Consider the following 57,671-nt stretch of genomic DNA (forward strand, 5'->3'; position numbering starts at 1 on the left):
TAGAAAGTTACCAACTCTTATTTACATGCCCCTGTGTGTGCTAAAATCTCATGTTCGCTTCATCTGTTTATTTTTTCTTTTTTAAAGAGGTGATGAACCTGCCTGCGGTAGGCAGGGAGATCATGATTTAATAATTATCCCCTGCGGGTTTTGGCAAAATCATGATGGTTTCATATTATAATTGATTTCTCAGAAACGTATCGAGTAAAAAGAAAATGGCGAATACCACCGAAGCTATTCCATTGGTAGTAAAAAAGGCTCTGTCAACCTTTGAAAGATCATCAGGCTTCACTAACTGGTGCTGATAGATCAGCAGGAGAATAAAGAATAGAACTCCGGCCAGGTAGAACCACGAGAGGTCAGAATAAAAATAAGGCAGACTTACAAAGACAACCGACAATGCATGTAATACCGAGGATACATTCAGCGCTTTTTGCTTTCCAAGCCATGCCGGAATTGAATTTAATTTGTTTTCTCTGTCAAATTCCTCATCCTGAAGGGCATAAATAATATCGAAGCCACTAACCCAGAACAAAACTGCGAGTGAAAAGTATATGGGAAGTATGGCAAATTGTCCTGCCACCACAAGGTATGCTCCGATTGGGGCCAATGCAAGACCTAATCCCAGTATCAAATGGCATAATGGAGTAAATCTCTTGGTATAGCTGTATCCTAAAACTACTGCCAGAGCCACAGGTGAAAGATAAAAACAGAGTTTATTGATTAGCAGTGTTGTAAAAATAAACAGGAGACTATTGATGATCGTGAATAAAAGAGCCTCTTTCGAACTTATTCTTCCTGAAGGAATGTCTCTGATTACGGTTCTTGGATTCTGGGCATCAATATCCCGGTCGAGGTAGCGGTTGAATGCCATAGCAGAATTTCTTGCAAACACCATGCAAAGCAGCATCAGGAATAGCTTCAGCCAGTTGAACTCCTGCTCAGTTGTTGAAAGGGCAAGAAAAAATCCAATAATTGCAAATGGCATTGCAAAGATGGTATGGGCAAATAATACAAGTGAAAAATATTTTTTCATAGACACTGTCTGTACTAAAGCTGATGGCGATTTATCTGAAACACCTCTTGTTAATTTTGTTAACGGGCAAAGGATTTATTCAGCTCATCAATAAAATTCAGGATTTCATCACGTCCCTGCTGTGTTTCAGCGGAAGTAATATAATGTGCCGGTACCTCTTCAAAAATTGTAAGAAGCATTTTACGAAATTTGGCAATATTCTGATCTGTTTTTACGGCCGATTGCTTGTCGGCCTTTGTGAATATCAGCTGGAAAGGCAGTCCGTTTTCTCCAAGCCACGAGCAGAATTCAATATCAATTTTCTGAGGTTCAAGACGGCTGTCGATCAAAACGAAAACGCATTGCAGGTTTTCCCTGTTTCTTAAATAAAAACTGATGAATTTCTGCCATTCTCCTCTGTTACTTTTTGAAGTCCTGGCATAACCGTATCCTGGAAGATCCACCAGTTGCCAGTTCTCATTAATAAGAAAATGATTGATCAGCTGGGTTTTACCGGGTGTTTGAGATGTTTTTGCGAGTCCCTTTTTTTGAACCAGCATGTTTATCAGGGAGGATTTTCCCACATTTGAACGGCCAATAAAGGCGTATTCAGGCAATACCGGAGCCGGTAATTTATCAGTTCTTGTATTACTGCATTGAAATTCTGCGCTTTTAATGATCATTTGACAAAGGTAGAATATTGCCATTAATGTTTAAGGATATGCAGCCTTAATTCGATCGTCTGCAGGTCATTTTTATCTGAATGCAGTTTAAAAGGAGCAGCAGAGACTTAATCACATCATTGAATCCATTATCTTTGTGCATGTCGAAAACAGTAAGACCATATCAGGATTCAAACGCAACCAAAAAAGAACAGGTTGCAAGTATGTTCAATAATATTTCAGGAACTTATGATTTTCTGAACCATTTTTTGTCTTTGGGTATTGATATGATCTGGAGAAAAATGGCCATTAAAGAACTACTTGCTGATAAACCTGCACATATTCTGGATGTTGCAACCGGAACAGGTGATTTTGCGTTTGAAGCAATTCAGATCCTTAAGCCTGCTAAAATCATAGGTGTGGATATATCTGAAGGGATGTTGGGTATTGCCGATGAAAAAATCCGTAAAAGAAAAATGCAGGATGTTTTTGAAGTACGTTTAGGTGATTCTGAAAAGCTGTTATTTGATCAGGATACATTTGATGCCGTAACTGTGGCGTTCGGTGTTCGCAACTTCGAAGATCTTGAAAAGGGGCTAAGCGATATGTTAAGGGTCTTAAAGCCTGGAGGTAAGGCTGTAATTCTTGAATTTTCAAAACCTAAAGTGTTCCCGATTAAACAGGCGTATAATTTTTATTTTAAATACATTACTCCAACCATCGGGAAGCTTTTTTCTAAAGACAGCAGTGCATATACCTATCTGCCTGAATCTGTGGCCGCTTTTCCTGATGGGAAAAACTTTGTTGCATTAATGGAAAAAGTTGGGTTTAAAAATACCAAATACCGTCCGCTGACGTTTGGGATTTGTTCTATTTATACCGGCATCAAATGAAAGGATTTTTTCTGAGTGGTATTTTATGCGTTTTACTTACGGCTCAGAATTCCTTCGGACAGGAAAATTGGGGTGGCGGTGTTGACGGAGAACAACTTCATTTTGGATTTACCTTTCAGTATGTTGCATCTGAATTTAAAATATTAAAAACGAGTAAGTGGAAGGGGACTTTTATTGATCCTTTCAACGGACTTCCAATGATTGATAGTGAGATGAAGAGTCTAAGTTCTCCGGTTACTCCGGGTTTTGGACTGGGTTTTGTTTCTGATCTGAGACTTGGAGATAATGCCAATCTGCGTTTCACTCCGGGTATGGTATTTGCCGACAGGATTGTAAACTATGAGTACGAGAATGCTATTTTTAATACTCAAAAGAGGGTTCAGGCAACCCTGGTTGATCTTCCTCTGGGGATAAAACTGAAATCTGACCGCCAGAAAAATTTTCGTGCTTATGTGATTGCAGGTGCAAAATACTCGGTTGATATCGTTTCAAAAAAGAAAACTGATGATCTTGCATTAAGTCCGGAAGCCAAGTACCTTAAAAATAATAAGAATACGATATGGTATGAAGCGGGTTTTGGATTAGATATCTATTTTGAGTTTTTTAAAATGTCGCCAGAGATCAAATTTGCCCAGTCGGCAAAAAGTGTACTCCGCGATTTTGATCGTCCGGAGAATCCATATACCGCACCGATTGATAAACTTTTTATTCGCAACCTTCAGTTCAGTTTGTACTTTGAATAAGATTTAGCCCTGAATTCTGATAAGCTTTTTAGGGATTTTTGCATATTGGAAATAAATTACACGCTGAATGAAGTATTTCTCCATCACCGTATTCTGTATTCACTAGTGCACGGTTAAATTTAGAACGAATAAAAAAATTTTGTTTTGGCCTTTAAAACATGGATATTATTTTAGGATTTCAATGTAAGCCCTCCTATTTAACCTTTCCTCCCTCTATCGCCGGGAGGGCTCGGTACTTTTGAAGGCCAAAAGTACCCAAAAGCCTCTTTCAATCCCTAGGTGCCTTTGGTCACAAACCAACCGCACATCAAAAAAACAGCGATCGCTGTCTTTGGGGGATATTGCCTCATGAAAGCATACCGCATATGATCCCAAAGCCTAATGCTCGGTTTTGCTTTTTGATTGAATCTGCCTCTGTTTTTTGATTTTGCTGGCACTGGGGATTGAAACGTCCTTCGGTAGCGCCTGTATAATATGATCGTTTGTTGGAATCGTGCTTCGGGTGACAGTCATTCATCTACTACAGGTATTGAGTCTTGCAGGGATCGGCCTTCCGGGATTTGGCAGTAAAGGCGCGTTTTATCCTTTCTTCTAACGATCATAAATCACAGGCATCAAGCAATCCGGAGAAGTGTTGCAGAAACATTCATAACCCAGCTACATTCAAACGGCTTGGATTGCACAATAAGGATAAAATGTGGATTTACAACAAATACCGGGCAGCCGCGGCTTTTTGATTCTTTTCAGCTGCAGGAAAAGAATTAGGCCCAGTGGCATGAGCGAAAGATTTTCACTGTGAGCAAATCATTTTAACCGGACAACAATGATTCTGTATTTTATTTGTAAATTCTTTGCAGGCTCAGGATTATGAATCAGATCTTTCAATTCGTATCCATTCTTTTGGCCATGGGAAGGAGTTTATAACTGAAGTATTCAGGAAGGCTAAACGTGTAAAAATAATTTTCGCCAAAAAAGATAGTGTTGGGAAAGCCCTCGGTAAAGATGAACGATTTCTGAAGTTGCTCAGTACTCTGAACTCTAAAGATTCTTCTGTTATAGCAGAACGTAAAGGTATTGACTTTAAGACTCTCGCTAAAATAGTGCAGGAATACACCTATTACAGCAAAGACAGTGTTTGGGTTAATTTACGGAAGCACAGGGCATTTGACGAATTATTATCAAAAGTTGCTGATCCGGCAGATGATATGCCTGAAAAGGAATTGGAACTTGCGAAAAACAGGCATATACTAGATGGTACCGGTTATTCAGTCCATATCAGGACAGTCAATAAGGAGCGAACTTATCAACTGAGTTCACCCACACCGGTTAGTCATCCTTTTATTTATCAGATCATTCATGAACCCCTGAAATTTAAGAAGTTCTGAAGAATAATATTTACGATCGCCTTTTGCCTGAAAATCCTTAATTTCGGGTTTTTAAAATCATTATGTCTAAAATAGCGTTAATTACCGGTGCAACAGCCGGAATAGGAGAGGCATGTGCACGACTTCTTGCAGCCCAAAAATATGATCTGATACTTGCAGCCCGCCGGGCTGAGCGTTTGGATGCTCTTTCAAAACAATTGATTGATGAATTCGGTATCCGGGTAATTACTCTGGTGATGGATGTCAGGAAAAAGGAAGAGGTTCAAAAGCTTGAAACTCTGAGTGAAGACTGGAAGCAAGTTGATGTTCTGATTAATAATGCAGGTTTATCGCAGGGGCTTGATCCGATTAATTCGGGAAATACGGATGATTGGGACGTGATGATTGATACCAATGTTAAAGGATTACTGTATGTGACAAAGATCGTATCAACCTGGATGGTTAATAATGCTAAAGGAGGTCATATTATTAACATTGGATCTATCGCTGGTAAGGAAACCTATCAGAATGGTAATGTATACTGTGCAACAAAACATGCCGTTGATTCATTGAACAAGGCCATGAGAATTGATCTTTTACCACACAAGATCAAAGTAACCGGAATTCACCCCGGAGCAGTAGAAACTGAGTTTTCTGAAGTGCGTTTTAAAGGAGATAAAGAAAGAGCAAAAAAAGTATATGAAGGTTATGAACCGCTTCATGCTCAGGATATTGCAGAGACTATTTGGTTTGCAATCAGTCGCCCGGCACACGTAAATATCAATGATATGCTTGTTATGCCTACTGCGCAGGCAAGTACCTCACATTTGCTCAGAGAGTAGTATAATCAGGAGCTACATAGGACCTGTGTTGGTGAAATTTTAAAAAAATGGCATCTGCTAATCAGGATTGTGTAGTTTTGCGAAGGAAAATCAATTATATTAATAGAATCAGGCATGTCTCTTCAACAAAATATTGATCAGGATATCAAATCAGCTATGCTGAATAAGGATAGTTCACGCCTGCGTGGTCTCAGAGCCATAAAAGCAGCCTTACTTGTCGCTAAAACAGAAAAAGGTGCTGAAACGGTGACAGAAGATACTGAGATTAAAGTGCTCCAGAGGCTGGTTAAGCAAAGAAAAGAGTCGGCAGAGATCTATCAGGCGCAGAACCGTCAGGACCTTTACCAGATTGAACTTGAGGAATTGCAGGTAATTGAAGCCTATCTTCCAAAGCAAATGGACAGATCTGAAATCAGTGCCCATATTACTGAGGTGATTGCCCGAACCGGGGCTGCAGGTATGAAAGATATGGGTAAAGTAATGGGGATTGTAAATAAGAATCTTGCCGGAAAAGCAGACGGTAAAACTATCTCTGAACTGGTTAAGGAGCTTCTTGCCTGATTTCCTGAAAACACATTTGCCAATTATAATATTGAATGCTTATTTTCATTAAGAAATAAGTTTTTATATTGATTAAACATTCAGACTTATATCTTAGCGCAAGCACGGTATATGTACTTTACAATTCTATGGAGTTCGAGATAAAAGAAGAAAAAGGTTTTAAATACATTGAAGAGGGTGAAGGCGAGGTGCTTTTATTGCTTCATGGTTTGATGGGAGCACTCAGTAACTGGACCGATGTTGTCGTAGAATTTAAGAAAAATTACAGGGTAATTATTCCCCTGTTACCATTGTATGATCTTCCCTTGCTGAATACCGGGGTTAAATCACTGGCAAAGTTTGTACATAAATTTGTAAAACATAAACAGCTTGAGAATATTACTGTACTTGGAAACTCCTTAGGCGGTCATGTTGGATTAATTTATACACTCAGTCATCCGGAGGAAGTAAAGTCACTTGTTCTTACAGGGAGCTCAGGTTTATATGAAAATGCATTTGGGGGCTCATTTCCGCGAAGGGAAAGCTATGATTTCATTAAGGAAAAAGTGGAATTTACCTTTTATGATCCTGCAACTGCAACCAAAGAACTGGTAGATGAAGTATATCAGATGGTTAATGACCGGATTAAGGTGATTAAAATTCTGGCTATGGCAAAATCTGCTATCAGGCATAATATGGCAAAAGATATACATATGATCAAGGTTCCGGTATGTCTGATCTGGGGAAGGGATGATAAAATTACTCCACCGGAAGTTGCTGTAGAATTTAATCAGCTGCTGCCTGATTCTGAATTAAACTGGATTGACAAATGCGGACATGCACCAATGATGGAACGACCCGCTGAATTCAACGTATATTTAAAGAAGTTTTTAGACCGCATTTATTAGACAAGGATCTTATGTTTGCACACGAACTTATATCCGATGCCATTCCTCCTGTGAGAACTTCTGATACGGTTCAAAAGGTAATGGACAGGATGACTGAGTTTCGTGTCAATCATCTACCCATAGTAAAAGATCAGCAATTTTTGGGGCTTATATCTGATTCTGATATTGCAGATATTGTTGATCATTCAATCCTGGTCGGGGGCTTGAGCTTATCGCTTTATAATCCTTTTGTGTTTGAAGGGCAGCATATTTATGATGTATTTTTGCTTTTTTATGAGCAAAAACTTAGTGTAGTTCCTGTTCTTGATGTTAACAAAAATTATAAGGGTCTGATCTCAATTAATTCAGTGATGAAGTTTTGGGCTACATTGTCTGCAGTTAAAGATCCCGGAGGGATTATCGTACTGGAGGTAGATAACCGGAATAATTCTCTGGCCCATATAGCACAGATTGTTGAATCAGATAATGCTCAGATATTAAGTTCCTATGTACAGTCGTTTCCGGATTCTACCCGGCTTGAAATTACGATCAAACTTAACCGAACCGATATTTCTTCAATTATAGCTTCATTTTTAAGATATGATTATCATGTGAAAGCTACTTTCAATGATTCTAAATCAGACGACGGTACTGCAGACAGATATAATCAACTGATGAATTATCTTGATATCTAAATAATAAATATGAAGATTGCAATTTACGGCAGACAATTCAATAATTCTGTATTACCACATGTACAGCAGGTTTTTGACAGTCTTGCCGGATATGATATAGAAGCCTTTGTTTATGATAAATACAATCATTTTATCTCTGGCAAAATATTCTTTCCAAAGAAGTTTCAGATATTCAGAAATTATCAGGATCTGATCTCTGCCAAAGTTGATGTAATGATTAGTCTGGGTGGTGATGGTACACTTCTTGACACCGTTACACTTATCCGTGATTCAAATATTCCGGTTATTGGTATCAATTTCGGCAGACTGGGATTTCTGGCAAGTATCAATAAAAATGATATTGAATCTGCGATAAATAGTCTGGTAAACAGGGATTTTACATTGGATAAGCGTGTTCAGTTATGTATTGAGTCAGATCTTAAGCTTTTTGGAAATGAAAACTTTGCATTGAATGATGTAACCATACATAAGCGTGATACTTCTGCAATGATGATTGTCCATGCCTATCTGAACGGAGAGTTTCTGAATTCATACTGGGCCGATGGAATAATTATCGCAACTCCAACCGGTTCTACAGCCTATTCATTAAGCTGTGGAGGCCCGATTATATTTCCGGGTTCAGGAAATATGGTTGTAACCCCTATTTCTCCGCATAATCTCAATGTAAGGCCGATTGTGATTTCGGATACCAATATTCTCTCTTTCGAAATTGAAGGCAGGAGTTCAAAATATTTACTTACCTGCGATGCCAGAACAGAGGTAATTGATACCTCGATAAAAGTGAGTGTAAAAAAAGCAGGATTTGGAATTAATCTGATCCGCTTGAGTAATGAAAACTATTTGTCTACGTTAAGGAATAAGTTGCTTTGGGGGATTGATACCAGAAATTATTAAGAACAGGCTTTTATTGCATGCGTAATATACTGCTGATCATTATTTTATTGTTTGTAAGTAATCTGGTTTCAGCACAGACATGGGAAGCAGGCGGCTTTATCGGCAGTTCAGGCTATATGGGGGATATTAATCCGGTTAGGCCCGATAAATTCACTGATCCTGCCTTTGGTGCTCTGGTTAAAAGAAATTTTAACGCTTACTGGTCGGCAAAGCTTAACTTCATGCAAGGTAAAGTGCGGGCTGATGATGCAAAATCTTCTAATCCATATCAGATAGAAAGAAATCTTAATTTTTACTCGTCGGTTTCTGAGTTATCACTCCAGGTAGAGTTCAATTTGTTCAAATATATGCCCGGCGAAATTATGGGTTATGGAGGCAGAAGGCTTAGTCCTTATATTTTTACCGGCTTCGCTTCCTTCTCTTTTAATCCTAAAACAAATTATAATGGTTCTGAAGTTGAGCTGATACCTGTGCAGACTGAGGCTGTTCTATACAAGGGAAATGCATTTAGTATACCCTATGGGGCAGGTATCAAGTATAATGTAAAAGGGAATTTGAGTCTTATTGCTGAGATTGGATACAGAACCGCATTTACCGATTATCTTGATGATATCAGCGGGAGATACCCTGATTTTAGTGCGATTGCTCCTGCAAGTACTTATACGGTGCAATTGTCTGATCGTTCTATTGCACCTAAAATAGGTGCTCCCGATACTCAGCGTGGAGACTTTCGTCCCAGAGATACTTATATGTTCACGGGTATAAGCCTTACGTATACCTTTGTTCCAATTAAGTGCCCTACGTTTTAAGTATTTGAACCGGGATAAATTAACACATTTCTATTGAGCCCTGAATAATACATAACCAATACTCATAACAAGTATAAATAATTAATTAATAGATATTTTCCGTTTTTGAAGGGTCAAATCTGTTTCAATTCTTGTAGTAGAATAATGCAATTAAGTCATAACTTTGCATCGCAAAATTTTAGAACAATTTTTGAGTGCATGTTTCATGAAAATTGAATGAGTGTGCTGAGATTAATCATTATTCTGGTTCTGATTTTTTAATTAATAATCAATGAGTTTACTTGAACAGATAGATAAAGATAGGTTGCCTCTGCACGTGGCTGTTATTATGGACGGTAATGGACGCTGGGCGAAAGAAAAAGGTAAACTGCGGGTTTTTGGTCATCAGAACGGCGTTGTGGCAGTAAGAGATACTGTTGAAGGTGCTGTTGAACTGGGTATTAAATATCTGACACTTTATGCGTTTTCAACTGAAAACTGGAATCGCCCTAAACTGGAAGTGATGGCCCTGATGGAATTGCTTGTTTCTACGATCAGTAAAGAAACTAAGACCCTGATGGATAACGGGGTTAAACTTAATGCAATCGGGAATTTAAACTCCCTGCCTGAAAAGTGTCACAAGCAGTTGAAGGAGGCTATGGAGAAAACGTCAGCGAACACCAATTGTACACTTACTCTGGCTTTGAGTTACAGCTCCCGATGGGAGATAACCGAGGCAAGCAGAAAAATAGCTGAGAAAGTAAGGGATGGAGAGTTGAGATCCGAAGATATAACTGAGGAAGTTGTTAGTGCCCACCTTAGTACTGCCGGTATGCCTGATCCTGAACTGATGATACGCACCAGCGGAGAACATCGGATCAGCAATTATCTCTTATGGCAAATCGCATACGCTGAACTCTATTTCACACCCAAATTATGGCCGGATTTCAGAAGACAGGATCTTTTTGAAGCCGTCATTGATTATCAGAAACGTGAGAGACGTTTCGGAATGACCAGTGAACAGCTGAACTAATTTTTCAATTTAACACTTTTTAACAAGCGATTAGCTTATTTTAGCATCGATAAATACATCAAATGAACCGCATTTTCGTCTTATTGTTATTGCTCATATCCGGCACTTCAGCTATGGCCCAGTTTGGAAGAACAGGTGCTCCCACACCTGCCAGAACTACATCGAATGAAGAGCTTAGTTATCTGAATCCCAAAGAGTTTGTGATAGGAGGTACTACCGTAAGCGGTACTGAATTTCTGGATAAAGATGTATTGATAACCATCTCTAAACTGACTAAGGGAGACAGGATTACCGTGCCGGGAGATGCTACATCCAATGCGGTAAAAAATCTGTGGACTCAGGGCCTTTTTGATGATGTTAAGCTGAATATCTCAGAGATCAGATCGGATTCAATCTTTTTTGAGATCGTTGTTGTAGAGCGTCCGCGTTTAACCAGTATTGAGCTGATCGGACTAAAAAAAGGTGAGACAAATGATGTTCGTGAAAAGTTGAATGACAAGACCGGTAAAGTGGTGAATGAGAATTTGCTAAAGACCACTACCGATATCATCAAAAAGCATTTTAATGAAAAGGGTTTCTTGTTTACAGATGTAAGCATTACTCAAAGGAAGGATACGGCAGCTGCAAATAACCAGATTCTTGATATTAAAGTGGATAAAAATGATCGGGTGAAGATTAGTGAGATCGTATTTACCGGAAATAAAGATTTTAAGAAAAAACATCTTAAGAAATACCTTAAGAAAACCAAGAGTAAAGCAATTTATAAAGTATTTGGATCCGGTAAGTTTCTTCAGAATAAGTACGATGAAGATAAATTAACCCTCGTTTCAAAAATGCATGAAAAAGGTTACCGCGATGCTGAAATATTGAAGGATACTACCTACCGAACAGGAAAGAGCACTATTGGAATTAAGATAGATCTGTATGAAGGACCAAAATATTATTTTGGAAATGTTACCTGGGCAGGGAATGCTAAATATTCAACAGAAATTCTGAAATCTATTCTTTCAATTAATAAGGGTGAAGTTTTTAGTGAGAAAAAGCTTGATAGAAAGCTTAGCAGCAGCCCCGGAGGTGATGACGTTTCTTCACTTTATATGAACGACGGATATCTGACTTTTAGTGTCGATCCGGTTCAGACTAAAGTGTACGGTGATACAATTGATCTGGAGATCAGACTTTATGAAGGTCCTCAGTATACCATTAACAAGATCATGGTTAAGGGGAATGAGCTTACTAATGATAAAGTAATTTTGAGAGAGATCCGTACCAAACCCGGACAGAAATTCTCAAAAGAACTTATTGTAAGATCTACAAGAGAGATTGCTCAGCTTGGAAATTTTGATGATACCAAGACGGATCCTAAGCCTATTAACATTAATCCGAACGAGGGAACAGTAGATATTGAGTATAATGTGGTTGAAAAGCCATCAGATCAGATTGAATTGTCGGGTGGTTTTGGCGGTGGACGTGTTGTTGGAACACTCGGGCTTACTTTCAATAACTTTTCTGCCAGAAATATATTTAACAAGAGTGCATGGAAGCCATTACCTAAAGGAGATGGTCAGAAGTTGAGTATCAGAGGTCAGACCAACGGTAAATATTACCAATCGTATAGTTTTTCATTTTCTGAGCCATGGTTAGGGGGTAAAAAGCCTATTTATTTTGGTATAAGTGCCTTTACTTCTTTGCAGTCAAACGGATTGAAAAATAACGATATTAATCAGCAGAAGATCCGTCTGAATGGTTTAACATTCTCACGCGGGCAGCGTTTAAAATGGCCTGATGATTATTTTCAGGCTAATACCTCAATTAACCTTCAGCAGTATATATTGAACAATTATAATATGTTCATATTCTCTTCAGGTAATTCGTATAACTTCAACCTTACCCAGGAGTTTAGCCGTAATTCTGTTGACGCACCAATCTTTCCGACATCTGGTTCAAATATTAAGTTGACTATCCAGGCTACTCCACCTTATTCTTTACTGAATAATAAGAATTATGCAGTAGCTACGGATAAGGAAAAGTACCGTTTTACTGAATATCATAAGTGGAAGTTTGAATCGCAGTGGTTTCAGCGAATTTATGGTAAACTGATTCTGAAAGCTCAGGCACAGTTTGGTTTCCTTGGAATCTATAATCAGGCAATTGGTCAGTCGGCATTTGAGCGTTTCAAGCTTGGTGGCGATGGTATGCAGGGATTTGATTATTTACAGGGATCAGAGATCATTGCTATGCGTGGTTATGCAAATAATGCGGTTATTCCGGCCGGAGCTAATCCAACTATTGCCCAAGGTTCAGGAAGTCCGTTATTCAATAAGTATGTTCTTGAATTAAGACATCCGATAACTGCAAGTCAGACTGCAACAATTTTTGTTCTGGCTTTTGCTGAGGGGGGTAATACATGGAATACTTTCCGCGACTTTGCGCCGTTTAATATCAGACGTACTGCAGGTGTTGGAGCAAGAGTATTTTTACCGATTTTTGGTTTGCTGGGTATAGATTACGGATTTGCGTTTGATAAGATTCCGGGATTACCTGAAAATGGAAGAAATCCGTTTACCTTCAGTATTTCTCAGGCAATGAACGGAGGATTTAAATAATCGGGATTTTAGTCGGAAGGTATAAAAGGCATTCCGGTTTAATCAAAACAATTATATTCTAATGAAAAAAATCGTTATAATAGCATTCTTATTAGTTCTTTCAGGTTTTGGAGCATTTGCTCAGCGGTTTGCCTATGTAGACAGTGAATATATTCTGAAACATATTCCGGAATATAATTCTTCACAAAAACAGCTGGATGCTTTGTCTGCACAATGGCAAAAGGATGTTGATGCTAAGTTTGCTGCAATTGAGGGTCTTTTCAAGGCGTATCAGGCAGATCAGGTTTTGCTGACTGAGGAAATGAAAAAGAACCGTGAGAATGAAATAATTGAAAAGGAAAAGGAAGCAAAGGAATTTCAGAGGGTAAAGTTTGGATTTGAAGGTGAACTTTTTCAGGTTCGTACCAAATTGATAAAACCCATTCAGGAACGTGTTTCTAAAGCTATTCAGGCAGTTGCAGATGCTCAGCAGCTTGATATGATATTTGATAAGAACAGCGAGATTACACTATTATATGCTAGTCCGCGTTTAGATAAAAGTAATGACGTTATTATACGTTTAGGATATAAACCGGGGACGTTAACTAAATAAAATCTCACTAAATACAAACACAAACAGAATACAAGAAAAATGAAAAATTTATTAAGAATAGGGGTGCTTGCAGTTGGATTGTTCCTTGCAGTGGATTCGGCAAACGCTCAGCAGAAGTTTGGACACATTAACTCAGCCGATCTTCTTCAGGCCATGCCTGAAATGAAAACTGCTGATGCCAATTTTCAGACTTTTGCAAAAGCAAAACAGACATCTCTGGAATTGATGGATGCCGAGCGACAAAAACAGATGAAAAGCTACGAGGAGAAATACAAAACATTGAGCGAAGCAAACAGAGCAGTTCTGGAAAAGGAATTAACTACTATTGGTGCAAGTATTCAGGATCTGGAAAAGCGTATTACTGATGCTCAGGAGAAAGCTCAGGAAGAATTAACCGCAAAACGTTCTGAACTTTATCAGCCGGTATTTAAGAAAGCAGAAGAAGCGGTTAAAGCTGTTGCCAAAGAAAAGGGATTTGCTTATGTATTTGATGTTTCACAGCCCGGAGTTGTTTATTTCGATGGTGGTGAAGATCTGATCACAGCCGTGAAAACTAAATTAGGGATTGCTGCAGCTGCTAAATAGTCTCACTTTAAGATTAAAGGATAAAAAGTGCGGAGCAGAATGCTTCGCACTTTTTTTATGCCTTTTCTCAATTTATCCCCTCATTCAGATTTATTGGAAGCAAAAAAAAACTATTTTTGAAGTATGAGCTCAGCACTGCCAATTGGTATTTTTGATTCCGGTATCGGAGGACTTACTGTTGCAAATGCAATAAGGAAAATATTACCAAATGAGCAGATTATTTACTTTGGAGATACAGCTCACATGCCCTATGGCGATAAATCTCCTGAGGCCATTAAGTTTTACAGTTTGAAAATTGCCAAGTTTTTGCTTGATAAGAATTGTAAGCTTATTCTGATTGCCTGTAACACTGCATCTGCTCATGCATATCATGAACTGCTTCATTTTTTGGGCGACAGGATCCCCATTCTCAATGTGATTGATCCGGTAGTGGATTTTATGGTTCAATCAGGAACTCATAAGAAAATAGGGGTTATCGGAACAAAGTCAACAATACGTTCTGATATTTATGCGAAGAAATTTAAGGAGGCAGATCCCTCACTGGATGTATCATCGTTGGCAACACCTCTGCTTGCCCCAATGATTGAGGAGGGTTTTTTTAATAATAATATCAGTAAGACCGTAATTAATTCATACCTGTCTTCTCCCAAGTTGAAAAAGATAGACAGTCTGATTCTTGCCTGTACTCATTATCCGTTGATAAAACCAGAAATATCAGCCTACTACAACGGAAAAGTAGATATTATAAATACTGCTGAGATAGTTGCAGATCATCTTAAAGAACGCTTGAAAGGACTTAAATTGCTTAACGAAGAACCGGCAAAACGTCATCAGTTTTTTGTTTCTGATTATACTCCTTCTTTTGCCAAAAGTACCCGGCTGTTCTTCGGAGAGAAAATACATTTGTCTTATAAACCGATATGGGATTAAGTTTAATTCTAATTAATAGATAGATTTAGTATACATTTTTAAGCATATTATGTAAGTTTGCCACTATAATTCTGAAATTTGAGTTTTTTCCTGACATATGTACTGGTTGCTACCGCATTATTTGCTTTTACAGCAGTTTTTACCTTGTTTGCATTATATTCTGAAAGGAAGATATCAGCCTTTATTCAGGATAGACTGGGACCAATGGAAGTTGGAAAGTATGGCTCATTACAGGCTTTTGCTGATATTCTGAAAATGCTTCAAAAGGAATTCATTATTCCTACGGCAGCCGATAAAATCCTGTTTATTTTAGCACCAACTGTTATTTTTGTTTCGGTTTATCTGGGATTTGCTGCTCTGCCCTGGGCTCCGGGCCTGATTCCTGCATCATTGAACCTGGGTATATTTTACATTTTCGCCATCCTGTCTGTTGAAACACTCGGCATTTTGATGGCAGGATGGGGCTCAAACAATAAATATGCCCTGTTGGGTTCTATGCGGTCAGTAGCTCAAATGGTTTCCTATGAAATTCCTGCCGGTATTGCCATCATTTCTGTTGTAATGATTTCTCAAAGTCTGAATCTTCAGGAAATAAGTATAAAACAGGGAATTTTGTCTCCCGATACGATGAAATTCTTGGGCTTGTGGGATGTGAAGTCGATCGGTGGATTTCTGTCATGGAATATATTTCAGGCACCTCATTTAATTATTGCCTACCTTATTTATTTTATCGCTTCTCTTGCTGAATGTAATCGTGCACCTTTTGATATTCCGGAAGCTGAATCTGAACTTGTAGCTGGTTTTCATATTGAATATTCCGGTTTGAGATTTGCTTTTGTCTTTCTGGCAGAGTATTCGATGATGTTTTTGGTAGGAATGATTGGGGTGGTGATGTTTTTAGGAGGGTGGAACAGTCCGCTTCCTAATATAGGCTCAGTAAAGCTGGCAACACTGACCACCGGCTTAGGCTGGGGGATTTTTTGGGTATTGATGAAAACGCTGACAGTGGTAGCAGTTCAGATCTGGATCAGATGGACTCTGCCGCGATTGAGAGTTGATCAATTGATGAGTTTATGCTGGAAGGTGCTTACTCCCCTGGCATTCCTCTGCATGCTGATCTCAGGAATCTGGCAGTTAACGGTGATGCAGAATTGAATTTTTGAATCCGGATAAATCAGAAAATATGCTTTTTAAGGTTATAAATGCTTTCAAAACAGTAATAAAAGGCCTGAGCCTTACGCTCAGACATTTCTTTGCTGCCAAAGAAAGCAGAACTATAAGGCCCATTAATGATCCGGAATATTTTTCGCAGAATACTGGTACTACAACCATTCAGTATCCTCATGCAAAACTTCCGGTTCCGGATGTTGGCCGGTATCAGCTGGATGTTGAAATGGATGATTGCATCGTTTGTGATCTTTGTGCAAAGATTTGTCCTGTCGACTGCATTGAAATTGAAAGTATCAAGGCTACAGAAGCCATTGGTAAAACATCCGACGGTACAACAAAAAGATTGTATGCAGCCAAATTTGATATAGATATGGCCAAATGTATGTATTGCGGTTTATGTACGGTTGTTTGTCCGACAGAATGTATAGTAATGACAGATACGTACGACAGGAGTATGACCGATCTGAATCAGATGATCTATAAGTTTTCAGACATGAGCCCGGAGGAGGCTGAAGAAAAGAAAGTAGCACTTGATAAATTAAATGCCGAACGGCTGGCGGCAAAACAGGCGGCTGCGCAGCAAAGTTTACCTAAGCAGTTATGAGTTCAGAACAGATCATATTTTATTTTTTTGCTGCTATGGTATTGATCTCGGCTTTACTGGTGGTAAGCATACATAACCTGGTGAGGAGTATATTTTTATTTTTTGTTACTCTGTTTTCGCTGGCAGCCCTCTATGTATTTGCTTTCGCTGATTTTGTCGCTATCACCCAGGTCGTAATTTATGTAGGCGGGGTACTTGTTCTGATGCTTTTTGCCTTTATGCTTTCGAACAAAGAACTCTTAAGCAAAATTAATCCTGTTAAGGGAATAATCAGAGTTAATCATATTGTTGCGATTCTGGTTTGTACCTTATTTCTGTTTATTCTGTTGAATGTGATCATAAAGGCTGATTTTGAGAGCTTGTCATGGATAAAAACTGCTGATCAGATTAATGGGAAGGATAATACCGTCCATCAGATCGGCATTCAAACCATGACCCGGTATTTACTTCCTTTTGAGGTGCTCTCGGTTTTATTGCTTATGGCATTGATCGGTGCGGCTCACCTGGCAAGAAAGGAGAAAAAAGTATGATTCCTCTGTCACATTTTCTTTTTATTAGTGCATGTCTGTTCTGCATCGGTTTATATGCAGTTCTGACAAAAAGAAATGCAATTCAGGTTCTGATTGGTATTGAATTTATGATTAATGCCGCTGTTCTGAATTTTGTTGCATTTGGCAGATTTGATGCTAATGGAGGAGGAGGGCAGATGTTTGCACTATTTGCTATCGTTCTGGCGGCAGCCGGTGTTGCAGTTGCACTTGCCATTATCTTAAATGTCTACAAGCATTTTAAAACTATAGATCCGGTTAAAACAGATACATTGAAAGATTAATGGAAAGCATGCCTGTCTCTGATATTCAAATTTTTCTGGTATTGCCGGTGGTAGTATTACCCCTGATTTCTTTTCTGTTTATCTTTGCTGGTAAGAAATTAAATACTGAGAATCTTGCTCTTTTCCATATTTCTGTAAGCTTTTTACTTTCACTTTATCTGTTTTCGGCAATATGGGATAAGCAGACTTTTCATATACAATGGTCGTGGTTTAGTGTTGGCGGTACTGAGTTTAAAGCAGGAATCTTACTTAATAACCTGTCTGTTTTAATGATGGTGCTGGTTTCAGGTATCGCAACACTGGTACATGTCTATTCAAGGGTTTATATGAAAGGAGACCCCAATATTCATAAATACTGGGCATATCTGGGTCTATTCTGTTTTTCAATGCTCAGTCTGGTTATTTCAGACAGTCTTTTGCTAATCTATTTGTTTTGGGAACTTGTCGGATTTTCATCTTATCTTCTTATTGGTTTCTGGTATACCAGAGATTCTGCGGCAAGAGCATCAAAAAAGGCCTTTATAATGAACAGAATTGGTGATCTGGGATTTCTGACAGGGATAATGATTATCTATCAGCAATTTCATACACTTGATTTAACATTACTTTTTGCAGAAAACGGATTTATGCAGACCTCATTCATTCAGAATGCAATGTGGGTTTCTGATACTTCCGGAATGCCTGAAATATGGCTCACAATTGCCGGGGCTGTCTTTTTCCTTGGAGCCATGGCAAAATCAGCGCAGTTTCCACTGCATACCTGGCTTCCTGATGCTATGGAAGGACCGACATCGGTGTCTTCATTAATTCATGCAGCTACCATGGTTGCTGCAGGTGTTTTTCTGATAGCCCGTATTTATCCGGTGTTCAATCCTCAGGTTCTGAACATGATGGTTATTACCGGTACAATAACAGCATTTATGGCTGCAACTATTGCACTGACACAAAACGATATCAAAAGAATCCTGGCTTATTCAACAATTTCACAGCTTGGCTTTATGATTATGGCATTAGGGATAGGTGCATATTCTGAGAGTATTTTCCATTTGTCGACACATGCATTTTTTAAATGTCTTTTATTCCTTGCTGCCGGTGCCGTAATTCATGAGATGCATCATCATCGGGATAAGCTTGGACTGGATTTTGATTTTCAGGATATCCGCCGGATGGGCGGACTCAGGAAGAGGATGCCTCTGGCTTGTATAAGCATGTGTATAGCTTCTGCGGCTCTGATAGGTTTACCTTTGACATCCGGATTCCTTTCAAAAGATGCAATGCTGATAAAGACATTCGAGTGGGCATCTGAACAAGTGGGTATTCTTAAAATTGTACCTTATCTGATGCTTTTGAGTAGTGCCTTAACTGCATTTTATATTTCGCGGCTAATTTTTAAAGTTTTCTTTGCAAAGCCGGATGTTATCAGTAGTCCAGTGATTTCTGCTGCAAAAGATGCACCCAAACAAATGACTTATGTTTTGCTCATCCTGGCCTTTTTGTCAACATTTCTGCCATTTAGCCTCAATCCATTATCGTATGAAGTATCCTGGTTATGGTCAGGATTCAGATCTGTTGAATCCACACAGGCAGGGTTTTACCATCAGCTTATTCCGGTAATTGTAAATGCCATCAGTATGTTGCTTATTATACTGGCTTACCTGATGTATGTTAATGGTAAATATAGCCGGCTTGCTTCGGGTGAAGGCTTATTATTCCGGGTTTCATCCGGAGAGTGGTATTTAAACCAATTTTATAGCTTTACATTTGTAAAATCTGTAGAAAAACTTGCAGAACTTTCATGGCGTATTGACCGCTATGTTATAGACTCAATTGTACTTTCTACCGCAGCTGTCGTGAGAAATATCTCGGATTTCAGCAGGTGGACAGATAAGAATATTGTTGATGGTGCAGTAAACGGATCAGGTGCAATGGTTAGTAAGGCAGGAAGTATTTTCAGAATGCTTCAATCTGGCAGGTTGCAGCATTATTTGTTAAGTATACTATTGATTCTGCTCACATTTTTGATTCTAACTTTTTTCATATGAGTTTATTTGCATCAGCTTATTCCATGATAATGATAAGGGGAGGGGAGATTTAATTATGCTTTCATTACTGATATTTCTTCCCATTGCCGCGGCAATTCTGATTTTGATCTTACCATCCAGGTTTGAAAAGGTTTTCAAACATATATGTCTTGGAGTAAGTATCATTCAATTTTTACTGAGTCTTTTTATTTATCTCAATTTTAATTCAGGTACATCTGCAGCCGGTATAAGTAATGCCGGTCAGTATCAGTTAACCGAAAAACTGCCCTGGATACGTCTTGATCTGGGGAGTATTGGTAAACTTGAAATTGATTATTTCCTTGGAATTGATGGACTCTCAATGCCATTTCTTTTACTCTCGGCTTTGGTAATGTTTGTTGCTACTATAGCATCATGGGAGATCAAAACTAATTTGAGGGCTTATTATCCATTGTTTTTACTTCTAAACACTGCGGTAATAGGGGTGTTTTGCGCCCTCGATTTCTTCCTGTTCTACATTTTCTATGAGTTAATGCTCTTACCGCTCTATTTTCTTATAGGTATGTGGGGTGGGGTAAGGAGAGAATATGCAGCGATTAAATTTTTCCTGTATACCCTCTTCGGATCGGTATTCATGCTATTGGTGATTATTGGTCTTTATTTTTCAGTAACAGATCCAACAAGTGGTAATCATACCTTTAATATGATTCTGATGATGGATCCTGCCAATTATCTGGATGGATCCATTTTTTCGGCTATAGCCAATCAGGAGTTGTTCGGTATTTCAGCAAGACTCCTGGCATTTATTGTATTGTTTGTCGCATTTGCAATTAAAGTTCCAATTGTTCCGCTTCATACATGGTTGCCCGACGCCCACGTTGAGGCTCCAACTCCGGTATCCATTATACTGGCCGGATTGTTGCTCAAAGTTGGTGGATACGGTATACTTCGCATCTGTTACAGTATATTCCCTGATGCAGCAATTCAGTCATCCTGGTGGATTGGACTGATAGGAATGGTTTCAATACTTTACGGAGCTTTAAATGCACTTGCCCAGACAGATCTGAAGCGGATGATTGCCTATTCTTCAGTTTCACATATGGGCTTTGTTCTCCTGGGGATTGCTTCGGCAACAACCGAAGGGGTAAGTGGCGCTATGTATCAGATGATCAGTCACGGAGCACTCTCTGCGATGTTGTTCTTCCTTGTGGGTATGATCTATAATCGTGTCCATGATCGTGAGATATCCAGTTTCAGGGGACTCTCTGAGCTCATGCCGCAGTTTTCAGCCTTTGTAATGATTGCATTTTTTGCATCATTGGGCTTACCGGGGTTTTCTGCATTTATTGCTGAAGCATTTAGTTTAATAGGAGCATTTACTTCAGTGTATCTTCCTGAATGGATGGCTATAGGGGGCTCTGTGGGTATCCTTTTAAGTGCAGCATATTTTTTATGGACCCTTCAACGAATGTTTTTTGGCCAGATTCGTTTAAAAGGAGGGGAGGAATGGAAGACAACACTTTACGATGCAAATATTCGTGAAAAAATTGCCCTTTTACCACTGGCAGCGCTGGCTCTGCTGCTTGGTATATTTCCATCTCTCTTATTTGATAAGATGAATGCTTCAGTCCTTGCTTTTGTTCAATTAATAACCGGTTGATGAACGATCTGATCCCTTTGATATCATCTTCAATTAATGATACACTCGCAAGTCTGTCTCATTTTTATGCTGAAATAATTCTTGCAGCAGGGTTTCTGCTGGTGATATTAGCCGATCTGTTCCTTTCGAGGAGGTTTACTCAACTCTGTTTCTTAATAAGCCTTTCCACTTTATTATTGCTCGGTGTTCAGTCGGTTATTTTACTCAATACCAAGACTGTATTTCTTTTTGGCGGGATGCTAAAGCTGGATCATACTTCGATACTTTTTAAGCTGCTTTTCTGCTTTTCATCTTTGCTTTTTGCCATTTTCATCAGGTATAATTCTCCATTGCAAAAACATGTTAAAGGTACAGGGGATCTTTTCGCCATTCTGCTGGCTACTCTTCTGGGTATGAATCTGCTGGCTATGTCTATGAATTTGCTGATGGTTTATATTTCTATTGAAATGGTGTCTCTGGGTTCATACCTGATGGTATCTTATATTTCTGCAGACAAAGCCCAAACTGAATCAGCAATGAAATATGCACTATTTGGTGCAGTTTGTTCTGCAATAATGCTTTATGGGATTTCATTACTTTACGGATTTACGGGCACTCTTAATTTTAACGATCCTGCGTTTATTAATGCTTTAAAAAATGTATCAGGGCTGTCTTCGGGTGTGGCGATAAGTCTGGTCTTTATTGGAGTAGCCTTTAAACTTTCAATTGCCCCGCTCCATTTCTGGGCTCCGGATGTGTATGAAGGTGCCCCAACTCCTGTAACTGCTTTTCTTTCCACTGCCCCTAAAATAGCTGGTTTTGCAATTCTGATCGGGTTATTGCCGGTGTTTCAGAGTGAAGGCGGGCAGACTAATACTCAGTACTTTGATTTTAATGTGATTCTTGCAGTTCTTGCTACAGCAAGTATGTTAATAGGAAATTTTACTGCTATCTGGCAGAATAATGTGAAGAGGATGCTGGCATATTCTTCAATCGGTCATACAGGATTTATGCTGATGGCATTATTTGCATTTCAGGGCAGCGGATTTCAGGCTCTGATCTTTTATATGGCTGTTTATATCGTCATGAATATGGCCGCATTTCTGATTGTTGATGAGATTGAAGAGCAAACTGGCATACTGCTTATTGATGAATACAAAGGAATGGGGAAATCTAATGCTATGCTAATGACAACATTTGTTATTGTACTTGTCTCACTAACGGGCCTGCCCCCCACAGTTGGATTTACTGCTAAATTTCTTGTATTCTCTTCGGCTTTTGAAGCATACCGTAATACAGATTCAGCGGTAATACTCATTATGATCATTACTGCTGCTATCAGTACACTGGTTTCCTTATTCTATTATTTTAAAATTCCGCTTAATGCCTTCCTCAGAAATTCTCAGATTCAGGTGATGGCACCCGGGAATTCTCCCAAAGCTTATCTGGGCTTACTGCTGGCCATTTTATTGCTTGTTCTGATTGTATTCCCCTCTGTGATTGTAAAACTCATCTGAGCAGGATTAAAATATGGCATAACACAGACGATTTTCAGGTCGATTTACTTGGCTTCTTTGTGATTTAATATCTACTTTTGCAATCTCAGAACTATTTATGAGCGATCAGATCAAACATGAGTGCGGAATTGCACTTATTCGTCTATTAAAACCTCTATCTTATTATCAGCAAAAGTACGGCACGGCTCTATACGGCCTCAATAAACTGTATTTGTTGATGGAAAAACAGCATAACCGTGGGCAGGATGGGGCAGGAATTGCAACCATTAAACTTGATGTTCCTCCGGGTAACCGCTATATCAGCCGTTATCGTGCGATGGGAGCAGGGGCTGTTTCAGAGATATTTGAATACGTTCAGAAGAAATTTGCTGATGTTCAGCGCGAAACACCAGAAAAGTTGCAGGATACAGCCTGGTTAAAGGAAAATGTAAGTTTTACCGGGGAAGTGCTGATGGGACATTTGCGTTATGGTACTCATGGTAAAAACAGCATTGAAAGCTGTCATCCATTTTTACGTCAGAATAACTGGATGACCAGAAATCTGGTGGTTAGTGGTAACTTCAATATGACCAATGTGGATGAATTACTTGAACAGTTATTTGAGCTTGGTCAACATCCTAAAGAAAGAACCGATACCGTAACCGTTCTGGAAAAGATCGGGCACTTTTTAGATACCGAAAATCAAATTCTTTTTGATAAATATAAAACAGAAGGTTTCAGCAATGAACAGATAAGTCACCAGATTGCTGAACACATTGATGTTGCTTCAATTCTTCGGCGCTCAGCTAAAACCTGGGACGGAGGTTATACAATCAGCGGAATAATGGGTCATGGGGATGCATTCGTTATGCGCGATCCGGTCGGTATTCGTCCTGCTTTTTACTATCAGGATGATGAAATTGTAATTGTAACTTCTGAAAGACCCGCAATTCAGACTGCCTTTAATATTCCGCTTGAATCTGTAAAAGAGATCAAACCCGGACATGCATTAATCATCAAAAAGAACGGTAAGGTAACCGAAGAACAATTCCGTGAACCGGAAGTTCCAAAATCATGTTCTTTTGAGAGGATTTATTTTTCCAGAGGAAGTGATGCTGATATTTATAAGGAAAGAAAGAATCTTGGCTTATTCCTTTGTCCGCAGATATTTGAAGCCATCAATTATGATTTGAAAAACACTGTATTTTCATACATTCCGAATACCGCAGAAGTAGCTTTTTACGGAATGGTTGAGGGAGTGCATAAATATTTGAGGGACTATCAGAAGGAAACTCTTCTGAAACGGGCTGATAAGATATCTGATGCTGAGTTGGAAGAGGTTTTGAACATGTCGGCCCGCGTAGAAAAAATTGCCATTAAGGATGTTAAGCTTCGTACTTTTATTACTCAGGATGCCGACAGGCAGGATATGGTTGCTCACGTTTATGATACCACGTATGGTTTGATTAACAAGGGAGCAGATAATCTGGTGATTCTGGATGATTCTATTGTCAGGGGAACTACTCTTAAACAAAGTATCCTTAGAATACTGGATCGCCTTGGCCCCAAAAAGATTATTGTAGTTTCTTCAGCTCCTCAGATCCGGTATCCGGATTGTTATGGGATTGATATGTCGAGAATGGGTGAATTCGTTGCATTTGAAGCGGCTATCTCTCTCTTAAAAGATTCAGGTAAAGCAGATCTGATTCAGCAGGTTTACAAGAACTGTCTTGAATCAGAAAAATTAGGTAACAAGCAGGTTAAAAACTACGTTCAGGAGATTTATAGTCAGTTTACTGATCAGCAAATATCTGACAGAATAGCAAAGATCATAACTCCGAAAGATATAAAATGTGAAGTACAGGTAATTTATCAGACTCTTGATAACCTGCATAAAGCAACGCCTGCTCATTTGGGTGATTGGTATTTCTCAGGGAATTACCCAACCCCTGGAGGAAATAAAGTAGTTAATAAAGCCTTTATGAACTGGGTTGAAGGTAAAAATGAGCGAGCCTATTAAGGTTTATTCCTGATAAGTTTTTGATGGGGAAAGTTTAACAAAAAACTCTTTCCCCATTTTTGTTTTTGGGGCTATCTTTCTTCTTCCTATGTTAAATGAGTGTATCTCCCGACAGTAAATTATAAATAAGTCTGAGTGCAAAGATCAGGATAAGTATTCCGGCGATACGGTTTAGCCTTGCAATATTCTTTTCCTTAATTCTGTACCTGAGCTTATTGGCATAATAGGCCTTCAGTACATCCAGACTAAACTGAGTGACCAGTATTGATCCAAAAAAAGGGAGGATTTCGGAAGATTTAATTTCACCGGATATAGAGATAACCCCGCTTGTTACGCTTAGCCAGTAAAGCAGTATCGCCGGATTGAAAATACACATCAGAAATCCCTTTATAAAATACCCTGTATTATGTCTTCTGGAAGTGCTTTGTTCATAATTTACCTTGACCTTTTTAAAGAGATAATATAGGCCTATTGCAAACAGGATGATACTTCCGGCAATACCAATTTGCATCCGGTATTGATTTTCAAGTGCTAAAAAAGTGGATCCATAAAGGCTCAGACTAACATAAAATATATCGCTCACAAGAACTCCGCCTGCAAGTGATACACCGGCATAGAATCCTTTTTCTATACTGGTTTTAATCAGAGCAAAAAATACAGGCCCGGTTAAGAAGGAAAGCACAAATCCCAATCCAATTCCTGATATTATTGATTCTATCATCCCGAATTATTAATCCCTATATCTTAAAGTGCAAATTAACCTAAAAACATAGAGTTTCGACGTATGATTGATAAAAACATTAAAAACATAGAGATTTAAGAAATTTAATTTATGTTAGATAATTATTTCAAAACTTAGAAATCTGATATGGAGGACAATTCACAAAAAAATTATGGTTCCGCTTTGTACACACTGATATCTGTGTTCTTTTTCTGGGGCTTTCTGGCAGCTAGTAATGGTATTTTTATTCCATTCTGTAAGACTCATTTCAGCCTGACACAGTTTGAATCTCAGTTGATTGACTTTACCTTTTATGGTGGATATTTTATGGGATCTCTGATTTTGTTCTATGCTTCAAAGCTTATTAAGGTTGATATTCTGAATTATCTGGGATACAAGAACAGTATTGCCATCGGGCTGGTAGTTTCTGCTGCCGGAGCATTGTTGATGATTCCTGCGGTACATTCGGGCTCTTTTGCATTTATTCTGACGGCATTTTTCGTTGTAGCAATTGGTTTTTCGCTTCAGCAAACAGCAGCAAATCCTTTTGTTGTTGCTTTGGGGAGTCCGGTAACCGGTGCTAACCGTTTAAATCTCGCCGGTGGTATAAATAATCTTGGTGGTATTCTTGGCCCGATTGCTGTAAGTATTATTTTGTTTGGGACGGCCACTGCTGCTGCACCTAAAGAAGTGGAAATTTCATCCATCAATACTTTGTATTATATCCTTGCAGGACTATTCATTGCCGTAGCAATTTTCTTCTGGGTATCTAAACTGCCTAAAGTTACAAGCGATGAAAAAGTTGAAGCAAGTGGGAAAACCAATTTTCCATTGTTTATCATCTTTATTGCATTTCTGCTGATTCTTGCAGCCGGACCGATTTCTGTAGCTTCGGGTGTGGGTATTTATGTGTTCGTTTATTTGTCACTTTTCATCATAATTGTGACATTGCTTTTAGCGCTCAGAGCTGCCGGAAAGAATAAGGAAGGTTGGGGTGCAATGGGTTACCCTCAGTTGATCCTTGGTATGATCGCAATATTTACTTATGTAGGTGTGGAGGTTACCATTCAAAGTAATATGGGAGCATTACTTGCATCGCCTGATTTTGGCGGTCTTAAGGATTCAGAAATAGCTCCATTTATTTCTTTGTACTGGGGAAGTATGATGATTGGTCGCTGGACCGGTGCGGTGAGTGCATTTAAATTACCCAAAACCACCAAAACCATTTTGACTATCGTTATGCCATTTATTGCATTTGCGGTAATATTAACTGCAAACCATTTAAATGGAAGCTCTGTTGAACAGTTTTTTGTTTATGCAGTATGTCTGGTTATTCTTATCGGCGGATTTTTCTATAGTCAGGAAAAGCCTGCAAAAACATTGCTGACTTTCAGTGTTTTAGGTTCAATAGCAATGGTTGTTGGATTACTTACTACCGGAGATGTAGCTATTTACGCATTCCTTAGTGGTGGATTATGTTGTTCTATTATGTGGCCTTGTATTTTTGCGCTGGCCATTACCGGTTTGGGAAAATATACTTCACAGGGGTCTGCATTCCTGATTATGATGATCCTCGGCGGTGCAATTATTCCTCCGGTGCAGGGAATTTTGGCTGATACTACCAGCATTCATTTCTCATATGTAGTTCCTTTCCTTTGCTTTGTGTATCTGGTTTATTTCGCAATCAAGGTGAGTTTGGAATTGAAAAAACAGGGTATTGACGTAAGTAAGCTTGATGCGGAGGCTTCTCATTAATGAATAAAAAACCAAGCTTCGATTTAATATTTATGAATCTTGCATCCGACCTGGCTTTACGCTCGCATTGCGTAAAAGCCCAGGTCGGTGCTGTTTTAACAAAGGATACCCGTATTATATCCATAGGTTATAACGGACCACCTTCAGGCACTCATAACTGTGATGAGGAATGGCCCGAAACCGGCTGCCCCCGCGATTCAAAGAACAGTTGTTCTCTGGCACTTCATGCAGAGGAAAATGCTATTCTGTACGCTGTTAAAAATGGAGCAGACCTTGATGGAGCAACACTTTATTTAACCCTGTCTCCGTGCATTGCCTGTGCCAGAATCATTTATTCCTCAGGAATAAAGAAGGTATGGTTTAAAGCTTCATACGCTGAATATAAAGGCTTGCCATCTGATGAAGGTGTCGATTTCCTCAACCGCTTTGGAGTAGAATGTCTCAAGTACGGGTAAATATTACATTTCTTCAATTTTGCAGGATATCCTTTTTACTAAATTGCGATATTATTTAATCGTTATTCTGTTCGTTCATGGGTTATAAAAGTCTTGCGGAATGTGTTTATGATCTCGAGAAAAATGGTCATTTGGTCAGGATAAAGGAAGAAGTTGATCCTTATCTTGAGGCTGCTGCCATACATCTTCGGGTGTTTGAAAATGAAGGACCGGCTATTTTGTTTGAGAATATCAAAGGCAGTAAGTTCCCGGCTGTCTCTAATTTATTCGGCACTCTCCACAGGTCGAAATTTATGTTCCGCGATACTCTTGATGCCATAAAAACTCTGGTCGATCTGAAATCCGACCCCCTGAAAGCATTAAAAAATCCGCTTAAATATGCAGGATCAGGATTAACAGCATTTTCAGCCCTTCCATGGAATACAGGCTTGTTTGCCCCGATTAAATTTGGTAAAACCAGTATATCAGCCTTGCCTCAGATTGTTAACTGGTCATTGGATGGCGGTCCCTTTATTACAATGCCCCAGGTGTATACTGAGGATATCGATAAACCCGGAATTATGAATGCTAATCTGGGGATGTATAGGATTCAGTTAGGAGGTAACGACTATATCCGGGATATGGAAATTGGTTTGCATTACCAGTTGCACAGAGGAATAGGTGTACATCAGACCAAAGCAAATGCCAGAAGTAAGGAGCTAAAGGTGAGTATTTTTGTTGGAGGCCCGCCTTCACACCCTTTGTCCGCAGTTATGCCATTGCCTGAAGGCCTTTCAGAAATAACCTTTGCCGGAGCTCTGGGAAACCGCAGATTCAGATATTTTTATGATGATGAAGGTTTTTGCATTTCTGCGGATGCAGATTTTGTAATTACCGGAACCGTTGAAACCGGTGTAAATAAGCCTGAAGGGCCATTTGGCGATCATTTAGGATATTACAGCCTTAAACATCCGTTTCCGTTGATGAAGGTCAGAAATGTTTATCACCGTAAAAATGCCATCTGGTCTTTTACTGTTGTTGCCCGTCCGCCACAGGAAGATACCAGTTTTGGGGCCTTAATTCATGAAATCACAGGTTCTGCAATTCCCAAAGAAATTCCCGGATTGCACGAAGTGAATGCCGTAGATGCAGCAGGAGTTCATCCCTTATTGTTTGCCATTGGAAGTGAACGTTATACTCCTTATTTAAAGGAAAGAAGACCCCAGGAAATACTGACCATAGCAAATCATATTTTGGGAAAGAGCCAGCTTAGTTTGGCCAAGTATCTTTTCATTTGCAGTAAGGAAGATAATCCTTCACTTACAACGAATGATATCGCAGGCTTTTTCAGACATATTCTTGAAAGGGTAGATTTAAGTCGTGATCTTCATTTTTATACAAAAACAACAATTGATACACTGGATTACAGCGGCACAGATATTAACTCAGGTTCAAAAGTAGCCATCGCAGCTGCGGGAGATAAGAAACGTGAACTCCGAACAGAACTGAACTCTTCATTCAGTCTTCCACGACCTTTTGATAAGTTTAAAATGGTTATGCCGGGTGTGCTGGCCGTTGAGGCTCCTGCCTTTACAAGTTATGAACAAACTGAACAGGAAATTGCACTCCTGAATTCGGCACTATCTTCAACAGATCTCAATGATCTTCCATTATTTATTCTTTGTGATAATGCAGGATTCGTTGCAGAGAATATCAATAATTTTGTTTGGGTAAGCTTTACACGCAGTAACCCATCTCACGATATTTATGGAATAAACTCATTCACAGAGCATAAGCACTGGGGCTGCCGCGGACCGATGATTATTGATGCACGTATCAAAAAGCATCATGCACCGGAGTTAGTTAAAGATCCTGATGTAGAGAAAAGAGTAGATAAGCTGGGTGAAAAGGGACATTCTTTGTATGGGATTATATAAGGCATGAATTTATTTTTGCCTTAAATCTTATCCTCATTTAATACCCGTATAACTTTTACAAACCGGCCCTGATAATACCGGTTTAAAGGAGTAATGGTAACACCATAGGCTTTTCCGGATGTTGAATGAATAAACTCATGGCTTTGCCCATTATTGGAAGTAATGATCCCCATATGTCCAACAACGCGTTTCGTGCTGTCAGTTCCGGTAAATAAAATCAGATCTCCCCGTTTGGCTTCACTGAGTTTAATTTCCTTCGCAAAGTTTGTAAACTCTCTTGAGGCCCTTGGTACGGTGATATCAAATTGCTTATAAACATAATTTATAAACCCTGAACAGTCAAAACCGTGTTTGGGATCTGCCGCACCAAATCTGTAGCTAATGCCTTTCAGTGTTTCAGCAAAGTCTGTAAGCTCTGCCGCTTTGGATCTTTTACCGGAATGGTATTCATTCAGAATTGAATCAGCAGACGAATTTATGATATCCCATTGTTCTGAAGTTGAGAAGAATGGAGCCTGATTTATTCCGGTAAATGGCTTCAGGGCATAATTTTTGCCTGCAGGAAGATTGCAAACTGACATCAGAAATATGAGTAAACTATTTAAAATCATTGTATTTATTGTTAATAATGTTGATAGGACCTTTAGCGCAGACAGTTAAATATTTACAGCTTGTTATTCCTTTGTTTAATCTTTTCGGCAATTTCAAACGATCGCTTTATGCGTGTTTCAATAGATTTTCCTTGTCTGATGTAATAAATATACCCACGTTTTCTTCCATCATTAAGGGCATCGAATATCTGAAATGCGAAATCATCCTGAACAAGTACCTCCATTAATTCTTCAGGAAGTTCCAATCCATTATTCGGGTCTGTTCTTATTGTAATTTTAACGGTATATCCGTCAAAAGATTGTTGTCTTTAATCAGTTTTTTACTGGCAGCAATCACATATCTGTTATGTCTGGGTATCAATGCACAGGGAAACTCTTTACTATTGCCAATCCTGCAAAGAATACGCACAGATCCTTTTCCTGATGTAAACCGGCTTGAAATCTCATCAGGGACGATGATAACATGATGCAACATCGGGCCATTTACCGGTTCCAGATGAACATCGAAGCTTAAAATATCAGTGTTTTGCATATTTTATTATCAAAAATATCAATTTCATAACATTCATTGAAAACATGAAAAAGGTTTTTCAGAATACTTTCAGCCTCTGTACAAAAAAGTTAACTTTGCACATGCAAGAAAAAATCATCATTCTTGACTTCGGGTCGCAATACACTCAGCTTATTGCACGGAGAGTCAGAGAGCTAAATGTATACTGTGAGATACATCCCTTTAATCATCTTCCTACTTTCGACAACACTGTAAAAGGTATAATCCTTTCAGGCAGTCCTTATTCTGTAAGGCAGTCGGATGCTCCCCAGATCGACTGGAAAACCCTACAGGAGAAATATCCTGTGCTGGGAGTTTGTTATGGTGCTCAGTATATAGCTCAAACATCCGGAGGAGAGGTAAAAGCATCATCTACAAGAGAGTATGGTCGTGCCTGTCTTGATTTTATCAATCAATCAAGTCCATTGTTTAAAAATATTTCTCAGGGTTCACAAACCTGGATGTCGCATGCAGATACTATTGCTTCGATCCCGGATAATTTCGAGATCATTGCAAGTACTGATTCTGTAAAGGTTGCAGCATATCACCTTAAAGGCACTAAAACCTACGGTATTCAATTTCATCCTGAGGTAACGCACAGTACTGACGGCAGGCAATTATTGCAGAATTTTCTTGTAGATATCTGTGGCTGCAGCCAGGACTGGACCCCGGATGCATTTATTGAAACTACGGTGGCTTCTTTGAAAGAAAAGCTTGGAAATGATAAAGTTATACTTGGTTTATCGGGTGGGGTAGATTCATCGGTTGCTGCAGTTCTGCTTCATCATGCCATTGGCAAGAATCTGCATTGTATATTTGTTGATAACGGCTTACTCCGTAAGGATGAATTTGAGCAGGTTCTTGAGTCATACCAGCACATGGGATTGAACGTTCGTGGAGTTAGAGCAGGAGACCGATTCCTGAATCAACTTGAAGGTATTAAGGATCCCGAAACTAAAAGAAAAGTTATTGGTCGGGTATTCATTGAAGTTTTTGATGATGCAGCGCATGAGGTGCAGGACGTAAAATGGCTTGGTCAGGGGACCATTTACCCGGATGTAATTGAATCGGTATCTGTGAAAGGACCATCAGCAACAATCAAATCACATCATAATGTGGGTGGATTGCCTGATTTTATGAAGTTAAAGGTTGTGGAGCCGTTAAACACACTTTTTAAAGATGAAGTAAGAAGGGTTGGTAAAACATTGGGAATGGACAGTGCATTGCTTGGCAGGCACCCTTTTCCGGGTCCCGGACTTGCAATTCGTATTCTGGATGATATTACTCCTGAAAAGGTAAGTATTCTGCAGGAAGCCGATGCGATTTATATCAACAACCTGAAATCTTCAGGCTGGTATGATAAAGTGTGGCAGGCGGGTGCAATTTTTCTTCCTGTACAATCTGTTGGTGTGATGGGTGATGAGCGAACCTATGAGCACGTAATCTGTTTAAGGGCAGTTAGCTCAGTAGATGGAATGACAGCTGACTGGAGCCACCTTCCATACGATCTGCTGGCAAAAATCTCAAATGAAATAATTAATAATGTAAAAGGAATTAACAGAGTTGTGTATGATATTAGTTCCAAACCACCTGCGACGATTGAGTGGGAATAATTCTTTATTGATCCTGAGCATGCTGATATTTTTTTCAGCATGCTCAAGAAAAGTTAAAACCACTCAGGTCCCTGTTTCTGCTGCTCCGGCCGAAACGGTAAAGCCAAAGGAAGCAGATATTCCAAAAAAGCCGATAGAATATTCCATAGCACTGCTACTCCCATTTGAACTGAATAAAATCAATCTTAAAACTGCTGTTAAAAAAGATATTTCCAGAGCTGATCTGGCTATAGATTTTTACCAGGGAATGAAACTTGCGCTTGATTCATTGTCTGAATCCGGACATAATTTTAATTTACACGTTTTCGATACACAGAATCAGGAAACCAGGGTTGTAAATCTGGCAATGGCTAATTCAGTGAAGTCTAATGATCTGATTGTCGGGCCTGTTTTTCCGGAAGAAGTAAAGTCTTTTGCTGATTTTGCTGATCTGAAAGGAATCCAGCAGGTATCACCATTAGCTGCATCAATGCCTGCAGGTTATAAAAATCAGCAACTTATCATGGTCAATAATACTTTAGAACAGCATGGAAAAAAAATTGCCGAGTTTATCATCAGAAATTACAAAGCAGATCTTGTAAATATAGTATTGCTTAACACACAAAAGGTTGAGGATGCCAGATTTTCAACTTATTTAAAAAGGTTTATAAATGAACTCGGAGCCAATAAATTCAGAATTACTGAAAGGCCGAATGCAATTGGCATTGAGAAATATATGCATCCGGTAAAGAACAATCTGGTGCTGATCACATCATCAGACCGTTTATTTGTTGTGCCGACAATTGATAAATTATATAAATTAAAAAGTGATAAATATAAAATTGAGCTCTTCGGACATCCCGGTTGGACGAAAGCTGATTTTTTAAATCAGGTTAAATTACAATCTTTAAATACACGGGTTACCACTTCTTATTATATTAATTATAAACTTGAGAATGTGAAAAATTTCATTTCACGATACCGCCGTGAATTTGCTTCGGAACCTTCGGAATATTCGTTTAAAGGCTTTGATGTTGGGTTTTATTTTGGTGGTATGCTTGCAAGGTATGGGAAAAATTACACGAGGCATCTGACAGAAGCTGTTTATCCCGGTTTGCACAATAATTTTCGTTTCAGGAGAGATTCTGAAGGCGGGTTTAAAAATACTGAACTCATGTTACTTGGATATCGCAACTTTGAACTTATAATGCAATAATGAGATCAGAGCAACAGCTTCGTACTTTTCTTAAGGTGCTGGAACAATATCCTGCCGACCGGCCCCTGAGTAAATTTCTTCCTGATTTCTTCAGGAGGAACAAGCAGATGGGTTCGAATGACCGTCGTTCTGCATCACGCTTATTGTATAATTATTTCAGGCTTGGGAGAGCACTTCCCAACCGTCGGGCAGAGGAGAGGTTGTTTATTGCCGAGTTCCTTTGTACAGAGGTAGATAATCCATTCCTGCAGCATTTCCGTCCGGACCTGAATAGAATGATTCAATTACGGTTGGATGAGAAAATAAGATATGCAGAGAATAATGAGGGGTTTAAACTGGAAGAAGTCTTTCCATTTATTTCGCATCTTTCCGGAGATATTGATGTTTCTGCATTTCTGGCTTCTTTTTTTATTCAGCCCGATCTTTTTATCAGAATTATTCCCGGGGCACAGGATACTGTTTTAGATATTTTCCGGAATTCAGCAATTGAATACAGAAGAATCGGGGAGTATTGCATTGCACTGTCCAATGGGACGAACCTTAATTCATTATTTACAGATATGGATTACCCGGTTAAGCCCTATGAGGTTCAGGATCTTTCATCTCAGTATACACTGAATTATTTCAAACCTAAGAGATATGAGCACTGGTGGGATGCTTGTGCTGCTTCCGGAGGGAAATCTTTGCTCTTATTTTCTGAACAGCCGGATATCAAACTGGTGGTTTCTGATATCAGGTCAAGTGTGCTTGATAACCTCGACGAGCGTTTTATAGCTGCGGGGCTTCGTACCTATCAGAAAAAGGTAATTGATCTGGTTCAGAATCCTGATCCTGAATTGCACCATTATCAGTTTGACGGAATTATCCTTGATGCACCCTGCAGTGGTTCAGGAACATGGGGCAGAACACCGGAAATGATCAGTCAGTTTGCTGAATTTAAGATTCAGGGCTTTCATAACCTGCAAAAAACCATTGCCGGAAATGTGATTAAATATCTGAAGCCGGGCAAGCCGCTAGTTTACATTACATGCTCGGTTTTCAGAGAAGAAAATGAAGAAATTGTGTCATATCTTCAGAATGAATGTGGGTTACAGCTTGAAGCCTCAGAATTAATTAAAGGCTGGGATAAGAAAGCAGATACCATGTATGTGGCACGCCTGCTCAAACCTGAATAAATCAGTATTTTCTATAATCCGGTATTATTTCTGAAAAGTTTGATGGCTATGGCAAGCAAAATGATTCCAAAAGCTTTGCGCATAATGTGAAGCCCTGTTTTTCCAAGTAATTTTTCCAGATAAATGGTATTCTTTAAGACGATGTAAACAAAGATCATATTCAGAATAATTCCAACAATGATGTTCTGAGTATCATATTCAGATTTGAGAGAAAGCAGGGTGGTCAGTGTACCTGAACCTGCGATTAAAGGAAAAGCAAGCGGAACAATCGAAGCACTTTCAGGCACTTCTTCACGAAAGAAATTGATTCCAAGAATCATTTCCATAGCAATAATAAAGATCACAATTGATCCGGCAATGGCAAATGAGGAGATATCCAGACCAATGATGTCAAGTATTTCATCCCCTACAAAAAGGAACAGGATCATAATCAGCATAGCCACAATGGAAGCTTTCTCAGATTGTATATGACCAACTTTATTCCTAAGTGAGATTACAACCGGAATAGAACCCAGAATATCAATGATCGCAAAGAGGATCATGGTTACTGAAAGAATCTGGGTATAGTTGAAATTCTTCATTTGACTGAAATTGTTATTGCCGGGTTTTACCCTAATTTATTTAATAAACAAAAAGGTTTCAGAAAAATCCGAAACCTTTTTGAATAAATGATTAAATCAGTTTTAATTCTTTTCCTTTTCAACGATTTTTCCATTTCTGAGTTCACGAACTTTACTGCGTTTCTTACCGTAAAATAAATAGATAATTACACCTAAAGCCATCCAGATAAATAATCGGAACCAGCTTTCAGCAGGTAGAGAATACATCAAATAAATACATACCAGAATTCCCATAACCGGAACAAAAGGTACCAGCGGAGTTCTGAAAGGTCTTGGAGCATCAGGTAAGGATTTACGGAGAACCATAATACCAATGCAAACCAGTGTAAATGCAAATAATGTACCTATACTAACCATGTGTCCGAGGTCAGAAACAGGTACTAAGCCTGCAAAAAGACTGACAAACACAAGGAAAAATAAGTTTGTTTTCCATGGAGTACGGAATTGAGGGTGTACTGCAGAAAAGAATTTTGGTAATAATCCGTCTTTTGCCATGGTATAGAATACACGGGACTGCCCCATAAGCATCACAAGGATAACCGAGGTATATCCTGCCAGGATAGCAATGATGAGAGCATCCTGTAAGAAGGTATATCCTGTCATTGCAAATGCTGTGGCAGCTGGTTTAGCATCACCGGCAAAGTCTTTATAGTTAACGAGTCCTGTCATAACGTGTGCAAACAGAACATAAAGTATTGTACAGATAATCAGAGAACCTAAAATTCCGATTGGCATTCCTTTCTGAGGATCTTTCGCTTCCTGGGCGGCAGTTGATACTGCATCGAATCCAATAAAAGCGAAGAACACTACCGCGGCGCCAGTAGATATTCCGGTCCATCCAAAGTTTTCGAACTTGCCGGTGTTTTCAGGAATATATGGAACATAGTTTTCAGGATTAATATGACTCCAGCCTAAAATAATGAACATTAAAACCACAGCAACTTTCAGTATTACAAGAAAGTTATTCATGGTTGCAGATTCCTGGGTTCCACGGATAAGCACCAAAGAAAGCAGACTCACAATAAAAATTGCCGGCAGGTTAATCAAACCACCCTCAATAACAGTACCATCTCCAAGTTTCATGGTTTCCCATGGTGAAACAATAAATTCATGCGGAAGGCTGATACCATATTTATGCAGTAGTTCGAGAAGGTATCTGGACCAGCTTACAGCTACTGTGGCAGCTCCAAGTGCATACTCAAGCACAAGGTCCCAGCCGATAATCCATGCCATAAATTCGCCCATTGTTGCATAGGAGTAAGTGTAGGCACTACCAGCAACAGGAATCATTGATGCGAATTCTGCATAACATAATCCTGCAAATGCACAGGCAAAAGCAGCAAGTGCGAATGAAATGGTTACTGCAGGTCCGGCATTTTCAGCAGCAGCAATACCTGTTAATGAAAAAAGACCGGCTCCTATGATTGCACCAATTCCTAAAGCAATCAAATTGACACTGCTCAGAGAACGTTTTAATGTGCCTTCACCCGTCTCGTTTGATTCAAGCATTAGCTGCTCGATGGATTTTTTGTGGAACATATTTATTGGTTTAGTTATTATATTTTGTTTGAAAATATGATTTTAAAGACCTCAAACGTAATTAATTAAATTGGAAAAATGAAACAGGGACAATTACGTAAGAAAGTCGTTTGAATACCTGTTTCCAATTATTTTAGTTCAACTGATTTTAAAGATTCACCCTTCAAAAATTAGTCTGAAAAGCAAAGGGAACTCCGATAGAATTCCCTTTGCTTTTAACAGTTAAATTTTGTTTAGTGGCTGATCGAATCAGTTTTGTTCACAATAGTATCTACAGTCACATTTCCTGATTGATCCTCGGTTTTGATCACCTTGATTTCCTGTTTCACTTCTACATTTACTTTATGAGAAGTTCCTTCTGAAATATGAGGAGCAATGATCAGTGAAACGATCGACATTAACTTAATCAGGATATTCATCGAAGGGCCTGAAGTGTCTTTAAACGGATCACCAACAGTATCTCCGGTTACTGATGCTTTATGAGGTTCAGATTTTTTGTAAAACATTTCTCCGTTGATCTCAACACCTTTTTCGAATGATTTCTTTGCGTTATCCCATGCACCACCTGCATTTGACTGGAACATACCCATAAGTACACCAGAAACAGTTACACCTGCTAGTAAGCCACCCAATACTTCAGGGCCGAAACTAAATCCGATGATGATAGGAACAATTAAAGCAATTGCACCGGGTAACATCATCTCACGGATTGAGGCCTGTGTTGAAATAGCTACACATTTTTCATACTCAGGTTTAGCTTTATATTCCATAATTCCGGGAATTTCGCGGAACTGTCTGCGCACTTCGTTAACCATATCCATAGCTGCACGACCTACTGCAGAAATACACAGAGCAGAGAAGATGAAAGGAATCATACCACCAACGAATAATCCGGCAAGTACGTCAGCTTTGTAAATATCAATATGATCAATTCCTGCAACACCTACAAAGGCTGCGAATAAAGCAAGTGAAGTTAAAGCAGCTGAAGCAATTGCGAATCCTTTTCCTGTTGCTGCAGTAGTATTACCTACAGCATCAAGGTTATCGGTACGCTCTCTTACCTCAGGAGGAAGACCACTCATTTCTGCAATACCGCCGGCATTATCAGCTATTGGTCCAAATGCATCAATGGATAATTGCATGGCTGTAGTGGCCATCATACCTGCAGCTGCAATAGCAACTCCATAAAATCCGGCGAAGTGGAATGATCCATAAATACCTGCGGCAAGAACAAGAATCGGTAAAACCGTTGATTCCATACCTACAGAAAGGCCGGAAATGATATTTGTAGCATGTCCGGTAGATGATTGACGGATGATGCTCAATACCGGACGCTGACCCATAGCAGTATAGTATTCAGTAATTAAACTCATCAGCGTTCCTACAACTAATCCAACTACAATAGAGTAGAAAACATCTATTTTAGCAAATTCAAATCCACGGATACTCATTGCATCAGGAAGCATCCAGTTTACAGCGAAGTAAGAAACAATGGCAGTCATAATAATTGACGACCAGTTACCCATGTTTAATGCATTTTGTACACTATCAGTTTCTTTTTTGATTTTAACGAAGGCTGTTGCAACAATCGAGAGAATTAATCCCAGGCCTGCAATAAGCATTGGAAGCAGGATAGGAGCAATACCTCCGAAATTGTCATTTGAAACGATCTCACGTCCAAGAATCATGGTAGCCAGGATAGTAGCAACATATGAACCAAAAAGGTCAGCACCCATACCGGCAACATCGCCTACGTTATCACCTACGTTATCGGCAATTGTTGCAGGGTTTCTAACATCATCTTCAGGAATACCTGCTTCAACTTTACCTACAAGGTCAGCACCAACGTCAGCTGCTTTGGTATAAATACCACCACCCACACGGGCAAACAGAGCAATTGATTCAGCACCTAAAGAAAATCCTGCAAGTACCTCAAGTGCTTTCTCCATCTCAAGGCCGTTTACGTTACCACCGGTATTTAAAACATACATCTGATAGAATACAATAAATAAGCTTCCCAGTCCTAAAACTGCAAGACCTGCTACACCGATTCCCATAACACTACCACCGGTAAATGATACCTGTAATGCCTTTGCCAGGCTTGTACGGGCAGCCTGTGTGGTACGAACATTCGATTTGGTTGCAATGTTCATCCCGATATATCCTGCAAATGCTGAAGTAAAGGCACCGATGAGGAAGGAAATAGCAATAACCCAGCTTGAATTTTCAACTAAAGTTCCTGAATATGCCAGTAAAATAGCGGCAATCACTGAAAAGTATCCTAAAACTTTCCATTCTGCCTTCAAAAATGCCATTGCACCGTCTGAAATATAGCCTGAAAGACGCTGCATGTTTTCGTCTCCTGCATCCTGCTTGGTAACCCAGGCCGATTTAATGGCCATGACCACGATGCCAAAAACACCCATCGCAGGTATTAAATAAATTAAGTTGTTCTGTAAAAACTCCATGGATAAATCTCTGTTTATATTCGTTATTTTTTCTTATGCGAACGGCAAAAATAGCAGCCTTATTCTATTAATCAAACACAGAAATTCATAATGTTATGATATTCAGTATTTTTTCTGTTGTAGATGAATTATGTATTCTGATTATGAGGTAGTTATGGATAAATTTATTTTGGCTTAATTGTGATTTTTTTTGACACAGGAACAGAATAATTTCAATTCAGCGAATTTTATTGAATGACAGATATTTTTTTAATGTAAGTTTAGTGCTGAATCATAACTTCTTGAAATATGAATGAAAGTATCGAACAAAATGAGATGAGACGTGAGCTTGGTCTTCTGGATGCGACTTTACTGGTGGCAGGCAGTATGATTGGTTCAGGGATTTTTATTGTTACAGCAGATATAACACGAAATGTAGGCTCTGCTGGCTGGCTGATAGCGGTGTGGCTTATTACCGGACTGATGACATTGATAGCTGCAGTGAGTTATGGAGAGTTGAGTGCAATGTTCCCGAAAGCAGGCGGACAATATGTTTATTTAAAAGAGGCATATAATCCTCTGGTTGGATTTCTGTATGGCTGGAGTTTCTTCGCAGTAATTCAGACAGGTACTATTGCTGCAGTTGGTGTTGCATTCTCAAAGTTTACTGCTTATTTATTACCTCAGGTGAGTGAAGACCGGATTATATTTCAAATTGCAGGTTTGAATATTACCGCGGCACAACTTCTGGCTATAGCCATCATTATTTTACTTACTTACATCAATACCAGAGGTGTGAAGGGGGGTAAAATGATACAAACCTCTTTTACATTAACTAAACTATTCAGCCTTTTCGGCCTCATTATCTTTGGGTTTATTGTTATGAAACCTGAAATATGGACTGCAAACTGGACCAATGCATGGGATATGCAAAAGCTGAATGCCGACGGAACATTTCAGTCGCTTACTGTTGCTGCAGCTCTTGGCGCAGTTGCATCAGCAATGGTCGGTTCCATTTTTAGTAGCGATGCCTGGAATAATGTCACCTTCATCGCGGGGGAGATCAGAAATCCTAAGAGGAATATCGGCTTAAGCCTGTTTCTTGGAACATTGATTGTAACGTTTATTTATGTCCTTGCCAATCTGGTATATATAGCAGTACTGCCACTTCAGGAGATTGCCTATGCAGAGAAGGATCGTGTGGCCGTAGCAGCATCTAGTGTTATTTTTGGGAATATTGGTACGGTACTCATTGCATTGATGATTATGATATCCACTTTTGGCTGTAATAATGGACTTATTCTGGCCGGGGCACGTGTATATCATACCATGGCCAATGATGGGCTCTTTTTTAAAAAGACTGCCAAATTAAACAAACATGCTGTTCCTGAATTCGGTCTCTGGCTTCAATGTCTGGTTGCATCTGCACTGTGTTTAAGCGGTAAGTACGGTGATTTGCTGGATATGATCTCATTTGTAGTTGTAATATTTTATGTGCTTACCATTCTTGGAATTTATATTTTGCGGGTAAAACGTCCTGATGCTGAAAGGCCATATAAAGCATTTGGTTATCCATTTTTACCTGCAGTTTATATCTTAATGGGTATAAGCTTTTGTATTCTTCTGATTATTTACAAACCTAATTTCACCTGGCCGGGATTAATTATTGTTCTTAGTGGTGTTCCTGTTTATTATATGTGGAAGAAGTTGGGGACTAAAGAATCTTAGTTTTATTGATCTGTGTCATTTTATGATTTTTGTTTAACAGGTATATTTAATCAATTATAAATATATGGTTATGGGAACATTGATGAATAAAGTAGCTATCATAACAGGCTCTGGCTCCGGAATCGGTAGAGCAGCAGCAATTCTTTATGCAAAAGAAGGTGCTAAAGTTGTAGTCTCTGATATTAATGAAGAGCATGGTCGGGCAGTTGCTGAAGAGATTCAAAGGGAGGGTGGAGAAGCTTTTTTTGTAAAAGCTGATACCAGCAAGCCTGAAGACAACAAGAATCTGGTTGAACAGACTGTAGCGAAATATGGAGCTCTGCATATTGCAGTTAACAATGCAGGTATTGCAGGTCCGTTAAGCAATACCGCCGACTATCCTCTGGATGGTTGGCAGAAAGTAATAGATATTAACCTTTCGGGCGTTTTCTACGGATTGAAATATCAGATTCCGGCTTTACTTAAATCAGGGGGTGGAAACATAGTCAATATTGCTTCTATTCTTGGTGCTGTAGGCACTAAATTTTCACCTGCTTATACAGCTGCAAAACATGGAGTGGTTGGTTTAACAAAAGCAGCTGCTTTGGAATATGCTGATCAGAAAATCCGAATTAACTCAATTGGTCCGGGATACATCAGAACTCCAATGTTAACGAATACCCTTGATGAAGCCACACTGAATATGGCAGTTAGTCTGCATCCGATAGGCAGACTTGGAACTGCAGAGGAGATAGCTGAATTGATTTTATGGTTGGGGTCAGAAAAATCATCTTTCGTAACCGGCTCATATTACTCTATAGATGGTGGATACCTGGCGCAGTAAATTAATAGGTTGATAATAAGTTATCTGCGAAGGGCCTGATCTGTAAGTTAAACGGATTGGGCCTTTTGCTTTTTAAATCAGACTACTTCTGCAACTACAAATGTACTGCCTCCAACAAAAATCAGATCTTCTGCATGGGCATTCGATCTGGCAGATTCCAGGGCATCTGCAACAGTATTATAATGTGTGCCCTTTAAATTAAACTTCAATGCTTCATTTCTGAGTTCAATTGAAGGTCTGGCTCTTGGAATGTCGGGCTGACAAAAATAGTAGATAGCATTTTGGGGAAGCAGGTTCAGGATTTTAAGGATATCTTTATCGTTTACCATACCAATCACCATGTGTAAATTCCGGTGAGGAGTTAATGAGATGTTTTTAAGCACTTCCCTGATTCCGTCTTCATTATGACCTGTATCACAAATAAGCAAAGGTGATCTTTCAAGAATCTGCCAGCGCCCCATCAGCCCTGTGATTGATTTTACGTTTCTCAGAGCATCTTTAATGGCATCATCAGGCAGATTAAAACCTTTTGATCTTAATTCTTTCACTGCACTGAGTACTCCTGCAAGATTTTTAAGCTGATAGGTGCCTGTTAAATCCAGTTCAAGCGATTTGAATCCAAAAACCTTCGTTTTCTGTTTGATATCAAGCTTTAATAATTCTGTAGAATCCGATTGCACAACACTTTTCTGTATTTCCCACTCCTCGCTTGCAAATGTAATTTTTGAATTCATGCTGGCTGCTTTATCGAGAAAAACGGATTCAATTTCTTTCTGTTTTTGTCCGATAATTACAGGAACCCCCTGTTTTATTATTCCGGCCTTTTCGGCAGCGATCTCAGGTAAGGTCTCACCAAGAATATTCATGTGATCAAAACCGATGTTTGTGATCAGGGAAAGTTCGGGAATGATGATATTGGTGGAGTCCAGCCTTCCTCCAAGTCCGACCTCAATAACGGCGATATCAACTTGATTTTCAGCAAAGAAATGAAAGGCCATGGCAACTGTAACCTCGAAAAATGAAGGCTCCAGCGTATTAATCAGCTCTGTCTGAGAGTTTACAAAATCTACAACTTCTGATTCAGAGATCATTTCACCGTTAATACGAATCCTTTCCCTGAAATCCCGGAGATGCGGTGAAGTATAAAGTCCGGTTTTATATCCTGCCTGCTGAAAGATTGCAGCGAGCATATGAGAGCTTGAGCCTTTACCATTCGTACCGCCAACATGTATTGATTTGAATTTATTCTGAGGCTTACCCAGTGATTCGCATAAGCGGATGGTATTATCTAATCCTGGTTTTATTGCAGCTTTACCCTGTCTGCTGAACATGGGCAGCCGGGAATAAAGAAATTTCAGAGTTTCCGGGTAGGTCATGCTAATCAGATGAAAATTGGACTATTTAAGACTAATCCAGTAGTATTATTCAGTATCAGGTAATAATTAAATAAAATCTTTTACAAGGTCGGATTAAAGATTTTGCTCTCATTTGCCTTACGGTGATATCTGAAAGAAACAGCACTTGATTCTATTTGACTTTGAAGTTAAACATCACCACACCAATTTGAACATCGGGTGCAGATTCCAGCTTATTTAGTGATGAACCGATAACTGCCAGTCTGCATTTTTCCCAAATAGCCTTATCAGACAGGGTAGTGCCTTTTACACCGGGGATTGCATTAACGACTACTCCATTTTTATCAACGAATATTCTTACTGCAACTTTTCCGTATTTCTGGCCATCGTCTTTGGGAGGAGTCAGATTAGTAAAACGTCTGCTTTTTAGGTCCAGAGCATAACTGCCATTACCCGATCCCCCTTCACCATAGTCGGGCGAGAGCGGGTCTCCATTAGTACTTCCCTGGTTCCCTGCTACATTACCTGTACCATCACCTCTCCCTGTTCCGTCGTTCTTTTTGCCTTTGTATAATGCATTTTGGTTTACGACCGGCTTGTTTTCTTTTGCAGGAGTACTTACTGACGGTGCTTTGGCTGTACTCTTTTCTTTGGTTACTATTTCGGGTGCCTCCTCCACATTCTGCGTGGCGATGGCTTTGTCTGATACTTCTGAGCTGGCTTCAGTGGACGGTGTATTATCCATAATTACCTTGTCAGGAGCTGTATTATTGGCATCTGGTGAAGACGATGGTTCTTCAACGCTCATATAATCATCGCCCATCCCAAATTCAGAAGTACCATAATTGACAATAATACCCCCTGTGCCGGTATCGGGTTCAACCCGGCTAGCAATTATGAAAAAACTGATTACCAGAAAAGCCACCATAATTCCGGTTGATATGGCAAAGGCTTTCGGATAATTATTTTCTTCCTGTCTGCGGTATTCTATCATTTTTTTGTTTCTGTAGCTAAAACCAGTTTAACCTTCAGTTTATTCGCAATATCAGTCAATTCAATTACATTTTCAATCGCTATTGTACGATCAGCATACAGAATGATGGTCAGATCCGGAGACGCTTTCTGATATACTTCAATGCTTTGATAAAGATCTTCCGCACTTACCTGTTTTTTCTCTACATAATACTCAAGATCCTTAGTGATTGAAACATTAATAGTCTTTTGAGGAATAGATTGCCCTGAACTCGATCTTGGTAAGAATAATTTCACCACATTCGGGTTTGCAACTGCTGATGCCAGAAGGAAAAACAGAAGCAGGAAGAACATGATATCGTTCAGTGCCGACGTATGAACTTCAACGTTCCCTCTTTGTCTCTTTCTTAAATTCATTTGCCAGGCTCCTCCAATAAATCAATAAACTCAATGGCATCTGTTTCCATTTTCAGGATGATGCGGTCGACCATGATGTTTAGTATATGATAAAGTACATAAGCAATGATTCCTATAATTAATCCTGTAGCCGAAGTAATCATTTTAACATACAAACCACCTGAGATTGTGCCAATCTCAATAATACCTTTAACCGATACTTCATGGAAGATTGTAATTACTCCGATAATTGTTCCGACGAATCCAAGCATGGGTGCAATACCTGCAATAATCCCGAGGATACTGATATTCTTTTCAAGTTTTGACACTTCAAGTTTGCCGACATTCTCAATGGCTCCTTCAATATCCTTAATTGGACGTCCGATACGTAAGAGTCCTTTTTCAAGCATTCTTCCAAGAGGAGTATTGCTGTTACGGCAAATAGCCAATGCTGAATCGAGTTTCGCAGATTTTACACTTTGCTTTACCTGCATCATGAGATTCATCTCATCTTTTGATGCTTTTCTTATCGTCAGGTATCTTTCTACAAAAATCACTAATCCCATAAATGCAAGTAAAGCAAGGGGGATCATTACCCATCCTCCTTTAAACAGAAGTTCAATAAATCTTAATTCTTCGCCGGTTTGCATGGTAGGAATGGTGGCTGCTGCTGCATCAGCTGCGGGATTAAGTGAGTCGATTTGAAGTAGTAACATTATTTTGAGTTTTTCTGTGGTTTAATCCTGGCAATCCAGGCATCTTTATTTATTTCTTTTTGTATTCGTGTTAATTCCTTTTGGGCAGATTCTTCATCTTTGAAAGAGCCAAAACTGATTTTCAGCATTTTACCAGGCATATTCTCCGCAATCTTTGCTTTTATACCTTTAGCAGCAATCTGTTTAATATATACTTCGGCTTCGCTTTTTCTCGCAAAAGCCGCGCCAATTATTTCATAACCAATTATTTCATTATCAGTTGATGGCCCAACCGATGCCTGAGTACTTGTTACTTTAGTTGTTTCTTTTTCTGCACGCGCAATTGTATCTGTTTGTTTTAAATTAGTATCAGCAGGAGTTGTTAATGTATCAGCAGATTTTAAAACAGTATCTGCAACAAGGGCTGAGTCAATTTTAACGGGCTGGGGTAATTCCTTCTTATTTAAAATACCCGAAGCCAGATTATTCAGGGCTTTATTTACTCTATCATTGGTAAAATATAAGGCTAAGGTTCCAGCTAAGAGAATTATGAAAATGATGATAATAAATCTGAAGCCTGATGACTTTGCCGGATATTCATATTCTTCATCTGTTGAATCTTCAGGTTCCGAAATTTCATATTTTCTCTCATAGGTCATTTCGGTTGAGACAGGATTAACAGTATCAACCAGAGGTTTAAGCCCATAAAAAATACCGGAATTTTCTAATTCAGGCAGAGGTTCAAAACTAATGATGCCATTTTTTCTGGAAAGTACCCCCAGATGTTTTATTTCAGCATTTTCATGCTCATTAATCTGATCAAGGATCTCAGAGGCATATTTTTTTATAAAATATTCTGCCGAAGATATGTTGAGGCCTTTTTTACCGCAGAGATATTCCCTCAATGGGTAGAATCCTGAGATGCTGTTTTTAAAACCAAACTGGTAATACGGTGGCCTGAATGAATTGCTCATCCTGTCGTATGTCCCTGCAATTCTGAGTTTTATAAAAGTACCTAAACCAGGAACGCTTACCTCATCCTGCTCACCCAACAAATCTGCAATGTAAAGTCCGATTTCCATCAGGGCTAATTTAACTCATAATTTCCAAGCTGCCAAACGAAGGGTTAGAACGAGTAGTTAAGTCCTCCGAATATTGTAAGTCCCATTTTAGGGTAGTAAAGATATCTCTGGTAAGTTTGAGCGGTCAGATTATTGGCTCTCAGATACATTCCGATCTTATCATTTACTTTGTATTCAGCACCCGCACTCAGATCCATAAAGCTTTTCAGGCTACCAATAGCAAAACTTCCTGCAGGGCCTTCAATTCGTGTTGGTGTTTCAGCCTGTAACAGTAATTCAGCGTCTAGAAATACTTTTTTGTTTACCTGCAAAGTTGCATTGGAACTAACTCTGAAGGTAGGCTTGAACCATGCATCGGCTTCTGAGGCCAGATCGTATTTAAAAATCTGTGCTTTACCGCCGATGTTGAGAACATCGGTGGCTTTAACATTTAGCTCTCCCTCAATTCCGAACACAGTACTTTTTCCATTGTCGTAGATTACATCAAAACGGTTTACTTCTGTTTGATTATTGACAAAAAACTGCATGTCTTCCAAAGTTTTGTAATATGCCATTATTTTATACCCAAAAGGAGCTCCGGTATTACCTTTGATTCCGGCATAGACATTCATCTTCTCAACACTGTTCTTTATGCTTAAGTTTTTGTTGATATATGGATTTTCAGCTGAAAGTTCTTTCAGACTTGTCTTTAAGACGTCGCCGTTCAGTCCTCCGAAAAGGACAGCATATTCAGGAATTACAGGGAAGTCAATGCTCAGCGCCGGGAAAATATTCAAACGCCCGGAGGTTCCAAATTCCTGTACGATGTTGGCCCCGATATGAATGTCATAATTATTTGATTTTAATCTGACATAGGGATTTGCCCTTAATAAATGGTTGCCCAACTTATATGCTATATCTTTCGACGAAGTAATATCAGCAGAAGCGTTTAATCCTAAATAAGCCTGACTGATTTTCTTACTGATCTGAGTATTTAACAATACAGAACTCTCTCTGGCCGAATTAATATTACTGAACTGATACAGCTTAATTCCCGCCGTATAGTCAAAATCAGAGGACTCTGAATAATTGCTGGCTATCTCTCCGTTAGCTTCAATGATGCTGAAGCGTTGTTTACTCTTATCAACCGGGATTGATGAAGCAGGATCAAAACCATAAAAGAAAGTTGATCTGCGGTCATAACTCAATTTGCCTGAAAGTGAATAGGTATCATTGAGCGATCTGCCGAAAACTCCTAATGCCTGATTTGAAAATTGCTGTTTATCCAGGCTTCCCTGTTGAGAAAGGTGTTTGAAATAAGCACCGGTCTGAAGTGCCTGATCCTGGCCATTATTAAGGTATACCTCTCCATTGGCAGTATTGAAATTACCAGCACCTATTTTGACGTAGTTATTGCTTAGAACTCTTACCTGTTCATCCTGCATCTTTTGAGCCTGTAATTCTTTGATATTTGAATTCAGCTCCAGTTTTTTATCAACAATTGAATAACTGAGTGCCGGTTTGAAAGGCTTGGTATTATCCATGTCAGGGTTTCTTCTGATCTTTACGGCATCGGCGAGAACCGGTTTATATGGCCTTACAACTTCTATTTCTTCAGTAAGTGTTGTATTACCTGTGCTTGTTCCCGGGGTAGAAGGGGTATCTTTTTTATCCTGTGCCTGAGCTGCAACAGATAAATAAACCAAACTTATTAACAGCGTATATTTTTGCGAAAGATTAATCATTATTTTTTGCCTTTATTCAGTTTATCAAGTTTTTCATTGGCAGTACTCAATATATCATCGTCTTTGTTTTCATAGTTCTCGATGATACTTTGTAAGGTACTTTTGGCCTGAAAAATATCTTTTAGTGCCACATAATTATCTGCAATCAGAATATAGGTTTTAGCTACCCAATAATCATGGTTCGGCATTTTATTGGTCAGATCAAATGAAGCTGCAAGAGAATTTTTGTATTCGTGTCGCAGGTACATCAGACTGGCCAGATTGTACTTGGCTTCAGCACCAGTAACGGTTTGGGTTTTGTCGGCAACTTCGGTAAAATCTTTTATTGCTTGTATTGTATCGCCAACAATAAGATTTGCTCTGCCGGCATAAAGACCAGCACGGAACAGATCTTCCTCTGAAGATTTATTCGATTCCCGGATGAATTTAACATACTGCAGGGTTTCATCAGGCATATTCATACTTGCATATGCTTCCATCAGATTATTAACTGCAAAGCTGTAATTGGCTTTATATTCAGAAGTCAGCTCCAGCTTTTTCAGATGGACAATAGCTTCATTGTATTTCTTTTGTGATAAATAGATTCTTGAGATACTCATCAGGGCACGTTCTGTATAATCACTGGTCCAGTCGTTCAGGATATATTCATAATCAGGAATAGCTTCATCCGGGCGTTTTAATCTGACCAGACTTTCAGCCCTGATGAATTTTGCATGCTTGTCATGAACGGCTTTAGGAAATTTATCGAAATATGCGTTCACCGACTCAAACGTACCCTGATAGTCGCCATTTAGGAAGCGATTATTAGCTGCCTGGAAGGTGATATTATCCTGCTCATAAGTACTTAAGTTACCAATGCTTGTTGTATTGGCATAATCAAGAAAACCTGTAGCATCAGATTTTTGCAGGTAAATATTTTTTATGGATTCCATCGCAAGCTTTGCTTCATCAGTAGTAGTATATTCTGTTACTACTCTTTTGAAAGTGAGTAAAGCTGCATCTTCCTGGTCCTGGTTTAATTCTACCAGTCCGATTGTAATAAGCGCACGTGGTACATAACTGCTTCGTGGATATTTCTCAATTAAAGTACTAAGGTCGGTTTTAGCAATGTCGAAATCCCCTTTTATGAAATAAGTATAAGCAATTTCAAAACCTGCATCGTCAGAATAATTTGATTTTGGGAATTGAGCCAGCAATGATTTATGTGTTTCGATTTTCATATCATTCTGTCCCTGAAGGCCCTGGATCATTCCTCTTTGAAATAATGCATAATCTTCACTGGAAGTTCTGTATGAAATGATTCTGTTATAATAGTTCAACGCATCTTCATAATCCTTCAGCACGAAATAAGAATCTGCCAGACGAAGAATAGCGTCGTTAATGGTATTCTGATCCCTTTCATTTCCCTGAAGGAATCGGGTAAAATAGGTTGCGGCTTTTCTGTAGCTTTCATGTTCAAAAGCTGCATAGGCGAGGGCATAATGTGCAAAATTATAAACTTCAGTTTTTTTAGCTGCCGGAAGTTTCATGAACTTCTCAAAATTATCAACTGATTCGCCAAACTTTCTTACCTCATACATTGCTTCGGCAAGCCAGTAGGTAGAAAGAGCCTGTATTTCCTCGTCAACAGTGCTATTGTTTGAACGCATGAACATTGATATTCCGTTCTGGAATGCACGTTCATTATAAAATTCAAGTCCACGGTAATAAGTTACTTTCTGATAAACTTCTTTGGCTTCTTTGTTTTTATTCGGAATACTTTCAAGAATATCGATAGCATCTTTATAGTTTTTGGTACTCAGAAGGATTTCGCCAAGGAGAGTCTTCGCTGAATCCAGCTTTTGTGATTGCGGATAAGTCTTGATAAATTGCTGAGTCGCATCCAGCGCTACCTGGTGGAATTCAAGCTCATAAGATAGTTTGGCGTAGTTGAATAAGCCTTCTTCCTGTAATTGTTTATCAAAAGTTAATCTGGAAGCCTTAAAAAATGCACTTCTTGCTCCCTGTTTATTTCCGGTTTTTAAGAAAGATTCACCCAATGCTATCATTCCGCTTTGGTAATATTCATCAGGAGTATCCAGTTTTTCAAGCTCAACAATTGCATTTTTGTAATCTTTAAGCTTATACCAGGTATATCCAATCTGATAATTGTCCTGATTGTTCTGAGTTTTACCCTGATCATTTTTCTGGAAGTTGCGGAAATATTCTCCAGCCAGGGGATAGTTTGATTTGGCAAAATAGGAAGCTCCCACAATTCGGAACATTTCTGTTTCGTAAAGCTGCTTTGTTGATTTCAGAATAGGAAGAGCATAGTTTAGTACATCGTCATATCGTTTATCCAGGAAATATAATGCAGATATATAGTAAGGATAACTGTTCTCGTATGCTTTTGAACCTTTTAATCTTTCAAATTCTTTAAGCGCTGTTTTATAATCTTTTTGCAGATAGCAGACATAGGCGAAATAGTATATGGATTGTTCATTATAAATACTTTTTTCATCCTTTAATTGCATGAAAAGCGGCTTGGCATTATCATATTGCTTGGTTTCAAAATAAGAGTAAGCTAATTTATACCGATATTCAGAAGATTCTTTCCCCATCAGATCTGCTTCATCAAGTCTGATAAACCATTCAATTGATTTCGGGTAGTTCTTTTGCGTAAAATAGGTACGTCCCAATTGATAATAAGCCAGTTTTGAATAAGTGCTTGCAGGATAGGAAGCCACAAATTTCATGAATAAAGACTCTGCATCACTATTTTTCAGTTCCAGAGCGCAAAGCGCTATGTAGAACCGGGCATTTTCCTTTAACTGATCAAGCTCAGGATTCAATTCAGATTTAGTACCCGATTTTTGTTCAGGCTGTGCGATTTTATTAAACTGTTGAGATGCTGCAACGTATTTGCCCTTTTCAAGCAGCTCAAGGCCTGTTTTATAATGCTGATTCAGTTCAAACCATGCAGTACTTTGAGCCAGACCCGGAACGGCAAAAAAAATTAGAAATAAAGCGGATAGTGAGATTTGTCTGAACATAATTAACCAAAATAATTGCCGCTAATTTAATCTAAAGCCAATTAGGCTATTTGCATTAGTAATTAACATGTGTTGAAAACAGAATACTAACGCAGAATTTTAAATGTTGTTATCAATCGCAGGAAACTAAAAAAGAAATTTGTACTACAGGCTGCGCTGATTGGCAAGAAGATAAAGGACTGCCATGCGGACTGCAACTCCGTTTTCTACCTGATCCAGGATGATTGATTGTTTGCTGTCGGCAACGTCGCTGGTGATCTCTACTCCACGATTGATTGGACCTGGATGCATGATTGTAATTTCTTTATCCAGCGAGTCGAGAATTTGCTTATTTAATCCGTACATCATAGAATATTCCCTTAAAGACGGGAAATATTTGATATCCTGACGTTCCAGTTGAATACGAAGCATATTTGCTACATCGCACCAGTTAAGTGCTTTCAGAAGATTATGTTCAACCTTTACCCCCAGTGTGCCTATGTATTTGGGAATCAGTGTACTTGGGCCGCAAACCATGACCTCGGCACCTAATTTTTGAAGACAAAGAATATTTGAAAGTGCCACTCTTGAATGGAGGATATCTCCAATAATGGCAATTTTACGTCCCCTTACTTCACCGTACTTTTCTTTTATGGAGAATGCATCAAGTAATGCCTGAGTAGGATGTTCGTGTGCACCATCGCCGGCATTAACAATCTGGGCATTCACATGTTTGCTCAGAAATACCCCTGCACCGGGATAAGGATGTCTCATCACAACCATATCTACCTTCATGGATAGGATATTATTTACGGTATCGATCAAAGTTTCACCTTTACTTACCGAAGATGAGGAGGCGGCAAAGTTTACAGTATCTGCGGATAATCTTTTTTGTGCCAGTTCAAATGAAAGTCTGGTTCGGGTTGAATTTTCAAAGAAGATATTGGCAATGGTTATATCACGTAATGAAGGAACTTTTTTTATTGGTCGGTTTAAAACATCTTTAAAAGTATCGGCAGTTTCCAGTATTAATTCAATATCCCTGACGCTAAGATCTTTAATACCCAGCAGATGTTTAGTGCTTAATGTTTGAATAGATTCTGCCATTATTTTTCCGATAGTAATATAACTTTGTCTTCGTGATCTGTTTCTTTCCAGCTCACAATGACTTTTTGAGAGTCGATGGTATCAACTTTAATTCCGATATAATCAGCTTCAATTGGCAGCTGACGGGAGAATCGTCTGTCAACCAGAGTAAGAAGCTCAACTTTTTCAGGTCTGCCGAATGACTGTATCGCATCCAGTGCCGCACGAATTGTTCTTCCGGTCCACAATACATCATCTACAAGAATTACTTTTTTGCCTTCAATAATAAAATCAATTTCGGTACTGCTAGGAATCAGTAATCCTTCTTTTCTGCGGAAGTCATCTCTGAAAAAAGTGATATCAAGATTACCATTTTCGATTTTAACTGCAGGTAAATCCTTTTTAAGCTCAGTTATGATCCGATTGGCCAGAAATACTCCACGGGGCTGAATGCCCAGAATTACAGAGTTTTCAAATTTGTCGTGATTTTCAATTAACTGATGGCAAAGGCGCTGTATGGTTATCTGGAACTGGCGACCGTCAAGCAAGGTTAGTTTTTGCATCAGTGGTTTAATTTGAGCAAAAATATAAAATTTATTGCACTCCGGGATATTCTTTTAAAGGATTTTTTCAGCAGGTGGAATGCTGTTATGGAATATGCTATAATAAAAAACGCCCTGAGATTTCCCAGGGCGCTTAATTATTCGGATAAAGCTTAGCTTATTCTGCTGAACCTTCAGCAGCTTCTGCTGCATCATCTTCAGTTTTCTTAGCTTTTTTGGCTTTGCTTTCTGCACCTTCCATTTTCTCTTTCAATTGTGCCAGTACACCAAGATCGCCTAAAGTAGATTTTTCAACAGACTCTTTTACCTTTTTAACGGCAGTAGTAGTTGCTTTAGCTTCTTTCTTCTTAGCATTGAACTCTTCTTTGCGCTCTTCAGCTTTTGCCTCTTCCCAGATACGGGCATGAGAAACTACGATACGCTTGGAATCTTTGTTGAACTCAATAATTCTGAATTCAGCAGTTTCGTCAGCTTTGATAGAAGTACCATCTTCCTTAACCATATGTTTTGTAGGAGCAAATCCTTCAACTCCATAAGGCAATGCAATAATTGCACCTTTGTCAGTTACTTTCAATACAGTTCCTTCGTGGATTGAATCCAGTGTGAATACAGTTTCGAAAGTTTCCCAAGGGTTTTCTTCAAGTTGTTTGTGACCTAAGCTTAATTTACGGTTAGCCTCATCAAGTTCCAGTACAACCACGTCAAGTTCTTCACCAACTTTAGTGAATTCGTTTGGATGGTTAACTTTCTTAGACCATGAAAGATCAGAGATGTGGATCAATCCGTCGATACCTTCTTCGATCTCAACAAATACACCGAAATTAGTCATGTTCTTAACAACAGCTTTGTGCTTGCTTCCGATAGGATAGCGCTCAGCGATGTTTTTCCATGGATCAGGAGTAAGTTGTTTGATACCAAGGCTCATTTTACGCTCGTTACGATCTAATGTCAATACCTGAGCTTCAACTTCATCTCCAACTTTCAGGAATTCCTGAGGGTTACGAAGGTTTTGAGACCATGACATTTCAGATACGTGAATCAGACCCTCAACACCAGGGGTGATTTCAAGGAATGCTCCGTAATCTGCAACAGTAACAATTCTGCCTTTTACTTTAGAACCTACTTCAAGAGCAGCATCTAAAGCTTCCCAAGGATGTGGAGTTAATTGTTTTAAACCTAATGCGATACGCTTTTTCTCGTCATCAAAGTCTAAAACTACCACATTGATCTTCTGATCAAGGGTTAATACTTCACGTGGATGCTCGATACGACCCCATGAAATATCAGTTATGTGTAATAAACCGTCTACGCCGCCAAGGTCGATGAACACACCGAAGTCAGTGATGTTCTTAACTGTACCCTCAAGTACTTGTCCTTTTTCAAGTTTGGCAACGATTTCAGTTTTTTGATTTTCTAAATCGTCTTCAATCAGCACTTTGTGTGATACAACAACATTCTTGAATTCGTGATTGATTTTAACAACCTTGAATTCCATTGTTTTACCAACATAAATGTCATAATCGCGGATAGGCTTGATGTCGATCTGAGATCCCGGAAGGAAAGCTTCAACACCCATAATATCTACAATTAAACCACCTTTAGTACGGCTCTTAACAAAACCAGTGATGATCTTGTCCTGATCCAGTGCTTCATTGATGGTTTCCCATGAACGCTGAGTTTTTGCACGCTTACGGGATAATACCAACTGTCCGTTAGCATCTTCCTGTGATTCAACAAATACATCAACGGTATCACCTACCTTAAGGTCAGGTGTATCACGGAATTCTGATAATGATACCAAACCATCAGATTTAAATCCGATGTTTAATACCACATCTTTGTTGTTGATTGATACAACAATACCCGAGATGATCTCGCCTTTGTTGATCGAATTGAAAGTTCCGGCATACAATTCTTCTAACTTTTCACGGTCAGCAGCGCTGTAGTTTCCGAAACCCTTATCATCCGCATCCCAGTCGAAATCGCCGGAAGGGGTGATTAAAGTTTTTGATTTGATCTCTTCGATCGACACTGAATCAGCTTCTGACTCAATGGTTTCTTTTTGTTTAACCGTAGTGGTTTCTTCGCCCTGTAGTTCTGCCTGTTTAGCAGTCAACTCTTTTTCGGCTTCTAGTTTTTTGGCCATTAATTAATTTATCTCCTTTTTCCAATTATTAAATTGGACTGCAAAGGTAGAAAATTAGATTTTTAATAAAAAACATTTCTGCGCTTTATTTTTTCTTTCATTGAGGCCGGAACTGTCTGATAATAATTGCTTTAATCAGCTTAATTTGTGATAAAGGGGGCATCAGTACGTTGCAACGATAATAATAAGGGTGTTTTCCCTGGAATTAAAACTTTGCTTTTGACAGGATATCTAAGAATCAGAGAATTACAAAGCCCCTGCATTAAGGGGGAAACCCCGCGGTTTGATTGTATTATTTATACTGGTTATATGCTCCGGTCCTTTAACAAAGGCTTTAAATGCGATAATACAAATTCCAGTTGTTGCTCCTGATTAATGTGCGAATTGTCGAGCACAATAGCATCAGGGGCCTGAATCAGCGGACTTTCGGCCCTGGTAGTGTCCTGATAATCTCTGAATGCCAGATTGTCAAATATCTCCTCCAGTTTTACATTTTCACCTTTTGCAATCAGTTCATCATATCTTCTGGCAGCTCTGATTTCAGGATCGGCAGTCATGAATAATTTAAGATCGGCATCAGGGAAAACCACAGTGCCAATATCGCGGCCATCCATGACAATATTTCCTGATCTGCCCATTCTTTGTTGCTGCTTTACCATTTCCACTCTTACGGCTTTAATGGCGCTCACTGTACTTACTTTTTCAGCTACCGGCATTTGTCTTATTTCTTCTGAAACGTCTTCATCATTCAGGGTGATAAGCGTTTGGCCGTCTTTAGTCTGAAAATTCAGGTGAATATTCCTTAAAGCATTGTCAACGGCTTCAGCATCGTTCAGGTCAATATTATTCCTTAAAAAGTAAAGGGTAACAGCACGGTACATCGCACCGCTGTCGATATAAATAAAATCAAGTTTTTTTGCCAGGGCTTTTGCCACTGTACTTTTTCCGCAGGACGAGAAGCCATCAATGGCTATTATGATGTTATTTTTCATCGCCGTAAAAATAGGATTTGCTTTCTATTTAGCTGTTAAGGAATATGATTTTATTTATATCAGGCTTATCTGAAGCATGAACTTAAATTTCTTAATTTCAAATATGCAAATCCGAAAAGAAGATTTAATCAGAGAACTTGTGTTCCGCACTTCCAGAAGTGGTGGGAAAGGTGGTCAGCATGTTAATAAGGTATCCAGCAAAGTAGAACTGAATTTTAATGTGCGTAACTCAGGCTTGTTTACTGATCAGCAAAAAGTATTGATCATTGAGAAACTCGCAGGGCGTATTAATTCTGATGGTGTGCTGCAGGTAGTTACAGAAGAGGAGAGAAGTCAGTACCGTAATAAAGAAAGGGGGATTGAAAAATTACTTTTAATTCTTCAAAATGCTTTATACCGGCCCGCTTTAAGAAAGCCAACTAAACCTAAACGTGCAGATGTAGAGAACAGATTGAGAGCAAAACAACTAAATGCCCTTAAAAAGATCAGCAGGAGGGATTTCTTTAAAGATTGATGCCTTAATTCTTATTAAATCTGTAGTAAACCGTTAATGAACCATACTGATGTGGTTTTGCAATGCTCTTTACTTCCCTTGATTTAAATATGATTGAGAAATCCCCTGTCCATCGGTTTCGGGAGTAAATAATTCCTGCCTGCTGGCTGAAGACAAAAGGTTTTACATCATAAACCACTGGTCCTTTATCTGCCCTGAACATTCCGCCTTCTATAGTAGCATCATAGGCAATGAAATGAAACATTGGTTTAGCATAGAAGAAAAACTCCCTGTCATTTTCAGGTTTTGATACTGACTTGTTAGAAATTGTGCTTTGGGTACTTGCTGAGTTAAAGAGCTGATTTATTGTTCCGCTTCGGAAAAGAAAACCGGCGCCGGCTCCTGCAAAAGTATTTCCACCATTGATATATGAGCTTAGCGTGAAATCTGTATTTCCGGACGGAAATCTTTTGAGTAAATTATTGTATTCCAGTGTTGAGTTTATTCCGGCTTCATTGTTTACCTGCCATTGCCAGCCATTAATCTCATAAAAACCAACTGTATTGTGTAAAAGCTCCTGTGCCTCTTTCCCCTTTGCTGCAGGTCCGATTGTTCCTGCCTGCAGACTGATTTTCAGACTGCTTTCTGAATTATATAGTAAATTGACATTCCCGCCTGCGTAAAGGTAGGCAGCAAACGGACGGTCAACAAAAGCAATGTTATTAATATTGCCCGTTTGGGGATTGTACATCTTCTGGCCTGCTTCAATTTCCCAGATCACTTTATTGAGTTTTTCGTTTTTAAATTCAGACTGATCCATTGCAGATCTGAAATTTAAAAACAAGCCATTGGTATAATACCGGTCCTGACCATATGCCAGATAGGAGTCATTTTCGCTTCTGAAACTGAATTCGCTTTTATAACTATCAGATTGAGCCTTTGTAGTGAAATATGAAAAACATAAGGTAGCTGATAACAATAAGATTGTTTTTTTCATTCAATTGATGAGTGTAGAATAGTTAGCAGGAAATAACTCCCGGCAAAATCGCATTTTTTTCAGGATTAAAAACTGTATCCTAAACTTAATCCGGCGTAGTATGGAATAAAAAAGTCCTTGTTGAATACCGGAGTGAGACCAGCTCTCAGTGAAAATCCGC

The 57,671-nt window shown here is 39.0% G+C and carries 53 protein-coding genes (1 of these 53 running past the window's edge); 31 read left to right on the top strand and 22 right to left on the bottom strand.

Annotated features, from left to right (window positions below; all coding sequences use genetic code 11):
* Positions 1–175: 175 nt before the first annotated feature.
* Positions 176–1,036 carry a UbiA-like polyprenyltransferase gene (locus tag P2W72_RS14330; RefSeq protein ID WP_276363903.1) on the bottom strand — a complete coding sequence of 287 codons (861 nt, stop codon included), beginning with the start codon at positions 1,034–1,036 and terminating at the stop codon, positions 176–178.
* 59 nt (positions 1,037–1,095) lie between these two features.
* Positions 1,096–1,698 (bottom strand): ribosome biogenesis GTP-binding protein YihA/YsxC, encoded by a 603-nt coding sequence (yihA, locus tag P2W72_RS14335; protein ID WP_276363905.1) that lies wholly within the window; start codon positions 1,696–1,698, stop codon positions 1,096–1,098.
* A 140-nt stretch (positions 1,699–1,838) separates the two neighbouring features.
* Between yihA and ubiE the strand changes: the two genes are divergently transcribed.
* The 22 genes from ubiE (at position 1,839) to P2W72_RS14445 (ending at position 24,851) form a co-directional block, all read left to right on the top strand.
* Complete coding sequence (ubiE, locus tag P2W72_RS14340; protein ID WP_276363907.1) at positions 1,839–2,570, top strand: bifunctional demethylmenaquinone methyltransferase/2-methoxy-6-polyprenyl-1,4-benzoquinol methylase UbiE; 732 nt, start codon at positions 1,839–1,841, stop codon at positions 2,568–2,570.
* Positions 2,567–3,313, top strand: a complete 747-nt coding sequence (locus P2W72_RS14345) for an outer membrane beta-barrel protein (RefSeq protein ID WP_276363909.1) — start codon at positions 2,567–2,569, stop codon at positions 3,311–3,313. The genes ubiE and P2W72_RS14345 overlap by 4 nt, the downstream gene beginning before the upstream one ends.
* 851 nt (positions 3,314–4,164) lie before the next feature.
* The gene (locus P2W72_RS14350; RefSeq protein WP_276363912.1) at positions 4,165–4,698 is read left to right on the top strand and encodes a hypothetical protein; all 534 of its coding nucleotides are present in this window, start codon (positions 4,165–4,167) and stop codon (positions 4,696–4,698) included.
* A gap of 62 nt (positions 4,699–4,760) precedes the next feature.
* Entirely contained in the window at positions 4,761–5,519 is a 759-nt protein-coding gene (locus P2W72_RS14355) for an SDR family NAD(P)-dependent oxidoreductase (RefSeq protein ID WP_276363914.1), read from the top strand.
* 114 nt (positions 5,520–5,633) lie between these two features.
* Entirely contained in the window at positions 5,634–6,080 is a 447-nt protein-coding gene (locus tag P2W72_RS14360) for a GatB/YqeY domain-containing protein (RefSeq protein ID WP_276363917.1), read from the top strand.
* Between the two features lie 128 nt (positions 6,081–6,208).
* Positions 6,209–6,967: an alpha/beta hydrolase gene (locus P2W72_RS14365; RefSeq protein WP_276364146.1), complete on the top strand. Its 759-nt coding sequence runs from the start codon at positions 6,209–6,211 to the stop codon at positions 6,965–6,967.
* An 11-nt stretch (positions 6,968–6,978) separates the two neighbouring features.
* Positions 6,979–7,641, top strand: a complete 663-nt coding sequence (locus P2W72_RS14370) for a CBS domain-containing protein (protein ID WP_276363919.1) — start codon at positions 6,979–6,981, stop codon at positions 7,639–7,641.
* 9 nt (positions 7,642–7,650) lie between these two features.
* Complete coding sequence (locus P2W72_RS14375; protein WP_276363921.1) at positions 7,651–8,535, top strand: NAD kinase; 885 nt, start codon at positions 7,651–7,653, stop codon at positions 8,533–8,535.
* Positions 8,536–8,552: 17 nt separating this feature from the next.
* Positions 8,553–9,344 carry a DUF6089 family protein gene (locus P2W72_RS14380; protein WP_276363923.1) on the top strand — a complete coding sequence of 264 codons (792 nt, stop codon included), beginning with the start codon at positions 8,553–8,555 and terminating at the stop codon, positions 9,342–9,344.
* A 271-nt stretch (positions 9,345–9,615) separates the two neighbouring features.
* The gene (locus P2W72_RS14385) at positions 9,616–10,356 is read left to right on the top strand and encodes an isoprenyl transferase (RefSeq protein WP_276363925.1); all 741 of its coding nucleotides are present in this window, start codon (positions 9,616–9,618) and stop codon (positions 10,354–10,356) included.
* A gap of 62 nt (positions 10,357–10,418) precedes the next feature.
* Positions 10,419–12,962 (top strand): POTRA domain-containing protein, encoded by a 2,544-nt coding sequence (locus P2W72_RS14390; RefSeq protein ID WP_276363928.1) that lies wholly within the window; start codon positions 10,419–10,421, stop codon positions 12,960–12,962.
* A 61-nt stretch (positions 12,963–13,023) separates the two neighbouring features.
* Positions 13,024–13,554, top strand: a complete 531-nt coding sequence (locus tag P2W72_RS14395; RefSeq protein WP_276363931.1) for an OmpH family outer membrane protein — start codon at positions 13,024–13,026, stop codon at positions 13,552–13,554.
* A 39-nt stretch (positions 13,555–13,593) separates the two neighbouring features.
* A complete protein-coding gene (locus tag P2W72_RS14400; RefSeq protein ID WP_276363933.1) occupies positions 13,594–14,139 on the top strand; it encodes an OmpH family outer membrane protein in 546 nt (181 codons plus the stop codon).
* A gap of 123 nt (positions 14,140–14,262) precedes the next feature.
* Positions 14,263–15,069: a glutamate racemase gene (gene murI, locus P2W72_RS14405; RefSeq protein WP_276363936.1), complete on the top strand. Its 807-nt coding sequence runs from the start codon at positions 14,263–14,265 to the stop codon at positions 15,067–15,069.
* Between the two features lie 78 nt (positions 15,070–15,147).
* The gene (gene nuoH / locus P2W72_RS14410; RefSeq protein ID WP_276363938.1) at positions 15,148–16,224 is read left to right on the top strand and encodes an NADH-quinone oxidoreductase subunit NuoH; all 1,077 of its coding nucleotides are present in this window, start codon (positions 15,148–15,150) and stop codon (positions 16,222–16,224) included.
* 28 nt (positions 16,225–16,252) lie between these two features.
* Positions 16,253–16,843 carry a 4Fe-4S binding protein gene (locus P2W72_RS14415; RefSeq protein ID WP_276363941.1) on the top strand — a complete coding sequence of 197 codons (591 nt, stop codon included), beginning with the start codon at positions 16,253–16,255 and terminating at the stop codon, positions 16,841–16,843.
* Positions 16,840–17,373: an NADH-quinone oxidoreductase subunit J gene (locus tag P2W72_RS14420; protein WP_276363942.1), complete on the top strand. Its 534-nt coding sequence runs from the start codon at positions 16,840–16,842 to the stop codon at positions 17,371–17,373. Before P2W72_RS14415 ends, P2W72_RS14420 begins: the two co-directional genes overlap by 4 nt.
* Complete coding sequence (gene nuoK, locus P2W72_RS14425; protein ID WP_276363943.1) at positions 17,370–17,675, top strand: NADH-quinone oxidoreductase subunit NuoK; 306 nt, start codon at positions 17,370–17,372, stop codon at positions 17,673–17,675. Before P2W72_RS14420 ends, nuoK begins: the two co-directional genes overlap by 4 nt.
* Entirely contained in the window at positions 17,675–19,717 is a 2,043-nt protein-coding gene (gene nuoL / locus P2W72_RS14430; protein WP_276363944.1) for an NADH-quinone oxidoreductase subunit L, read from the top strand. The genes nuoK and nuoL overlap by 1 nt, the downstream gene beginning before the upstream one ends.
* A gap of 55 nt (positions 19,718–19,772) precedes the next feature.
* A complete protein-coding gene (locus P2W72_RS14435; RefSeq protein WP_276363947.1) occupies positions 19,773–21,356 on the top strand; it encodes an NADH-quinone oxidoreductase subunit M in 1,584 nt (527 codons plus the stop codon).
* Positions 21,356–22,852, top strand: a complete 1,497-nt coding sequence (locus tag P2W72_RS14440) for an NADH-quinone oxidoreductase subunit N (protein WP_276363950.1) — start codon at positions 21,356–21,358, stop codon at positions 22,850–22,852. The genes P2W72_RS14435 and P2W72_RS14440 overlap by 1 nt, the downstream gene beginning before the upstream one ends.
* Positions 22,853–22,949: 97 nt before the next feature.
* Positions 22,950–24,851, top strand: a complete 1,902-nt coding sequence (locus P2W72_RS14445) for an amidophosphoribosyltransferase (RefSeq protein ID WP_276363952.1) — start codon at positions 22,950–22,952, stop codon at positions 24,849–24,851.
* A 91-nt stretch (positions 24,852–24,942) separates the two neighbouring features.
* Here the strand turns inward: P2W72_RS14445 and P2W72_RS14450 are convergent, their stop codons facing one another.
* Positions 24,943–25,572, bottom strand: coding sequence for a LysE family translocator (locus tag P2W72_RS14450; RefSeq protein WP_276363955.1), 630 nt, complete (start codon positions 25,570–25,572; stop codon positions 24,943–24,945).
* A gap of 147 nt (positions 25,573–25,719) precedes the next feature.
* On the opposite strand from P2W72_RS14450, the gene P2W72_RS14455 reads away from it, so the two are divergent.
* The 3 genes from P2W72_RS14455 to P2W72_RS14465 all read left to right on the top strand — a co-directional run bounded on the left by P2W72_RS14455 (position 25,720) and on the right by P2W72_RS14465 (position 29,698).
* Entirely contained in the window at positions 25,720–27,327 is a 1,608-nt protein-coding gene (locus tag P2W72_RS14455) for an MFS transporter (protein WP_276363958.1), read from the top strand.
* Between the two features lie 32 nt (positions 27,328–27,359).
* The gene (locus tag P2W72_RS14460; protein WP_276363962.1) at positions 27,360–27,782 is read left to right on the top strand and encodes a dCMP deaminase family protein; all 423 of its coding nucleotides are present in this window, start codon (positions 27,360–27,362) and stop codon (positions 27,780–27,782) included.
* Positions 27,783–27,859: 77 nt separating this feature from the next.
* Entirely contained in the window at positions 27,860–29,698 is a 1,839-nt protein-coding gene (locus P2W72_RS14465; protein WP_276363965.1) for a UbiD family decarboxylase, read from the top strand.
* Between the two features lie 20 nt (positions 29,699–29,718).
* Here the strand turns inward: P2W72_RS14465 and P2W72_RS14470 are convergent, their stop codons facing one another.
* The 3 genes from P2W72_RS14470 to P2W72_RS14480 are packed head-to-tail and all read right to left on the bottom strand — an operon-like array spanning position 29,719 to position 30,841.
* Positions 29,719–30,309 (bottom strand): C40 family peptidase, encoded by a 591-nt coding sequence (locus P2W72_RS14470; protein ID WP_276363967.1) that lies wholly within the window; start codon positions 30,307–30,309, stop codon positions 29,719–29,721.
* Between the two features lie 53 nt (positions 30,310–30,362).
* Positions 30,363–30,554 carry a YdeI/OmpD-associated family protein gene (locus P2W72_RS14475; protein WP_276363970.1) on the bottom strand — a complete coding sequence of 64 codons (192 nt, stop codon included), beginning with the start codon at positions 30,552–30,554 and terminating at the stop codon, positions 30,363–30,365.
* Between the two features lie 20 nt (positions 30,555–30,574).
* The gene (locus P2W72_RS14480) at positions 30,575–30,841 is read right to left on the bottom strand and encodes a DUF1905 domain-containing protein (protein ID WP_276363972.1); all 267 of its coding nucleotides are present in this window, start codon (positions 30,839–30,841) and stop codon (positions 30,575–30,577) included.
* Positions 30,842–30,942: 101 nt separating this feature from the next.
* On the opposite strand from P2W72_RS14480, the gene guaA reads away from it, so the two are divergent.
* From guaA to P2W72_RS14495, 3 genes are read left to right on the top strand one after another with little or no spacing between them, the layout of a single operon-like run.
* Complete coding sequence (gene guaA, locus P2W72_RS14485; RefSeq protein ID WP_276363974.1) at positions 30,943–32,472, top strand: glutamine-hydrolyzing GMP synthase; 1,530 nt, start codon at positions 30,943–30,945, stop codon at positions 32,470–32,472.
* Positions 32,473–32,491: 19 nt separating this feature from the next.
* Positions 32,492–33,667: an ABC transporter substrate-binding protein gene (locus tag P2W72_RS14490; RefSeq protein ID WP_276363977.1), complete on the top strand. Its 1,176-nt coding sequence runs from the start codon at positions 32,492–32,494 to the stop codon at positions 33,665–33,667.
* Positions 33,667–34,842 carry an RsmB/NOP family class I SAM-dependent RNA methyltransferase gene (locus P2W72_RS14495; protein WP_276363979.1) on the top strand — a complete coding sequence of 392 codons (1,176 nt, stop codon included), beginning with the start codon at positions 33,667–33,669 and terminating at the stop codon, positions 34,840–34,842. The genes P2W72_RS14490 and P2W72_RS14495 overlap by 1 nt, the downstream gene beginning before the upstream one ends.
* Before the next feature lie 11 nt (positions 34,843–34,853).
* Here P2W72_RS14495 and P2W72_RS14500 read toward each other — a convergent pair whose 3' ends face one another.
* The 3 genes from P2W72_RS14500 to P2W72_RS14510 all read right to left on the bottom strand — a co-directional run bounded on the left by P2W72_RS14500 (position 34,854) and on the right by P2W72_RS14510 (position 39,469).
* Positions 34,854–35,423 (bottom strand): MarC family protein, encoded by a 570-nt coding sequence (locus tag P2W72_RS14500; RefSeq protein WP_276363982.1) that lies wholly within the window; start codon positions 35,421–35,423, stop codon positions 34,854–34,856.
* Positions 35,424–35,525: 102 nt separating this feature from the next.
* The gene (locus P2W72_RS14505; protein WP_276363984.1) at positions 35,526–37,001 is read right to left on the bottom strand and encodes an amino acid permease; all 1,476 of its coding nucleotides are present in this window, start codon (positions 36,999–37,001) and stop codon (positions 35,526–35,528) included.
* A 233-nt stretch (positions 37,002–37,234) separates the two neighbouring features.
* Positions 37,235–39,469 carry a sodium-translocating pyrophosphatase gene (locus tag P2W72_RS14510; RefSeq protein WP_276363986.1) on the bottom strand — a complete coding sequence of 745 codons (2,235 nt, stop codon included), beginning with the start codon at positions 39,467–39,469 and terminating at the stop codon, positions 37,235–37,237.
* A 288-nt stretch (positions 39,470–39,757) separates the two neighbouring features.
* Here P2W72_RS14510 and P2W72_RS14515 point away from each other — a divergent pair, with 288 nt between their 5' ends.
* Positions 39,758–41,176 carry an amino acid permease gene (locus tag P2W72_RS14515; protein ID WP_276363989.1) on the top strand — a complete coding sequence of 473 codons (1,419 nt, stop codon included), beginning with the start codon at positions 39,758–39,760 and terminating at the stop codon, positions 41,174–41,176.
* Positions 41,177–41,246: 70 nt separating this feature from the next.
* Entirely contained in the window at positions 41,247–41,999 is a 753-nt protein-coding gene (locus P2W72_RS14520; RefSeq protein WP_276363993.1) for a glucose 1-dehydrogenase, read from the top strand.
* Between the two features lie 77 nt (positions 42,000–42,076).
* Here the strand turns inward: P2W72_RS14520 and P2W72_RS14525 are convergent, their stop codons facing one another.
* The 11 genes from P2W72_RS14525 to cmk all read right to left on the bottom strand — a co-directional run bounded on the left by P2W72_RS14525 (position 42,077) and on the right by cmk (position 56,021).
* Positions 42,077–43,375 (bottom strand): folylpolyglutamate synthase/dihydrofolate synthase family protein, encoded by a 1,299-nt coding sequence (locus tag P2W72_RS14525; RefSeq protein ID WP_276363995.1) that lies wholly within the window; start codon positions 43,373–43,375, stop codon positions 42,077–42,079.
* 151 nt (positions 43,376–43,526) lie between these two features.
* Positions 43,527–44,348 carry an energy transducer TonB gene (locus P2W72_RS14530; RefSeq protein WP_276363997.1) on the bottom strand — a complete coding sequence of 274 codons (822 nt, stop codon included), beginning with the start codon at positions 44,346–44,348 and terminating at the stop codon, positions 43,527–43,529.
* The gene (locus tag P2W72_RS14535) at positions 44,345–44,743 is read right to left on the bottom strand and encodes a biopolymer transporter ExbD (RefSeq protein ID WP_276364000.1); all 399 of its coding nucleotides are present in this window, start codon (positions 44,741–44,743) and stop codon (positions 44,345–44,347) included. The genes P2W72_RS14530 and P2W72_RS14535 overlap by 4 nt, the downstream gene beginning before the upstream one ends.
* A complete protein-coding gene (locus tag P2W72_RS14540) occupies positions 44,740–45,372 on the bottom strand; it encodes a MotA/TolQ/ExbB proton channel family protein (protein WP_276364147.1) in 633 nt (210 codons plus the stop codon). The genes P2W72_RS14535 and P2W72_RS14540 overlap by 4 nt, the downstream gene beginning before the upstream one ends.
* A gap of 65 nt (positions 45,373–45,437) precedes the next feature.
* On the bottom strand, positions 45,438–46,499 hold the full coding sequence (locus P2W72_RS14545) for an SPOR domain-containing protein (protein WP_276364002.1): 1,062 nt from the start codon (positions 46,497–46,499) through the stop codon (positions 45,438–45,440).
* Between the two features lie 44 nt (positions 46,500–46,543).
* Positions 46,544–48,223: a TonB-dependent receptor gene (locus P2W72_RS14550; RefSeq protein ID WP_276364005.1), complete on the bottom strand. Its 1,680-nt coding sequence runs from the start codon at positions 48,221–48,223 to the stop codon at positions 46,544–46,546.
* Positions 48,223–51,255, bottom strand: coding sequence for a tetratricopeptide repeat protein (locus tag P2W72_RS14555; RefSeq protein ID WP_276364007.1), 3,033 nt, complete (start codon positions 51,253–51,255; stop codon positions 48,223–48,225). The genes P2W72_RS14550 and P2W72_RS14555 overlap by 1 nt, the downstream gene beginning before the upstream one ends.
* A gap of 144 nt (positions 51,256–51,399) precedes the next feature.
* Positions 51,400–52,341 carry an aspartate carbamoyltransferase catalytic subunit gene (locus P2W72_RS14560; RefSeq protein ID WP_276364009.1) on the bottom strand — a complete coding sequence of 314 codons (942 nt, stop codon included), beginning with the start codon at positions 52,339–52,341 and terminating at the stop codon, positions 51,400–51,402.
* Positions 52,341–52,883, bottom strand: a complete 543-nt coding sequence (gene pyrR, locus P2W72_RS14565; protein WP_276364011.1) for a bifunctional pyr operon transcriptional regulator/uracil phosphoribosyltransferase PyrR — start codon at positions 52,881–52,883, stop codon at positions 52,341–52,343. The genes P2W72_RS14560 and pyrR overlap by 1 nt, the downstream gene beginning before the upstream one ends.
* Positions 52,884–53,040: 157 nt before the next feature.
* Positions 53,041–55,029 (bottom strand): 30S ribosomal protein S1, encoded by a 1,989-nt coding sequence (rpsA, locus tag P2W72_RS14570; RefSeq protein ID WP_276364013.1) that lies wholly within the window; start codon positions 55,027–55,029, stop codon positions 53,041–53,043.
* A 305-nt stretch (positions 55,030–55,334) separates the two neighbouring features.
* Positions 55,335–56,021 (bottom strand): (d)CMP kinase, encoded by a 687-nt coding sequence (gene cmk / locus P2W72_RS14575; protein ID WP_276364015.1) that lies wholly within the window; start codon positions 56,019–56,021, stop codon positions 55,335–55,337.
* Between the two features lie 103 nt (positions 56,022–56,124).
* Between cmk and arfB the strand changes: the two genes are divergently transcribed.
* Positions 56,125–56,535, top strand: coding sequence for an alternative ribosome rescue aminoacyl-tRNA hydrolase ArfB (gene arfB, locus P2W72_RS14580; RefSeq protein ID WP_276364019.1), 411 nt, complete (start codon positions 56,125–56,127; stop codon positions 56,533–56,535).
* 4 nt (positions 56,536–56,539) lie between these two features.
* Here the strand turns inward: arfB and P2W72_RS14585 are convergent, their stop codons facing one another.
* The gene (locus P2W72_RS14585) at positions 56,540–57,511 is read right to left on the bottom strand and encodes a lipid A deacylase LpxR family protein (RefSeq protein WP_276364021.1); all 972 of its coding nucleotides are present in this window, start codon (positions 57,509–57,511) and stop codon (positions 56,540–56,542) included.
* Between the two features lie 65 nt (positions 57,512–57,576).
* Positions 57,577–57,671 carry the end of a hypothetical protein gene (locus P2W72_RS14590; protein ID WP_276364023.1) on the bottom strand. 418 nt of this gene lie beyond the right edge of the window, so only the last 95 of its 513 coding nucleotides appear in the window; its start codon lies off the right edge, out of view; it ends in the stop codon at positions 57,577–57,579.

The organism is Daejeonella sp. H1SJ63, assembly GCF_029360775.1.
GTDB lineage: Bacteria > Bacteroidota > Bacteroidia > Sphingobacteriales > Sphingobacteriaceae > Daejeonella.

Excerpts from the sequence above, each read along its gene's own strand:
- P2W72_RS14330 (WP_276363903.1), bottom strand. The coding sequence starts at position 1,036 with ATGAAAAAATATTTTTCACTTGTATTATTTGCCCATACCATCTTTGCA.
- yihA (WP_276363905.1), bottom strand. The coding sequence starts at position 1,698 with ATGATCATTAAAAGCGCAGAATTTCAATGCAGTAATACAAGAACTGAT.
- ubiE (WP_276363907.1), top strand. The coding sequence starts at position 1,839 with ATGTCGAAAACAGTAAGACCATATCAGGATTCAAACGCAACCAAAAAA.
- P2W72_RS14345 (WP_276363909.1), top strand. The coding sequence starts at position 2,567 with ATGAAAGGATTTTTTCTGAGTGGTATTTTATGCGTTTTACTTACGGCT.
- P2W72_RS14355 (WP_276363914.1), top strand. The coding sequence starts at position 4,761 with ATGTCTAAAATAGCGTTAATTACCGGTGCAACAGCCGGAATAGGAGAG.
- P2W72_RS14360 (WP_276363917.1), top strand. The coding sequence starts at position 5,634 with ATGTCTCTTCAACAAAATATTGATCAGGATATCAAATCAGCTATGCTG.
- P2W72_RS14365 (WP_276364146.1), top strand. The coding sequence starts at position 6,209 with ATGGAGTTCGAGATAAAAGAAGAAAAAGGTTTTAAATACATTGAAGAG.
- P2W72_RS14370 (WP_276363919.1), top strand. The coding sequence starts at position 6,979 with ATGTTTGCACACGAACTTATATCCGATGCCATTCCTCCTGTGAGAACT.
- P2W72_RS14375 (WP_276363921.1), top strand. The coding sequence starts at position 7,651 with ATGAAGATTGCAATTTACGGCAGACAATTCAATAATTCTGTATTACCA.
- P2W72_RS14380 (WP_276363923.1), top strand. The coding sequence starts at position 8,553 with ATGCGTAATATACTGCTGATCATTATTTTATTGTTTGTAAGTAATCTG.
- P2W72_RS14385 (WP_276363925.1), top strand. The coding sequence starts at position 9,616 with ATGAGTTTACTTGAACAGATAGATAAAGATAGGTTGCCTCTGCACGTG.
- P2W72_RS14390 (WP_276363928.1), top strand. The coding sequence starts at position 10,419 with ATGAACCGCATTTTCGTCTTATTGTTATTGCTCATATCCGGCACTTCA.
- P2W72_RS14395 (WP_276363931.1), top strand. The coding sequence starts at position 13,024 with ATGAAAAAAATCGTTATAATAGCATTCTTATTAGTTCTTTCAGGTTTT.
- P2W72_RS14400 (WP_276363933.1), top strand. The coding sequence starts at position 13,594 with ATGAAAAATTTATTAAGAATAGGGGTGCTTGCAGTTGGATTGTTCCTT.
- murI (WP_276363936.1), top strand. The coding sequence starts at position 14,263 with ATGAGCTCAGCACTGCCAATTGGTATTTTTGATTCCGGTATCGGAGGA.
- P2W72_RS14415 (WP_276363941.1), top strand. The coding sequence starts at position 16,253 with ATGCTTTTTAAGGTTATAAATGCTTTCAAAACAGTAATAAAAGGCCTG.
- P2W72_RS14420 (WP_276363942.1), top strand. The coding sequence starts at position 16,840 with ATGAGTTCAGAACAGATCATATTTTATTTTTTTGCTGCTATGGTATTG.
- nuoK (WP_276363943.1), top strand. The coding sequence starts at position 17,370 with ATGATTCCTCTGTCACATTTTCTTTTTATTAGTGCATGTCTGTTCTGC.
- nuoL (WP_276363944.1), top strand. The coding sequence starts at position 17,675 with ATGGAAAGCATGCCTGTCTCTGATATTCAAATTTTTCTGGTATTGCCG.
- P2W72_RS14435 (WP_276363947.1), top strand. The coding sequence starts at position 19,773 with ATGCTTTCATTACTGATATTTCTTCCCATTGCCGCGGCAATTCTGATT.
- P2W72_RS14440 (WP_276363950.1), top strand. The coding sequence starts at position 21,356 with ATGAACGATCTGATCCCTTTGATATCATCTTCAATTAATGATACACTC.
- P2W72_RS14445 (WP_276363952.1), top strand. The coding sequence starts at position 22,950 with ATGAGCGATCAGATCAAACATGAGTGCGGAATTGCACTTATTCGTCTA.
- P2W72_RS14450 (WP_276363955.1), bottom strand. The coding sequence starts at position 25,572 with ATGATAGAATCAATAATATCAGGAATTGGATTGGGATTTGTGCTTTCC.
- P2W72_RS14455 (WP_276363958.1), top strand. The coding sequence starts at position 25,720 with ATGGAGGACAATTCACAAAAAAATTATGGTTCCGCTTTGTACACACTG.
- P2W72_RS14460 (WP_276363962.1), top strand. The coding sequence starts at position 27,360 with ATGAATCTTGCATCCGACCTGGCTTTACGCTCGCATTGCGTAAAAGCC.
- P2W72_RS14465 (WP_276363965.1), top strand. The coding sequence starts at position 27,860 with ATGGGTTATAAAAGTCTTGCGGAATGTGTTTATGATCTCGAGAAAAAT.
- P2W72_RS14470 (WP_276363967.1), bottom strand. The coding sequence starts at position 30,309 with ATGATTTTAAATAGTTTACTCATATTTCTGATGTCAGTTTGCAATCTT.
- P2W72_RS14480 (WP_276363972.1), bottom strand. The coding sequence starts at position 30,841 with ATGCAAAACACTGATATTTTAAGCTTCGATGTTCATCTGGAACCGGTA.
- guaA (WP_276363974.1), top strand. The coding sequence starts at position 30,943 with ATGCAAGAAAAAATCATCATTCTTGACTTCGGGTCGCAATACACTCAG.
- P2W72_RS14490 (WP_276363977.1), top strand. The coding sequence starts at position 32,492 with ATGCTGATATTTTTTTCAGCATGCTCAAGAAAAGTTAAAACCACTCAG.
- P2W72_RS14495 (WP_276363979.1), top strand. The coding sequence starts at position 33,667 with ATGAGATCAGAGCAACAGCTTCGTACTTTTCTTAAGGTGCTGGAACAA.
- P2W72_RS14500 (WP_276363982.1), bottom strand. The coding sequence starts at position 35,423 with ATGAAGAATTTCAACTATACCCAGATTCTTTCAGTAACCATGATCCTC.
- P2W72_RS14505 (WP_276363984.1), bottom strand. The coding sequence starts at position 37,001 with ATGTTCCACAAAAAATCCATCGAGCAGCTAATGCTTGAATCAAACGAG.
- P2W72_RS14510 (WP_276363986.1), bottom strand. The coding sequence starts at position 39,469 with ATGGAGTTTTTACAGAACAACTTAATTTATTTAATACCTGCGATGGGT.
- P2W72_RS14515 (WP_276363989.1), top strand. The coding sequence starts at position 39,758 with ATGAATGAAAGTATCGAACAAAATGAGATGAGACGTGAGCTTGGTCTT.
- P2W72_RS14520 (WP_276363993.1), top strand. The coding sequence starts at position 41,247 with ATGGGAACATTGATGAATAAAGTAGCTATCATAACAGGCTCTGGCTCC.
- P2W72_RS14525 (WP_276363995.1), bottom strand. The coding sequence starts at position 43,375 with ATGACCTACCCGGAAACTCTGAAATTTCTTTATTCCCGGCTGCCCATG.
- P2W72_RS14530 (WP_276363997.1), bottom strand. The coding sequence starts at position 44,348 with ATGATAGAATACCGCAGACAGGAAGAAAATAATTATCCGAAAGCCTTT.
- P2W72_RS14535 (WP_276364000.1), bottom strand. The coding sequence starts at position 44,743 with ATGAATTTAAGAAAGAGACAAAGAGGGAACGTTGAAGTTCATACGTCG.
- P2W72_RS14540 (WP_276364147.1), bottom strand. The coding sequence starts at position 45,372 with ATGCAAACCGGCGAAGAATTAAGATTTATTGAACTTCTGTTTAAAGGA.
- P2W72_RS14545 (WP_276364002.1), bottom strand. The coding sequence starts at position 46,499 with ATGGAAATCGGACTTTACATTGCAGATTTGTTGGGTGAGCAGGATGAG.
- P2W72_RS14550 (WP_276364005.1), bottom strand. The coding sequence starts at position 48,223 with ATGATTAATCTTTCGCAAAAATATACGCTGTTAATAAGTTTGGTTTAT.
- P2W72_RS14555 (WP_276364007.1), bottom strand. The coding sequence starts at position 51,255 with ATGTTCAGACAAATCTCACTATCCGCTTTATTTCTAATTTTTTTTGCC.
- P2W72_RS14560 (WP_276364009.1), bottom strand. The coding sequence starts at position 52,341 with ATGGCAGAATCTATTCAAACATTAAGCACTAAACATCTGCTGGGTATT.
- pyrR (WP_276364011.1), bottom strand. The coding sequence starts at position 52,883 with ATGCAAAAACTAACCTTGCTTGACGGTCGCCAGTTCCAGATAACCATA.
- rpsA (WP_276364013.1), bottom strand. The coding sequence starts at position 55,029 with ATGGCCAAAAAACTAGAAGCCGAAAAAGAGTTGACTGCTAAACAGGCA.
- cmk (WP_276364015.1), bottom strand. The coding sequence starts at position 56,021 with ATGAAAAATAACATCATAATAGCCATTGATGGCTTCTCGTCCTGCGGA.
- arfB (WP_276364019.1), top strand. The coding sequence starts at position 56,125 with ATGCAAATCCGAAAAGAAGATTTAATCAGAGAACTTGTGTTCCGCACT.
- P2W72_RS14585 (WP_276364021.1), bottom strand. The coding sequence starts at position 57,511 with ATGAAAAAAACAATCTTATTGTTATCAGCTACCTTATGTTTTTCATAT.